Raw genomic sequence first — 56,972 nt, 5'->3', positions numbered from 1 at the left:
AGTGGCGGATGAGCACCTCGCCGAGCTGTCCGGGCGGTACGGCGGTCAGGTCGGGCAGGCGCAGGTCGAACTCGGCTGCGGCCGCGAAGAGGCCCTCCTTGTTGCCGTAGTACCGCATCACCATCGACGGGTCGATCCGGGCGTCCGCCGCGATCGCCCGGATGGTGGCCCGCTCGTAGCCCTCGGCGGCGAACCGGTCCCGGGCGGCTCGGAGGATCGCCGCGCGGGTGGCGTCCGATCGGCGGGGACGGGCCGGCTCGGTTGTCGCTGTCATGCCAACGACCGTAGGCCAACACCCGTTGACATTTCCAGTCCACAGTAGTCAAACTTGCCAACAAGTGTTGGCCAACGACTGTTGGCAACGTTGCTCCGGAGGTGGTCATGCTGCCCACGAAGACCGACGTCCTGGTGGTCGGAGCCGGCCCGACGGGGCTCGCCACCGCGCTCACCCTCGCCCGGCGAGGAGTCGACGTGACACTCCTCGACCAGACGGACCGGCCACCGACCACCTCCCGGGCCGCCGTCGTGCACGCGTACACCCTGGAGGTGCTGGACCGGATCGGCGCGGCGACGCCGCTGGTGGCCCAGGGTGTGCGGGCGCCGCGCTTCACCGTGCGCGACCACGACCGGGTGCTGATGGCGGTGCCGTTCCACCGGTTGCCGACCCGCTTCCCCTACGCGCTGCTGGTCTCCCAGTCGGTCACCGAGGCGGCGCTCACCGAGCAGTTGAGCGGGCTGGGCGTGACGGTGCGTCGGCCGTGCCGACTGACCGGCGTGACGCCGACCGGAGACGGCGTGCTCGCGCAGGTCGACGACGAACAGCTCCGCGCCCGTTTCGTGGTCGGCGCGGACGGCATGCGCAGCACGGTCCGCCGGATCGCCGGCATCGGCTTCGCCGGGCGGACCGGCGAGGAATCCTTCGTGCTCGCCGACGTCCGCGTGCACAGCGACCTGCCCCGCGACGAGGCGGCTCTCTTCCTCGCCCGATCCGGGCCGCTGATCTGGGCGCCGCTGCCCGACGGGGTGGTCCGGCTGGTGGCCGCCGTGCCGCAGGCGGCCGCCGAGCCCGGACTCGCCGACCTCCAGGCGCTGCTCGACGAGCGAGGGCCGGCGCGACGGCCGGATCGGGTGACCGAGGTGTTGTGGGCGTCCCGTTTCCGGGTGCACCACCGGGTCGCCGACACCTACCGGGCCGGGCCGCTCCTGCTCGCCGGGGACGCCGCGCACGTGCACAGCCCGGCCGGCGGGCAGGGCATGAACCTCGGCATCTGCGACGCGGTCGCGCTCGGAACCGCCCTGGCCGACGTGCTCGCCGACGGTTCCGCGACGGGGCTCGACGGGTACACCGCCCGGCAGCGGCCGATGGCCGAGGACGTCCTGCGCTTCGCGGCCGGGCTCACCCGGCTCGCCACCCTCCCCCCGGCCGGGCGGCCCGTGCGGGACGTGCTGCTGCGGCTCGCCGGGGCGGTGCCGCCCCTTCGGCAGCGGATCACCCTGCGACTCTCCGGACTCTCCCATCGGAGCGCGAGCGCCGAATAGGCTGCGCCGGTGACACAGGTCTGGCGGGACTGGGGCGGCGTCCTGCTCGCCGCGTGCGCCGCGCTGCCGCTGCTGGCCCTGCTCGTCGCCGGGCTGGTACGGACGCGCCGCAGCACCGTCCCGGCCGGTGAGGCCTGGTGGCGCAGCGTCGCCGAGGTGGGCGCGGTCGCCGGGACGGTGCCGTGGGTGTGGATGATCCTGACCCCGCGCGCGGCGCCCCGCGAGGTCGACGCGGTGCCCCTGCACGATCTGCTCGACCTGCTGACCGGGTCGCCCACCACCGCCGTGGTCCAGGTGGTCGGCAACCTGCTGGTCTTCGCCGCGCTGGGCTTCTTCGCACCGGTACGCCTGACCGTGCTGGCCGGGCCCGGCCGGCTCTTCCTGCTCGGCGCGGCGGGCTCGGTGCTCGTCGAACTCCTCCAGTACGCGCTGGACCTCGGCCGGGTCTCCTCCGTGGACGACGTGCTGCTCAACGCGACGGGGGCGGTCCTGGCCGGACTGCTGTCCCGGCCGTGGTGGGCCGGTCGACGGGCGGCGTCGGTGCCACCGGTCGCAGCATCCGCCACGCCGCGGCCGTGACCAGCGCGAACGTCCCCGTGGCCGCCACCATGACCGGCACCGTCCCGTACGCCCCGGCGACCAGCCCGGCGAGCGTCGCGCCGACGGGGGCGGCGAGCAGCCCGAGCATCCGCTGAGCCGCGCCCACCCGACCGAGCAGGGCGGCCGGCACCCGCTGCTGCCCGTACGACGTCCAGAGGCTGTTCCACACGGAGGTGCCGGCGGCGAAGACGGCCAGCGCGAGACCGGCCGGCACCGGGTGCCGGGCGAACGCGAACCCGGCGAGCGCCACGGTCTGCCCGGCGAGCACGACGCGCAGCGCGGGCAGGGTGCCGAACCGCGCGGCGATCCGGCCGGCCGTCAACGCCCCGACCACGCCACCGACGATCGCGGTCGCGGTGAAGAGCCCGTACCCCGCCGGTGGCACCCGCAGCACGTCCAGCGCGTGGAGCACCAGGACGGCGAGCAGCCCGCTGATCGCCAGGTTGCAGCCCGCGGAGAGCAGGCTGACCTGCCACAGTGTCCGGTCGTCGCGCAGCCGGCGGAGGCCGGCCGTGACCTCGGCCAGCACCGACGGCCGTCTCGCCCGATCAGTCGGCGGACCGGCCGTGACGGGCGGGTGACCGCCCCGGGGCAGGGCGAGGACGAGGAGGGCGGCCAGGGCGAAGGTGACGGCGTCGACGGCGAAGGGGAGGGCGGGCGAGGCGGCGAACGCCAGCCCGGCGACGGGCGCGCCGAGGAAGCCTCCGGCGACCGCCGTACCGGCCTGGAGGCGGCCGTTGGCCCGGGGCAGGGCCGTCGGCGGCACGACCGAGGGCAGCAGCGCGAAGGAGGCGGCGTCGAAGAGGGAGCCCAGCGCGGCGAGCAGGAACGCGACCAGCAGCAGGGTCACCACACCGGCCCGACCGGTGACGATCGCCACCGCGAACGCGGCCACCAGGGCGGCGCGCGCGCCGTCCACCAGCGCCATGGTGCGCCGGCGGTCCCAGCGGTCGGCGTAGACACCACCCAGCAGACCGAAGAGCAGCGGCGGCAGCTGCGCGGCCACGGTCATCGCGGCGATCAGCCGGGGGTCGCGGGTGAGCGTGGCGGCGAGCAGGGCGAGCGCCGGCGTACGCAGGGCATCGCCGAGCCGCGAGGAGACGGCGGCCGACCACAGCAGGTGGAAGTCGCGGCCGAGGCGGGTCGTGGGCACGCCGGGCAGCCTGCGGGTTCGAGCCGGTCGAGGGTCAAGCCGCCGGGTGAAAGGAGGACGCGCTTGTCGGTGATCATCGGTACGGTGAGCGCCGGATTCGGACCGGGGAGCGCAAAGGCGTGGACCACACTTTCCAGGTCGACCTTCGTGGCGTCGTCGACCTGCTCAGTCATCACCTCTACGGCAGCCCGCGGGTCTACCTCCGCGAGCTCTTGCAGAACGCGGTCGACGCGATCACCGCGCGGCGGACGTCCGACCCGGACGCGCCCGCGCTGATCCGGGTCGAGCCGCCCGAGCTGACCGGTGACGGGACGCTCCGGGTGCACGACACCGGCATCGGCCTCACCGAGGCGCAGGTGCACGAACTGCTGGCCACGATCGGGCGCAGCTCCAAGCGCGACGAGCTGGGCTTCTCCCGGCACGACTTCCTCGGCCAGTTCGGTATCGGGCTGCTCTCCTGCTTCCTCGTCGCCGAGGAGATCCGGGTCTTCACCCGCCACGGCGACCAGCCGACCGTCTGCTGGACCGGCTACTCCGACGGCCGCTACACCGTCGAGCCCGCACCGCCGGGGGCCGGGCGGAGCGAACCGGGCACCACCGTCACCCTGGTTCCACGCCGGGACGCCGACCAGTGGTTCACCACCCCGACCGTCACCGACCTGGCGCGGCTCTTCGGCTCGCTGCTGCCGGTCACCGTGCGGGTCGGCGACGCGGTCACGACCGTCGGGGCACCGCCCTGGCCGACCACGCCCGGCACGCCGGTCGACCGTCCGGCCCTGATCCGGTACGCCCGGGAGACGCTCGGCTTCGACCCGTTCGACGTGCTGCCGCTCTCGGTGCCGGAGGCGGGGCTGACGGGCGCGGCGTTCATCCTCCCGGAGCCGGTGAACCCGGCGGTCCGCGCCGGCCACCGGGTCTACCTGAAGCGGATGCTCCTCACCGAGCACGCCGACGGCCTGCTGCCGGACTGGGCGTTCTTCGCCCACTGCGTGGTGGACGCCAGCGAGCTGCGGCCGACCGCGAGCCGGGAGGCACTCTACGAGGACACCCTGCTCAACGCCGCCCGGGAGGCGCTCGGCGACCAGGTGCGGGGCTGGCTGGTGCGGCTCGCCAAGCACGATCCGCGCCGGCTCGCCGAGTTCCTCCAGATCCACCACCTCGGGGTGAAGGCGCTGGCGCTGCACGACGACGAGATGCTCCGGCTGGTCGACCAGTGGTGGCCCATGGACACGAACGTCGGCACCCTCACCCTGGCCGAGTTCCGCCAGCGGCACGGCCTGATCCGGTACGCGGCGAGCCTGGACGAGTTCCGCCAGCTCGCCGCGGTCGCCGCCGCCCAGGACCTGGCGGTGGTCAACGGTGGCTACACGTACGACACCGAGCTGATCGAGCGGCTGCCCTCGGTGGAGCGGTCGGTGCTCATCGAACGGCTGGAGCCGAGCGACCTGACCACCCGGTTCGACAACCTCGACCCCAAGGTCGAGCTGGCCCTGCGGCCCTTCCTCACCGCCGCCCAGCGGGCGCTGGAGCGGTCGGGCTGCGAGGTGGTGATCCGGGCGTACGAGCCGGTCTCGCTGCCCGCGCTCTACCTGGTGAGCCGCTCGGCGGCCTTCAACGACCAGCTGGCGGCGAGCCGCGACAAGGCCGACGAGCTGTGGGGCGGGGTGCTCGACGCGCTCGCCGCGTCCGCCCCTCCGGACCGCCCGCAGCTGGTGCTCAACCACCGCAACCCGCTGGTCCGCCGGGTCGCCACGCTCACCGACCCGGACCTGGTCGGGCTCGCCGTCGAGGCGCTCTACGGGCAGGCGCTGCTGCTCGGGCACCATCCGATCCGCGCGGCCGACGCCGCGCTGCTGAACAGTTCGTTCCTCGGCCTGCTCGGCCGGGCCGTACCAGGACAGGAGTGAGCGGTGGGGACCACCGAGGATCTCTGGCGGGTGCTCCGCGAGGTCAGCAACATGCCGTACGGGCCGGGGCAGATCGCCGCGCTGGAGCAGCTGCTCCGGCGGGTCGACACGGCCGAGGACCGGGAACTCGCCTTCGTCACCCGGATGCAGGGCACCACCGCGTACACGTACGGCGGTGAGCCGGCGAAGTCCTTCGTGACCTTCTCCTGGTGCCTCGCCGAGTTCGACCGCGACCCGCAGCCCTACCACGCCCGCCACGCCGGGCAGCTGCTCTGGCACTTCAAGTACATGGTCAACCTGATGCTGAAGTTCCCCGAGGTGCCGCTCGACCGGACGTACGCGGTCCTCGACGACATGCAGCGGCGGTACCAGGCCGGCGGGCACAGCCTCCAGGCCGTCCACAAGCACCGGTTCCGGGTCGCCGAGCACGTCGGGGACACCGACGCGGCGTCGCACTGGTACCGGCTCTGGCAGACCACCCCGCGCGACCAGCTCTCCGACTGCGCCGGCTGCGACCCGACCACCGAGGTGCAGTACCTCGCCGACACCGGCCGGTACGCCGAGGCGGCGAGCCTGGCCGAGCCGGTGCTCGCCGGGCGGCTCACCTGCAACGAGCAGCCCCAGGCGATCCTGACCGCGCTGCTCGTGCCCTACCTGCGGACCGGTCGGCACGACGACGCGCTCAACGCACACCGGACGGCGTACCGCCGGATGCGGGGCAACCTCTCCGACCTGTGGGACATCGGCGACCACATCGAGTTCTGCACGGTCACCGGTAACGAGGCGCGGGCGCTGGAGCTGGTCGAGCGGCACCTGGACTGGCTGGACCGCTCGCCCTCCCCGGCCGCGGCCATGCACTTCGCGGCGACCGCCGCTGCGGCGCTGCGGCAGGTGGACGGCGGGTTGACCGTCTACCGGCGGGCATCGGCCGACCGCCCGGCCGCCGACGTGCCGGCGGCCCGGCTCGCCGCGGAGCTGGCGGAGACCGCCACCGAGCTGGCCGCCCGGTTCGACGCCCGCAACGGCACCGCCCGCCAGTCCGAGCTGATCGCCGCCCGGCTGGCGATGCTACCGAGCGGTGAGCACGTGCCGCTCTCGGCGAGCGTGCGCCGTCGCGTGCCGGTCCCGGGTTCCCCGGCGGGAACCGTGCCGCCGATCAGCGTCGAGGACACCACCGCTTCCGGACCGGCGACGCCGGAGATCCCGGTCGACGCCGGACCCGACGAGCTGCTCGACCTCGCCGAGTCGTGCTGGCACCGGCACGACCGTCCCGGCTTCCAGGCCGCCCTCTCCGCCTACGACGAGCGGTTCGGCGCGACGGAACCCACAGCGGTCACGACGGCCCGGCGGCTGGAGCTGCGGGCGGCCGAGTTGAGCGATGACGAGCAGGTCCCGGTCGCCATCGAGACCGCCCGGGCGGCCACGGCCGCCTACCGGGAGCTGGGCGACGAACTCCGCGCGCAGGTGGTCGCCAGCCGGCTCGGGGTGCTGCTCGCCATGACCGAGACGGGCCGGGAGGAGGGGCTGGCGCTGGTGGAGGCCGCCGCCGACGCCCTCGACCGGCTCGGGGACGACCGGCAGCGGGCCGCCGCGCGGGACCGGGTGGCGCTGGCGCTGATGCACGGCGAGCGTTGGGCGGAGGCGCTGGCCGAGCTGGAGCGGATTCCGCCGGTCGCCGACCCGTACCTGGAGCTGCGAGTCGCGCTGCACCGCGCCCATGCGCTGGAGGAGTCGGAGAAGGCGGAGGAGTTCCGCTCGGCGGCCGAGCGGGCCCGCGGGCTGGCTCGGGAGTTGGGCGTCGGCGAGCTGCTGATGAGCGCCTGCCTGGCGTACGCCCGTTCGGCCGAGGACCCGGCGGAGGCGGTCACCGCCTGCGACGAGGCACTGGCCGTCGCGCCACCGAACGCACTGCTCGCGGTCCGGGTCACCCGGGCCCGGGCGCTGATGGCGGCCGGGCGCGCGGACGAGGCGGTGGACGACTTCGCCGAGGCGGTGACGCTCTGCGTGGAGCAGGGCGCCACGGGAGACGCCCTGCTCCGTTGGGAGCTGGCGAACGCGTACCGGGTCGCCGGGCGGTTGAACGAGGCGGCCGAGGTCGCCGAGGAGGCCGTGCTCGGGTTGGACAAGCTCGGGGCGCAGGTCCAGGCGGACCGTTGCCGGTACCTGCTGGCCGGCGTCTACCAGGGGCTCGGCGAGACCGAGCCCGCGCTCGCCCTGCTCGAACAGCTCGCAGAGAACCTGGACGGTCCGGACAATCTGCCGCACCGGGCCGAGATGCTGGAGGAGGCGGGTGGGCTGCTCTACGGCGTCGACCGGGACGCGCTGGCCGCCGAGCGGTTCGCCGCGGCGGCGAGCACGTACGAGCTGGCCGGGCTCGCCGTGGACGAACTGCGGGCCCGTCGACGTGAGGCGTACGCCTGGATGTGGGCCGGTGACGGTGCGACGGCGCTGCGGGTGGTGGAGGTGATGGACGGCCTCTCGGCCGCGCTCGCCGACGATCCGGAGCCGCCGGCGACGTACGAGCGGGCGATGGCGACCGAGGCGGCGGCGCGGGTGCTGGCCGGCGAGGGCCGTGAGGGCGAGGCGCTGGACCGGCTGGCCGGGTTGCCGGACCGCCTCCGGTCGATCGAGGCGTTCGGCGAGGCGGCGCAGGTGGAGATCTTCACCGGGGAGCTGCTGCTGCGGTCGGATCGGCCGGCCGACGCGGAGCGGCTGCTGCGCGACGTGCTGGGCGGGCTGCCCGTCGGGAGCCGGCCGGTGCAGCAGGCGGCCTGGCTGCTCGCCCAGGCGCTGGATGGTCTCGGCCGGTCGGACGAGGCCGCCGAGCTGCGCGCCGAGCACAACCTCGACCACGACCACTGATCGTGACCCGGGCCGGCCGTCGTACCGGTCGGCCCGGGCCATCGGCCGGGTCTGATCGACCATCCGGCAACCTTGCCTCCTCCTCACCGTCCGCGCAGGTCTACGCTTGCCCCGTGACGGTGGAGCAGCAGGCGCGGGGCGCGGCCGGCGCGAGCCGGCGTCGTTCTCGTAAGGACGAGATCCTGGAGATCGCGGTCGGTCTCTTCGCCGCGCGCGGCTACCACGGTGTCTCGATGGACGACATCGGTGCGGCGGCCGGAGTCACCGGGCCGGCGCTCTACCACCACTTCGCCGGCAAGGAAGCCATGCTGGTCGCCGCGCTCATTCCGGTGAGCGAGGGGCTGCTCGACGGTGGCCGTGAGCGCGCCACCGCCCACCCGGACGACCCGCGGGCCGCGCTGGAGTCGCTCATCGACTTCCACGTCGACTTCGCGCTGGCGAACCCGGCGGTGATCGCCCTGCACCTGCACGAGCTGGATCGCCTCCCCGACGAGCCGCGCCGCCGGATCCGCCGCCTCCAGCGGCTCTACGTCGAGGAGTGGGTCACGGTGCTCACGGCCCTGCACCCGGGCATGCCCGACGGTGAGGCCCGGGTGCTGGCCCACGCGGCGTTCGGCCTGATGAACTCCACTCCGTTCCTCGGCGGAGAGGTGGACCGTCGACGTCGGGCGGAGCTGCTCCGCGGCGCCACCCTCGCCGCCCTCCTCGCCTGACCCCACCCCCTCGGGCCTTCGCCTGGCACCGTGTTGATCAAGAAGTTTGCGTCATCTTCCGCGCGAGTACTGACGCAAGCCTCTTGATCAACGCGTCCCGGGGGGTGGGGGTCGTGCGCGGCCGGGGTGGCATGGTTCGCTGAGATCCGTCCCAACCCTTGGACGCTGGAGGAGCCATGATCGAGTCACTGCTGGTCGCCAACCGGGGGGAGATCGCCCGCCGGATCATCCGTACCGCCAAGCGGCTCGGCGTCCGGGCGATCGCGGTGCACTCGGAGGTCGACGCGGACCTGCCGTTCGTGGCCGAGGCCGACGAGGCGGTGTGCGTGGGGCCGGCGAACCCGGCACAGAGCTACCGCAACGTCGAGGCGATCCTGGACGCCGCGAAGTCCACCGGTGCGCAGGCCATCCACCCCGGCTACGGCTTCCTGTCGGAGAACGCCGACTTCGCTCGTACCGTCGAGTCGAGCGGGCTGGTCTGGGTCGGGCCCGGCGCCGACGCGATCGCCGCGATGGGCGACAAGATCAATGCTCGGAACCTCATGGCGGCGGCGGGTGTTCCGGTCGCGCCCGGCACCACCGAGCCCGCCGCCGGCCTCGCGGCGGCGACGGCCGCCGCGGCCGAGATCGGCTACCCGGTGATGGTGAAGGCCGCGGCCGGCGGCGGTGGCATGGGCATGGGTGTGGCCACCGACGAGGCGGCGCTGGGCACCGAGTACGACAAGGTGCGCGCGTTCGCCGAGCGGATGTTCGGCGACGGCTCGGTGCTGATCGAGCGGTACTTTCCGCGTGTCCGCCACGTCGAGGTGCAGATCCTCGGCCTCGCCGACGGCCGGGTCGTCGCCATCGGCGAACGCGAGTGCTCGGTGCAGCGGCGCAATCAGAAGCTGGTCGAGGAGTCCCCGTCGCCGGCGGTCGACCCGCAGCTGCGGGAGCGGTTCCTCGCCGCCGCCGTGCGGGCCGGCGAGGCGGTGAACTACCGCAACGCGGGCACGGTCGAGTGCCTGTTGGATCCGGCCACGAACGAGTTCTTCTTCCTGGAGATGAACACCCGGCTCCAGGTCGAGCACCCGGTCACCGAGCTGGTCTACGGCATCGATCTGGTGGCGGAGCAGCTGCGGGTGGCCTCCGGGCTGGCCCCGACGTTCGATCCGGCGGCGCTCACCCCGCGCGGGCACGCGATCGAGCTGAGGATCAACGCCGAGGACCCGAAGCGCTTCATTCCGGGACCGGGCGCGATCAGCGCGTGGACCGAGCCGGTCGGCGAGGGCGTACGGGTCGACTCCGGGTACGTCGCCGGCAACACGGTCACCCAGTTCTACGACAGCCTGATGGCAAAGTTGATCGTCAGCGGGGCGGATCGGGCCGAGGCGATCGAGCGCGCGAGGGCGGCCGTGGCCGCGTTCGAGGTCGCCGGTCCGAAGTGCAACCTGCCCTTCTTCGCCGAGCTGCTGGAGAACCCTGAGTTCATCTCCGGCGACTACGACACCGCCCTGATCACCCGCATGCGCTGACCCCGCCCGCTCCTTCTGCCCAGCTCTCGTTGATCAAGAGATTTGCGTCGGGATTCCGGCTCCGTCTGACGCAAACCTCTTGATCAACGTCGTCCGGCGGGTGGGGTGACATGCTGGGGGGACCAGGACCAGTACCGCGTCACAGTGAGGTGACCCCTTATGACGAGCCTGCCGAACTCCGTGTCGATCCGGGAGGTCGGACCCCGCGACGGGTTGCAGAACGAGGATCCGATCCCGACCGACGCCAAGGTACGTCTGCTCGACGCGCTCTCCCGCACCGGCGTGAAGCGGATCGAGGCGGTCTCCTTCGTGCACCCGAAGGCGATTCCGCAGATGGCCGACGCGGACGAGGTGTGGCAGCGCGCCGACCGCGTCGACGGGGTGCGCTACTCGGCGCTGGTGCCGAACACGCGCGGGGCGCAGCGCGCGCTCGCCGCCGGGTTCACCGAGATCGAGGTGGTGGTCTCGGCCAGCGACACGCACAACCGGCGCAACGTCAACCGCTCGACTGAGGAGTCGCTCGACGACATCGCCGAGCTGATCGACCTGCTGCACGGTGCGGGTGCCCGAGCCGAGGTGATCGTGGCGACCAGCTTCGGCTGCCCGTACGAGGGGGACATCGACCCGCAGCGGGTGGCCGGCATCGTGGACCGGGTGGTGCGGGACGGGGCCGACCGGGTCGCCTTCGGCGACACCACGGGGATGGGCACGCCGCGCCGGGTCCGGGAGCTGCTGACGGCGGTACGCGACCGCAACGCCCACGTCCCGGTGCTGCTGCACTTCCACAACACCCGTGGCACGGCCCTGGCGAACCTGCTCACCGCGCTGGAGCTGGGCGTCACCGAGTTCGACGCCAGCGTCGGTGGCCTGGGCGGCTGCCCGTACGCCCCGGGGGCGAGCGGCAACCTCGCCACCGAGGAGGCGGTGCACATGTTGCACGACATGGGCATCGACACCGGCATCGACCTGGACGCCCTCGTCGAGGTGGCCGAGTTGGCCGAGCGCCTGGTCGGCCGGCAACTGCCCTCCGGCGTGCTCCGCGCCGGTCCGCGTACCCGCCTGGCGAGTTAGAGCCCGGGGCCGGCGGCCGGCCCGGCCCGGCTGCGCTGGCCCGGGGGCGACGACCGGCGGGCGACCGCCAGGGCCTCGGCTCGCTCGGGCGAGCCTTGCGCAACAGAGCCAGGCAGGGCCTGACCCGGCGGACCGGGCTCGCCGCCGAACGGAGCAGGGGCCGGCAGGACGCCGGCCCCTGCGAACCGGCGCGGTGCCGGCCCTCCGGTCGGTCAGCCGACCGTCGCGGCTACGGCCGGCCAGCTGTCGCGGAAGACGGCGCTACCGCTGCCCTCGGCCCGCTCGGCGGCCCGGGTGCCGGCGAAGAGGTTGCTGACCCGGTTCGCCTCGGTCGTGCTCGGATACGGGTTCGTGCAGCTGGTGCCGGCGCTGCCGCCGGACATCAGCAGCGAGCAGTTGCCGTTGTAGTTGTCCGGCAGGCCGAGGATGTGCCCGATCTCGTGGGTCATGATCCGCAGTGGGCTGTACTGCTGGGCCTGCTGCGTGTCGATGTAGACCCGGCCGTTGCCGAGGCTGGTCCGGATGGCGTACGACCCACCGCCGGTGATCTGGTAGATCCGGAGGTTCGAGCCGCAGTTCGCCGAGAGCGTGAGGTTCGTCGTGGCGTTGTTCCAGATCGAGGCGGCCTGGCCGGCGATGCCGGCGAAGCTCCCCGCCTGGCTGGTGTTGTAGCAGATGGTCATGGCGGCGGAGGCCGGTGCCGGGTTGGCCACCGTCACGCCGAGGGTGGCCACCGCCGTCGCTGCGGACGCGGCCACGACTCGGCCGATTCGTGAGGTCATCACTCACTCCAATCCGGAAGGTGTGGGGTGCCAGGAGCCTAGCCATAGAGATAGGCAGATATCAATATCCTGCACGGTCCGGCTCCGGTCGGGCGGGGCCGTCCGGCTCGGATTGCGCGGGGCCGTCCGACTCGGCTCTGCGCCGCCGGCCGGGCCGGACCCACGGCTGTCGAACTCAGGCCGGCGCCGCCAGCCGGTCGAGTGGTCCACTGCGGCCGCGATGCGCTAACCTAACGATCGTTCAGGTCGGTACGGCGAGGGAGTCGGCGTGACGCTCGACGGTGAGGCACTGGAGCAGCTGCGCAAGCGGGCCAAGGCCGGCGGGGCGGACAAGTACCATGCGGCGAACGCCGCAAAGGGCAAGCTCTTCGCCCGGGAACGGGTCGCGCTCCTGGTCGACGAGGGCAGCTTCGTCGAGGACGGCCTCTACGCCAACGCGCTCGCCGACGGGCTCCCCGCCGACGGGGTGGTCACCGGCACCGCCACCATCGACGGCCGGCGGGTCTGCCTGATGGCGAACGACTCCACGGTCAAGGCCGGCAGCTGGGGCGCCCGGACGGTCGAGAAGATCATCCGGATCATCGAGCGGGCGTACACCACCGCCGTGCCGATGGTCTACCTGGTCGACTCGGCCGGCGCCCGGATCACCGACCAGGTCGAGCTCTTCCCTGGCCGGCGCGGCGCCGGAAAGATCTTCTGGAACCAGGTCCGCGCCTCCGGCTCGATCCCGCAGGTCTGCGCGCTCTTCGGGCCGAGCGCCGCCGGCGGTGCGTACATCCCCGCGTTCTGTGACGTGGTGGCCATGGTCGACGGCAACGCCAGCATGTATCTCGGCTCGGACCGGATGGTCGAGATGGTCACCGGCGAGAAGACCACCCTCGAGGCGATGGGCGGGGCGAAGGTGCACTGCACCGAGTCCGGCGTCGGGCACTTCCTCTGCAAGACCGACGCCGAGGCGCTCGACGTGGTGAAGCGCTACCTGTCGTACCTGCCGGCGAACTGGACGCAGGACCCGCCGACCGCCGAGGCCGCGCCGGCGCCCGAGAAGGCCGACCTCGCCGCGCTGGTGCCGGCGAGCGAGCGGCAGGCGTTCGACATGCGGCGGTACGTCAAGGGCCTGCTCGACGAGGGTTCCTTCTTCGAGATCCAGGCGCTCTGGGCCAAGGAGCTGACCATCGGCTTCGGCCGGTTGAACGGCGAGGTCGTCGGCGTGGTCGGCAACAACTCCATGTTCAAGGGCGGAGTCCTCTTCGTCGACTCGGCCGACAAGGCCACCCGGTTCGTGCAGCTCTGCGACGCGTTCAACGTGCCGCTGCTCTTCCTCTCCGACGTACCCGGTTTCATGGTCGGCAGCGCGGTGGAGAAGCAGGGCATCATCCGCCACGGCGCCAAGATGATCACCGCGATCTCCGAGGCGACGGTGCCGAAGATCTGCGTCGTGGTCCGCAAGGCGTACGGCGCGGGCCTCTACGCGATGGCCGGCCCCGGCTTCGAGCCGGACGCCACGATCGCGCTCCCCACCGCGAAGATCGCGGTGATGGGCGCCGAGGCGGCGGTGAACGCCGTCTACGCCAACAAGATCGCCGCGATCGCCGACGAGGCGGAGCGTGCCGACTTCGTCGCCGCGAAGCGCGAGGAGTACGAGCGCGACATCGACATCGTCCGCCTCGCCAGCGAGCTGGTGGTGGACGCGATCGTCGAGCCGTACGAGCTGCGGGACGAACTGGTCCGCCGGTTCGCCGCGGCGCGTGGCAAGGACCGCCACTTCTCCCGACGCCGGCACGGCGTCACCCCGGTCTGATCGACCATTCCCGCGTTCGCCGCGACGTCACGAACGCCCGGCGCCCGTACGTACAGGAGGAACCAGATGGACTTCCGGCTCACCGAGGAGCAAGAGGCGCTGCGGGAGAGCGTGCGGGACTTCGCGCGGGAGGTGGTCGCGCCGGTCATCGCCGAGCACTACGAGAAGCACACCTTCCCGTACGAGGTGATCCGGCAGATGGGCAAGATGGGTCTCTTCGGCCTGCCCTTCCCCGAGGAGCAGGGTGGGATGGGCGGTGACTACTTCGCGCTCTGCCTCGCGCTGGAGGAGCTGGCCCGGGTCGACTCCAGTGTGGCCATCACGCTGGAGGCCGCGATCTCGCTGGGCGCGATGCCGATCTACCGGTTCGGTACCGCTGATCAGCAGGCGCAGTGGCTGCCGAAGCTGCTCAGCGGAGAGGCCCTGGCCGGCTTCGGCCTCACCGAGCCGGGCACCGGTTCGGACGCCGGTGGCACCCAGACCCGGGCGGTGCTCGACGAGGCGACGAACGAGTGGGTGATCAACGGCTCGAAGGCGTTCATCACCAACTCCGGCACCGACATCACCACGCTGGTCACGGTCACCGCGGTCACCGGTACCCGGCCGGACGGCTCGAAGGAGCTCTCGACCATCATCGTGCCCTCGGGCACGCCGGGCTTCACCGTCGCGCCGGCGTACTCGAAGGTGGGGTGGAACGCCTCCGACACCCACGAGCTGACCTTCGACGACTGCCGGGTGCCGGCGGGCAACCTGCTCGGCGAGCGCGGCCGCGGCTTCGCCCAGTTCCTGCGCATCCTCGACGAGGGGCGGATCGCCATCGCGGCGCTCGCCGTCGGCCTCGCCCAGGGCTGCGTCGACGAGTCGATCAAGTACGCGAAGGAGCGGCACGCCTTCGGTCAGCCGATCGGGAACTACCAGGCGATCCAGTTCAAGATCGCCGACATGGAGGCGAAGACGCACATTGCCCGCCTGGCGTACTACGACGCCGCGGCGCGGATGCTCGCGGGCGAGCCGTTCAAGCGGCAGGCCGCCATCGCCAAGCTGCACGCCAGCACGATCGCCGTGGACAACGCCCGGGAGGCCACCCAGATCCACGGCGGCTACGGCTTCATGAACGAGTACCCGGTGGCCCGGTTCTGGCGGGATTCGAAGATCCTCGAGATCGGTGAGGGCACCAGCGAGGTGCAGAGGATGATCATCGCTCGCGACCTCGGCCTCTGAGGACGCCGACCGCGCCGGCGGGACACCGACCGCGAAGAGCCGACCACCGGTGGACGCCGACCGCCGAGGCGGGCGGCGGGCGACTGCTGTCGGATTTCGGCGGGCGAACGTCGGCAGCCCGACGCTGAGCTGCCGAGGATCGCACCTGGTCCGTACTCTTCCACTCCGTGACCCCGGCTCGTGATCGCTCGCCCGACCCGGACGGCGGCGCCGCCCTGCCGGAACTGCTGCGTGGGCACCGGCTGGCCGCCGCTCTCACCCAGGCCGAGTTGGCGGACCGCGCGGGGGTGGGCGTGCGGACGGTGCGTGACCTGGAGCGGGGCCGCTCCTCCCGGCCCCAGCGGACGACCGTCGAGCTGCTGGCCGGCGCGCTCGATCTCGCCGGTGCGGCCCGTACGGCCTTTCTGGCCGCGGCTCGCGGCCCGACCGGCGAACCGGCCAACCCGTCCCCGGGTCCGGTGGAGCCCTCCGCATCCGGGCCCGGCGAAGCCGGACTCGCGGTGACGCTTCCGCCGCCGGTCGAGTTGATCGGTCGCGATCGGGACGTCGACGAGCTGGTCACCATGCTCACCGACGAGCTGGGCCCCCGGCTGGTGAGCCTCGTCGGCCTGGCGGGTGTCGGCAAGTCCGCGCTGGCGCTGACCGTGGGGCATGCGGTGGCGGAGAGCCATCCCGCCGGAGTCGCCGGGGTGCTGATCGGCGAGGGGTCGGACGCCTACGACGTCTTCGCCACCTCGATGGCCGTGCTCGGCGCGGGCCGTGCGCCGGAGCTCGTCGCCCGGCTGGCGGGCCGCCCGGTGCTGCTCGTGGTGGACGCCGCCGAGCGCGCTCCGGGTCCGGTGGCCGAGGTGCTGCACCGCCTGATCGCCGCGGTGCCGTCACTGCGGGTGCTGGTCACCGGGCGGCATCCGGTCGGGCTGTCCGGGGAGCGGGTGTGGCCGGTGACCCCGCTCGAGGTGCCGCCGGCGGAGGCGGAGGTGGGCGGGCCCGCGGCGCTGACCGGGTGGCCGGCGGTCGAACTCTTTCTCGCGCGGCTCGCCCAGGTGCGCCGCGAACCGCCCGTGCCCGCCGAGCTGCCGGCCATCGCCGCGCTCGTACGCCGCCTCGGCGGTCTGCCGCTCGCCATCGAACTGATGGCCGCGCGCGGCCGGATCCTCGACCCGGCCGAGCTGCTCGACAGATACGGCGACCGAGTCCTCGATCTCGCCACTCCGGACCGGGGCACGCAGAGCCGGGGTTGGGAGCCGGGTGGCGCGGAGCCGTACGGGCCGTCGGTGGCGGTGACGCTCCGGGATGCCGTGGCGGCCAGCTACCGGCTGCTCGCTCCCGAGGAGCGGTTGGCGCTGCGGCGGCTCGCCGCGTTCGGTCACCGCTGGTCGGTGGATTTGGCCGAGGAGATGCTCGTCTGCGACGCGGACGCGGACGGCACGGTGGCGATCGATCCCATTCCGGTCCTGGACCGGCTCGTCGAGCTGGGCCTGTTGAGCGTATCCGGCCCCGGACCGTTGCGGTTCCGCCTGCTCGACGCGGTCCGTGAGTTCGCCATCGAGCAGGCCGCAGGCACTGGCGAGCTGGCGCGGATCCGCAGCCGGCACGCCGCGGTGATCGCCGGGCTGGTCGCCCGGACCGTGCCCGATCTGGTCGGCGCCCGCCTCACCGATGCGGTGCGCCGACTCGACGACCTGAACGGCGACATCAGCTCCGCCTTGTCGTACGCCGCCACCCACGATCCGCTGACCGCCCTGCGGCTCGCGTCGGGGCTGTCCCGGTGGTGGCGATTCCGGGGGCGGGACGTGGCCGGTCGGCAGTGGCTGCGCAGGCTGCTGGCCGATCCGCGTACCGCCGATGCGGAGCCGGCGCTGCGGGCGTGGGCGGCGCTCGGCGCGGCCCGGCTCGCCGCCGAGCACGGGGCTGCCGACGAGGAGCTACCCGGGGGGCGCGCGGCAGTGGCCGCGTTCCGGAACGCCGGTGACGTCTCCGGACAGCTCGCGGCCGGCACCGTTCTCGGCAGTCTGCTGATCCGGACCGGTCGCCCGGTGGAGGCCCGGGAGCAGGCCGAAGCGGTGCTGCGGTTGGCGACGCGACACGGACGGATCCGGGACGTGGCGGTGGCGCAGAACAACCTGGCCTGGCACGAGGTCCGCCTCGCCGACCTGGCGGCGGCCCGGCGGCGGCTCGCCGCCGTGGACCGGATCGCCGCGCAGTGTGGGGAGCCGCGGCTGCGGGTGCTCGCGCGGGCGAATCTGGCCGAGGTCGCCCGGCTGGAGGGGCGGTACTGCGACGCCATCGACCAGGGGCACCGGGTGCTGGCGATGCTCGCGGAGCTGGGTGACCCGGGGCACCGGCGCCGGGTGCTCGGCCGGGTCGGGTTGGCGCTCGCCCAGGACGGCCGGGCCGACGAGGCCGCCGAGGTGCTTGCCGAACTCCGTACCTGTGCCCCGATGCGGCTGCGGCTGCGTCCACCGGGGGAGCAGGTCGTGCCCCGGCAGCGATCTGTCGTTCCGACGGCCGGTATGGCCCCGCGGGAGGCCGGCTGGCGGTGGCCGCATCCGGAGGCGGGCATCTGCGCGCTGGTCGAGGGGAACCTCGCGCTGCACCAGGGTGACCGGGAGTTGGCGGCGGAGTGGTTCAGCGCTGCCGTCGAGGCGGGCGCGGACGACTACGACCGTCGGGACACGGTGGAGGCGCTGGTCGGCCTCGCCTCCAGCACCGGTGATCCGGCTGTGCTGGATCGGCTGGAGCTGGTGTGTCGGGAGGGCGCCATCCGGCTGTTGCCGCACGAGGAGGAGCTGCTGTACGCGTTGGCCGCGAACCGTGATGGTCGGGCGTCACGGTGACCGGGGAATCCGGTGGCGGGCCCGGCGGCCGGCAGCGCGTGCCCGGGTCGGGGTGGCGCGGGCGAACAGCCCCCTTTGTTGCTAACCCCTCGCTCTCCGCCCGCGCCGTCACCCCCCGGTGATCCCCCGCTGAGCCGAAGACTAGCCAGCGGGTACCAACCGGTTGGTCCGGTTTCGCAATCGGTGTCCGGTGGCCCGGGTAGTTCTGCCGGTCTTTCTGCCGGTACGGTCGCCGACCGTCACGCCGCCGGCTCGGGCTCCTTCGTCTCGTCGTCGCACTTGCTGTCGCTCCCGGCGGTCGCGCAGGGGTGTACGGCGTCGCGGACCTGACGGAGGGCGCCGACCAGCGCCTGCAGCGATTCCGGGTCGAGTTGGCCGGTGAACCACTCCTCGATGATCCGCAGGTGCCCGGGGAGCACCTCGTTCAGGCGTTGCAGGCCGGCCGCGGTGATCACCGCGAACGAGCTGCGCCGGTCGGAGGGGCAGGCGCGGCGGGTGACCAGGCCGTCGCGCTCCATCCGGTCGATCACCCGGGTCACACCGCTGGTGGAGAGGGTGGTCTGGGCGGCGAGGTCGGTCATCCGGAGCTGGTGCTGCGGCGAGCGGGCGAGGCGGGTCAGCACCTCGAACTCGACGGTGGAGAGCTTGTGTTCCTCGAACTGGGCGGCGAACCGGGTCGACAGCGCGGCGTGCACCTCGTACAGGAGCCCGATGGCGGTGATCCCGGGGGCGTCGAACACGTTCATCACCGATCCATCGTATCAGTTCTTGACACGGGGAATATTGACCTGGCTATAGTTGCTGCGTCAGCGGTTGGGCTACTAAACAAAATCCGGAGGAACGCCATGACCAGCAGCACCGAGGCCGCGACCCGCCAGTGGGAGGGTCTCACCATCCCCACCCCCGGCACCTACGCGCTGGACGCTGCACACAAGCGCGTCGGCTTCGTTGCCCGTCACATGATGGTGTCGAAGGTGCGCGGCGAGTTCGGTGAGGCGGCCGCCACCATCACGGTAGCCGAGGACCCGATGCAGTCCTCCGTCACCGCGACCATCCAGGCTGGCAGCATCCACACCGGCACGGCCGACCGGGACGGTCACCTCCGCAGCGGCGACTTCCTCGACGTCGAGAAGTTCCCGACCCTGGAGTTCCGCAGCACCGGGGTGAAGTCCCGCCACGGCAACGAGTTCGTCCTCCTCGGTGAGCTGACCATCAAGGACGTGACCCGCCAGGTCGAGCTGCACGTCGAGTTCGAGGGCGTCGGTCGTAGCCCGTACGGCCAGGACATCTTCGGCTTCTCGGCGAAGACGGAGATCGACCGCGAGGAGTTCGGCCTGACCTGGAACGTCGCGATCGAGGGCGGCGGCGTGCTGGTCGGCAAGAAGGTCAAGATCGAGATCGAGGGCGAGGCCGTCCGGCAGGCCTGACCCCCCGGCCCGTACGCCGGGTCCACCTCGCGAAAGCGGCGTGGACCCGGCGTCGTCGCATGTGCGGATCGTCACGGCCCGCGTGCCGCCCGAACCGATGACGCAGCAGGTCGACTGGGTAGAGATACGACCAGCGCTCATCCCACGACCGGCCCGGCGGCCGCGTCGAACGGATCGGCCGCTCTCCGCCTCTGGTCCTGACGAGGTGAGCGCTCTTAACGTTATGGGCTGACAACGCGCGTCGGGACGGTACGGCCCCGGTCGCGCCTTATGCCGGGAGGGGCACATGGGCAGGGACGTCTCGCAGGGCGCCTACTCCCGCGAGGACCGGGTCCGCTACCGGCAGAAGGTCCGGCGCTGTCTGGACGTCTTCGCCCTGATGCTGGACGACTTCGGCTTCGACGCCGACCGGCCGATGACCGGGCTGGAGATCGAACTCAACCTGATCGACTCGACCGCCGAGCCGGCGATGCGCAACGAGGAGATCCTCGCCCACATCGCGGACCCGCTCTTCCAGACCGAACTGGGCCAGTTCAACCTCGAACTGAACGCGCTGCCCCGGCTCATCGAGGGCACCGGCTTCGCCGACTACGCGCACGACCTGCGCGGCAGTCTCGCCCGGGCGGACGAGCGGGCCGCCAAGTCGGACGCCAAGATCCTGCTGGTCGGCATCCTGCCCACCCTCACCGAGCGGCACCTGATCGCGGAGAACCTCTCCACGAACGAGCGCTACCGGGCGCTCAACGACCAGATCGTCGGCGCCCGGGGTGAGGACATCGAGCTGGACATCAACGGCGTCGAGCGGCTGCGCACGCACACCGACTCGATCGCGCCGGAGGCCGCCTGCACCAGCCTCCAGTTCCACCTCCAGGTCGCGCCGGACAGCTTCGCCGACTACTGGAACGCCTCCCAGGCGATCGCCGCGGTGCAGGTCGCGGTCGGCGCGAACTCCCCCTACCTCTACGGTCGCCAACTCTGGGCGGAGACCCGGATCGCCCTCTTCGAGCAGGCCACCGACACCCGCCCGGACGAGCTGAAGGCGCAGGGCGTACGACCCCGGGTGTGGTTCGGGGAGCGGTGGATCACCTCGATCTTCGATCTCTTCGAGGAGAACGTCCGGTATTTTCCGCCGCTGCTGCCGATCTGCGAGGAGGAGGACCCGGTGGAGGTGCTGCATGCCGGCGGGGTGCCCCAACTCGGTGAGCTGCGCCTGCACAACGGCACCGTCTACCGCTGGAACCGGCCGGTCTACGACATCATGGACGGCCGCCCCCACCTGAGGGTGGAGAACCGGGTGCTGCCGGCCGGGCCGACGGTGGTCGACATGCTGGCCAACGCGGCGTTCTACTTCGGTCTGGCCCGCGCGCTGGCCGAGGCGGACCGCCCGATCTGGAGCCAGCTGACGTTCAGCTCCGCGGAGGAGAACTTCCACGCCGCCGCCCGGCGCGGCCTGGATGCCGTACTGCACTGGCCGAGGCTCGGCGACGTGCCGGTGACCGAACTCGTGCTGGACGTGCTGCTGCCCAAGGCCGCCGCCGGTCTGGACGGTTTCGGTGTCGCCCCGGCGCAGCGGGACCGCCTGCTCGGAGTGATCGAACAACGCTGCCGTACCGGCCGCAACGGCGCTACCTGGCAGACCGAGGCGGTCTGGGCGGCCGAGCGGCACCGGGGCCTGGACCGCGAGGCGGCCCTGCACCACATGGTGCAGCGCTATGCCGAGCTCCAGCGCAGCAACGAGCCGGTGCACACCTGGCCGGTTGACTGACTTCCGTCGACCGGAGCGTCGGGCGCGCTTGCGCCGGACCCGTCGACCACACCTGACCCGTCGACACGCCGGACGTGCGACCGCGCCTGACCCGCCGACCGCGCTGGGCACGTCGAGAGCGTTCCGGCCGGGCCGGTGCCGGTGGGAGCCGACCCGATCGAGGGTGAGCGTTCGTCAGCCGGTGCGACGCGGCGGCCGGGCACGGCGACCGGACCGGGTCTCCGGCTTGACCGGCTCCGCGGTGGCCGCGGCCGCCTCCGGCTCGCCCGGGTCGTCGAGTCGATCGGCCTCCCCGGTACGCGGCGCGGGCACCTTCGGCACGGGAGGGGTGCTGCCGGGCGGCGCGAACTCCCCGCTGTCGGTGGGCCGGACGGCGTCCGGCGGTGGCGTGGCAGCCGGGCGGTACGTCCCGGTCGAGTCGCCGGTCGTCCGAGCCCCCACCGCCGTCTCGGCCTCGGTCGGGATCGTCGGTCCGGTCGCCGGCTCGGTCGTGCCGACCGTCGGCCCCGACCCGCTCGCCGTGCCGGTCGAGTTCGCGCCGGCCCGCGACGCCGCCCGCCGGGCCCGGCCCTGTGCGAGCGCTGCCACCAGCACCGAACCGCCGATTCCGACGATCACCGCGTACGGGGCGATCAGATGCGCCGACACCTGCTCCGGGGTGATCGCCGACAGCCGTGGTACGGCCAACAGGTAGGCCACCGCGACGAGCAGCGGCCCGGCCGCGCCGGAGATGGCCGCGCCGATCCGGTGCTCCGCCGAGCGGGCGGTGCGCCGGGCAGCCAGTACGCCGATCAGCAGCGCGGAGCCGAGCGAGAGCACCACTCCCGGCCAGTAGAGGTAGTCCCGGATCCAGAATCCCGGCCGGTCCGAGCTGATCTGCCAGATGCCGAGCTGGGCGCTGGCGAGCCCGCGTCCGGCGAGTACTCCGTCGACCACCGCGACCACGGCGAGCAGCCAGAGCCAGGCGACCGTCGCGATCACGTTGGCGGCGGCGGCGCGTGAGCGCAGCGCCCAGAGCGCGGTCAACACCCCCAACAGCACCCCGATCGCCGCGTACCCGGCGGCGAGCCGCTGCGGGGTGGCGGTGTCCGCGGCCACCGCCACCCGGGCGGGAACCGCGACCAGCAGCACGGTGACGAGGCCGCCCAGCCCGGCCGCGATCGACAGGGCGATCCGCCGGAGACTGCTGGCGCGAGCGGTCTCCTCCGTCCCCCGGCCGGCCGGTACCGGGTCACCCTCGTCGGCCTGCCGCGGCGCACCGGACCCGGTCGGGGCGGTCGAACCGTCGAGTCGGGTCGTGGCGGCGTCGGAAGTGACGTCGGAGCTCGCCGGGCTCGGTTCGTGGGCCGTCACCCTCGCGGCGTCGCGCGCCCGCTCGTGCAGGCGGTACGCGCAGACCGCGCCGAGGATGGTCGAGGTGCCGGCGATCCAGGTGGCCCAGACCAGGCTGGCGACCCACGCCCCCCGGGCCGCACCGGCGTCGGCCGGTGCCCAGTTGATGATGCCCAACCCGTAGCCGAAGCCCAGTTGGGCCGCGCCGGTGCCGGCAGCAACGCCGACGGCGGTCGCGATGGATCCTCCCCAGCCGCGTCTGGCCATGCCGGGCAGCGTAACGTCCCGTCGTCGGCGCGGCGAGTCGTCGACAACCGTCCCGTCTGGACGGTGGCGGCGGCGACCTGGCGGGACTCGGTACGGTCGCGGGTGACTGAGGCGGTGTCGGTATGACGGACGGGAACACGAACGGCAATCTCGGCGAGAGACGCGAGGGCAGCCCGGGACGACTCACCGTGGTGCTCGGCGGCGGCATGGTCGCCGTGCTGCTCGCCGCGATCGGCGCGACCGGCGGTTGGCTGCTGGCGGGCGAGGGCGAGCAGTCCCCGGAGAAGCCGGTGGCGGCGCCGAGCGCGACCGGAGCGGCGAGCGGAAGACCCAGCCACCGCCCGGAGCCCACGCGGACCACCCCGTCGGCGCCGCGCACCTCGGCGTCGACCGCCTCGGGGCTGACCGTACCGCCGGTGATCGGCACGGATTTCCTGTACGCGCGCGACGAGCTGCGCGATCTCCGGCTGGGCTGGCGTCTGGTCTTCGGTGACGGTGCGGGCCGCTCGATCGAACGCACCGATCCCGAGGTCGGCCGCGAGGTACGGCGGGGGACGACGGTGACGCTCTACGTGGCCGGACCGCCACCGGAGAGTGAGGTGCCGGACGTCGTCGGTGACGACTGCGCCGACGCGGCGGACGAGCTGGGCGAGTCGGGCTTCTACCCGGACTACCCGAATGGGAAGCGCGGCGAGGTGACCCGCCAGGAGCCGTCCGAGGGGGGCTCGGCGCGCTGGAACGACCAGGTGCGGATCTGGTGCGGGGCGGAGAAGTCGAACCAGCCACCGTTCTTTCCGGCCCCGTGACGCAGACGGCCTGAACTGGACGGACGGTCGGCGACGGTCGTCCGTGGGCGGGTCGGCACGTTGATCCGGGCCGATGGTTGCGCGGCCAGCTAGGTTGGCGGACAGGAGGCCAGGACGCCTGCCCGGCTCGGGAGAGGACGTGCCATGAGCGACGACCGCCAGGAGCCACCCGCCGGCGACCGCGACGAGACCCGCCCGCTTCCGCGCTCCGGCGGCGAGCCGGACGACCAGACCCAACGGCTGCCCGGTCCGGCGGAGCGCGCCGGGGCGAGCTCCCCTGAGTCGGCGGACGCGACGACCCCGCTGGGCCGGCCCACCGATCGGAACGTTCCGGCGCAGCCGGAGCGGGTGGCGCCCTGGTCCGGGCGGGCCGGGGTGCCGCCGCCTCGACCGTCCGACTACCCCGAGCCGGCCGGCGAGTGGTACGAGGAGGAGCAGGGTGGCCGGCGCTGGTGGCTGCCGATCCTCTGGGGCATCCTCGCGTTGCTCCTGGTGGCTCTGCTCGGCGTCGCGTTGTGGCTGCTGAGCAATGCCGCGGACGAGCGGCCCGGCCCGGAGCCGTCAGTGTCGCCCTCGCTCACCACGGCCGCGCCGACCAGCGCCGCCCCGACCTCGGCCGAGCCGACGACCGAGTCCCCGAGCAGCGCTCCGCCGACCGCCACCGAGGCGGTCGAGGTGCCGGTGCCGCCGCTGGCCGGTCTGCCGCAGGCGGCTGCTGAGGCGCTGCTGGACCGGCTCGGGTTGAGCTATCGGGTGGAGTTCCGTCCGTCGGAGCTGCCGCCGGGGCGAGTGATCGGTACCGACCCGGAGGCGGGTGAGGTGGTGACCGAGGAGGAGGAGATCGCGCTCCTGATCTCACAGGCCGATGCCACCTCGGCCGCCCCGACCGGCCTGCCGACGTCGGCCCCCACGACGACGGCTACTCCCTGATCGGGGGCGTTCCCGCGGGCCGGACCGGTGGGGCTGAGGAGGTGCGGTCACCACATCCGTCGTCGGGTGCCGACCAGGCCGAGCCCGGCGAGCGAGATGGTCAACCCGAGGACGCCGGACCAGAAGAGTGCCCGGCGGACGTCGTCCGGTGAGTGTCGTCCCGTGTGCGGGGCGCTCTCGCCGGCCAGCGCGCCGGCTCCGGAGCCGTTCGCCGGGTCTTCGCCGGCCGGATCGGCCGCGTTGTTCGGGTCGCCCGGGACCGTGCTGCTTCCGTCGTCGAGCGGATCAGCGACGCCGGGCGTTCCGTCCCAGCCGGGTCCGTCGTCCGGGTCGGGTGAGGACCCCTCGCCGATCACCGTGATCTCCGGTGCGGGCACCGGCTCCGGCAGATGGGTGGTCGAGGAGAGGGCGGGGTCGCGTACCACGACCGCGAGGGTGGTGGCGGCGCCGAAGAACGCCAGGAGTACGAAGGCATAGGTGATAGGTGAGCGGTGTTGCCGCCGCGCGGCGGGCAGATTGAGCATGGCCATCCCAGGTTCGGGGTCCTGGACGCGCGGGGTGGAACCTGCCGGGGTGGGCGTGCCCTGAGTCTAATGCGAGACACGCCCACAAACTGCGGGTTCGCGGTGCTCAGCCCACCCGGACCGGCGTACGGGAGACCGGCCTGCGCTGCCGCGCGGTGTGCGGTCGCTGCTGCGGCACGGGCCGGTGCTGCGGCAGTTGCTGCAGCCCCTCCCGCTGTACGAAGATCGACCGCCGGTTGACCGCGTCCCCCGCCGCGTTCAACTCGTAGCCGTCGAGCCAGAGCCAACCGTCGTAGGTTGGCCAGTCGAGCACCCGGATCACCCGGAACTTGATGGGCCGGAGGAACTGGACACTCGCCGCGCGAGTCACGTGCAGTACGTCACCGGAGCGGGGAAGCACATGGGCTCCTGAGGAAGGTTGGCCGGCGGCCTCGCCGGCGAGTCTCGTCGGGGGGACTTTTCACGGGTCGATACGGCGAGGTCGTGTCTCGCGTACCGGTGGGTGGTGCGGGTGGTGGTGGTCGGGCCGTACCCGCTGGTGGCGCGCCGCCACCCGACCATCACCCGGCTGCTTCCGGGTTTTTGCGCCCACCGCCGCAGCCGGCTGGCGTGCAGCGGTGGGGTCATCACCCCGGGGCAGATCTGGTTGTCGCTGGCCGGATCGGGCCGTTCGGCAGGCCGCCCCCGCTGCGATGATCACTAACGGGTAGGCTGTCGAGACGGTGAGTAATCCGAGCCATACGGACAGAGTGCACCAGCGACGTGCTTCATGCAAGTTGCACGTCGACTTTTGCCGATACGTGAGTGCGACACGTAAAACAGCGCTTGAAGCCATCCGCGTTCGGGCGTCACACTGAGGACCGGTTTCGCCCGCCCGCGGCCGGTCGACGACCGGCACCACCCCCCGAGCCGCGAACCGTCCGCCGTCGAAGCTGCGCGCCGCGGCGGACGGCGACCATCGGCGCGTCGACCGGAGGTACAGGCGGGTGAGGGCGAAGAGCCGGCATGTCGGGGTGACACTCCTCCGCGCGCTAGGCGGGCCGGGCACGAGGCGAAGCGGGGTGGCTCGGTGAGCGAGCGGCGCAGCCCGACCATCCGGCGACGGCGCCTCGGCGCCGAGTTGCGGCGCCAGCGCGAGGCGGCCGGCATCACCATCGAGGCCGTGGCCGAGCAGCTGGAGTGCTCGGCGTCGAAGGTTTCCCGGATCGAGACCGGTCACACCACGGCCACGCCGCGCGACGTGCGCGACATGCTCCGGATCTACGGAGTGGTCGGCGTGGAGAGCGACGAGTTGGTGCAGATCGCCCGGGAGGCCCGGCAGAAGGGCTGGTGGCATCCGTACAGCACCGTGCTGGTCGGCGCGTACGTCGGGCTGGAGGCGGCGGCGAGTTCGATCCGGGCGTACGAACAGCAGGTGGTGCCGGGTCTGCTCGAGACCGAGGAGTACGCGGGCGCGATGATCCGGGCCGCCCGCCCGGACTTCACCCCGGATCAAGTCGCACAACGTGTCCGTGTCCGCCTCGGTCGGCAGTCGTTGCTGACACAGGATGATCCGGTCGATCTGTGGGTGGTGCTCGATGAGGCGGTGGTGAGCCGTCCGGTGGGCGGGGACGAAGTGATGCGGAACCAGTTGAAACGGCTGGTCGAGGTCGCGGAGCTGCCGAACGTGACGTTGCAGATCCTGCCTTTCGAGGTGGGGGCGCACGCCGGCATGGATGGCACCTTCACGATCCTGAGCTTCCCCGAGCCCGGTGATCCGGATGTCGTGTACGCGGAGAACGCCACGGGTGGGCTCTTCCTCGAGAAGGGCGACGAACTGCAGAAGTACAGCTTCATCTTCGATCACATTCGAGCGGCGGCCATTCGTCCGGAGGAGTCCATCGCACACATCGCGAAACTGGTAGAGGAGCCGCTGTGGAAATGGCGACCAAGGGGTTCTCCGTGGACCTGACGCAGGCAACGTGGTTCAAGAGCTCGAAGAGCGGGCCGAACTGTGACAACTGCGTGGAGGTGGCGTACGTGCCGGGAGTGGTCGGCGTCCGGGACTCGAAGGACAAGACGGGGCCGGCCCTGATCTTCGCTCCCGCTGACTGGCACGCCTTCGTCGCCAGCACCAGGAACGGCGGGTTCGGTTCGGCCTGAAGCACTCGGGCGCAAAGGCGACGGGGCGGGTCCTCGTCCGGGATTCACCGGACGGGGGCCCGCTGCCGCGTTCCGGGCCCGATCGCCCGAACAATCACCGACGGACGTGCGCTCCATTTCCTTTCGAAGAGGCCGCGGCGGGCCACGATCCACCGGGCGTCCCGTCGCCACAAGCGCCCCGCCTCGTTGAACCCGTCGGTATGGCGCCGGTGCAGAAACCGGCCGCGGGGGATCGGCAACCGAGCGAGGCAGGCGAGACGCATGACGACGATCGGGTCAGAGAACCTCACCAACGGTCCGAGCAAATCGGAGCGGTTCGGTGGCAAGTACCGCGGTGCGCGTCGGGACACCGTCCTCACGGAGGTGGTCGCGGGTGACCCCGAGCGGGAGGAGGCGGCCGAGCACTCCGCCTCTGCGATCAACCTGCCGTCGCTGGAGCCGAACTCGCACGGTGCCGCGAACTTCCCGGCCAGCTGGTCCACCGAGCCGGGCGACTCGCTGGTCGACCACCCACTGCTGCAAGGGCTGCTGTTGGAGCTGCCGCCGAAGGGCAGCCTGCCGCCGCCCGGCTGGCTCGACCGCTGGTTCGAGGCGACCCGCGCGATTCTGGAGCTGCTATACATGCAGGGGGCGGGCCGCCCCCGATGAGGCCGGCGCCGGCACCCGGGCCCGCTCGCTGAGCCGGTTGTGCCGCAGCGCGTGCCGGATTCCGACGGCGAGGATCCCGAGCGCACCGGCGGTGATCGCCGGTCCGGTGACCCCCGGTTCGGTGAGTTGGTCACCGCCGCTCGCCGCGATCATCTCGGCCACCGCCAGCAGAGCGGTCACCTGCAGGGGCAGGCCCATCAACGGATGCGCTGCCGCGGCGCGCAGACCGTACGGCGCCGGCGTGTCCGGGGCAGTGGCGAAGGCGCCCGCTCCGGCCCAGAGCCGGCGCACCCGGCGGACGGTGCAGACGGCGACGACCAGGGCGGGTACGGCGGCCACGTCGAGGGCCGCGGCGGCCCGGTCGGCCGGCGCGTCCCCACCGCTGAGCAGCCCGGCCACCAGCACGGCCGAGGTCAGCGCGAGCCCGCTCACGACCAGGCCGAGCAGCCATCCGCTGCGCCGACGGATCGAGCAGGCGCGCTCCAGCCGGGGTAGTCCGTCCGCGAGGAGGCCGGCGGCCAGCCAGACCGCGGCGACCGGCAGCAGCACGACGAGATGACTATCCATGCCGAACAGCCTTGCCCGTCCGCCCGCTCGGCGAATCCGGGCAGCGCCCCCGTTGGCCCCGGACGTGCTCCCGTAGGGGTCATCCTTCACGCGTTATGAAAGATTCGACATGTTTCAATGACGCACCCCCTCGCTCTACTCTCGGCTAGATCGGCAGTCGTCGATCCGATCGGGTACCCGTTTCGGACGGCTGCCAGTCGGAGGGAGGTAGAGAGATGGGTCTTGCCCACAGGTCCGTACTCGTCGGGGTGGCCACGCTCAGCATGCTGGCCGCCGCCACGCCCGCACTGGCCGCCGAACCGACCGGCACCATCCGAGCGGCGGGCGGGGCCACCGCCGTGGCCGACAGCTACATCGTCGTCTTCAAGGACACCGCGGTCGGCCGGGACTCCGTCAGCGACAACGCCCACCGCCTGACCGGGCGGCACGGCGGATCCGTCGCCCGCACCTACGAAGCCGCGCTGCGCGGATTCGAGGCGCGGGTCGACGAGAAGACCGCCGCACGGATCGCGGCCGACCCCGCCGTGGCGTACGTCGAGCAGAACCACACCGTTTCGATCGCCGACACCCAGCCCAACCCGCCGTCCTGGGGCCTGGACCGGATCGACCAGCGGAACCTGCCCCTGAACAGCTCCTACACCTACCCGAACACGGCGTCCAACGTCCGCGCCTACATCATCGACACCGGCATCCGGTTCACGCACAACGACTTCGGCGGTCGGGCCGTCTCCGGCTTCGACGCGATCGACGGCGGCGCGGCCGACGACTGCAACGGTCACGGCACGCACGTCGCGGGGACTGTCGGCGGCTCCGCCTACGGTGTGGCCAAGGGCGTCCAGCTCGTCGGCGTCCGGGTGCTCAACTGCCAGGGCAGCGGCACCAACGCCCAGGTCGTGGCCGGCATCGACTGGGTGACCGCGAACGCCGTCAAGCCGGCGGTGGCGAACATGAGCCTCGGCGGCTCGGCCAACAGCTCGATCGACACGGCCGTCACCAACTCGATCAACTCGGGCATCACGTACGCGGTCGCCGCCGGCAACGGCGACATCTTCGGCAACCGGCAGAACGCCTGCAACTACTCGCCGGCCCGGGTCGGACCCGCGATCACCGTCGGCGCTACCCAGAACAACGACGCGGCCGCCAGCTTCTCCAACTTCGGCACCTGCGTCGACATCCTGGCCCCGGGCGTGAACATCACCTCCGCCTGGTACACCAGCAACACCGCGACGAACACGATCAGCGGCACATCGATGGCCTCGCCGCACGTCGCCGGCGTCGCGGCGCTCGTGCTCTCCGCGACGCCGGGGCTGACCCCGCAGCAGGTCCGCGACAACCTGGTCAACAACTCGACCCCGAACGTGCTGACCAACCTCGGCACCGGCACCCCGAACCGGCTGCTCTACGTCGTGAACGGGTCCACCCCGCCGCCCACCAACGACTTCTCGGTCTCGGTGTCGCCGACCTCCGGCTCCACCGCGCCGGGCGGCTCGGTCACGGCGACCGTCGGTACGGCCACCACGAACGGCTCCGCCCAGTCGGTCAGCCTCTCCGCCAGTGGCCTGCCGAGCGGCGCGACCGCCTCGTTCAGCCCGTCGACGGTGACCTCGGGCGGCTCCTCGACCCTCACCATCGCCACCTCGGCCGGCACGCCGGCCGGAAGCTATCCGATCACCATCACCGGTACCGGTGCGTCGGCGACCCGTACGGCCACCTACACGCTGACCGTGACCGGTACGGGCGGCGGCTGCTCGGGCACGAACGGCACCGACGTCGCGATCCCGGACACCGGTGCCACGGTGGCCAGCTCGATCGTGATCTCCGGATGCGGCCGCAACGCCTCGGCGAGCTCGCAGGTTCCGGTCAACATCGTGCACACCTTCCGCGGTGACCTGGTGATCGACCTGGTCGCCCCGGACGGCTCGTCGTACCGGCTGAAGAACAGCAGCTTCTTCGACGGCGTCGACAACGTGAACACGACCTACACCGTCAACCTCTCCAGCGAGGCGGCGAACGGCACCTGGCAGCTGCGGGTGCGGGACGTCTACTCGGGCGACACCGGCTATATCAACACCTGGTCGCTGACCCTCTGACCAGTGGCGACGGAGGACCCCTCCCCGGTCGGGGAGGGGTCCTCACACGTGTCGTCGACGAGTGCGGTCAGACCGCGAAGCCGGCGGGGCGTTCCGCGGCCGGTGCCGGCGGCGCCGCCTTCCACAGCCCGAGCTTCTGCGCGAAGAGCCGGCTCAGGAACGCCGGGTTGAGGATCACGTACCGGCGCCAGAGCCGCTTGGGCTCCAGGCCCAGACGCCAGAGCCACTCCAGACCGGCCCGCTGCATCCACGGCGGGGGCTTGCGCAACAGCCCGGCGTGGTAGTCGAAGGCGGCCCCGACCGCCATGAGCGGCATGTCGAGCAGCGGCCGCATGGCGTACGTGAAGACCTCCTGCCGGGGACAGCCGAGCCCGACCAGGACGAGCCGGGCGCCACTGGCCCGGATCCGGTCCGCGATCTCGACGTCCTCGCCCGGCTGCACGGCCCGGAACTTGGACGGCTCCACACCGGCGATCTTGAGCGCCGGGAACATCCGCTCCAACGCCGGGATCAGCCGGGACAGCGTCTCCTCGGTCGAGCCGTACAGGTAGACCGGCAGACCCTCGTCGGCGAACCGGGAGAGCACGTGCAGGGTCAACGTCGGGCCGTACACCCGGTCCCGGAGGCCTGCGTGGTGCAGCAGGTTGAGCGCCCAGCGCACCGGCTGGCCGTCCGGGGTGACGACGTCGAAGGAGTTGAGCCGGGCGTTGTGGGCCCGGTCGAGCACGCCCGTCATCACGCCGTGCACGGCCAGCGCGGTCAGCGCCAGCGGGCGGCGTTCCTGGGCGGCCGCGACGACCTGCTCGGTCGCCTCGGCGTAGTCGGTGGCGTCGACCAGGACGCCGAGCACGTTCTGCTTGCGCTGCACGGTCATGCCGAGGGCACCCACTTGTCCACGTTGGCCTCGTAGATCTCCCGCATGATCATCGGTACGTCGTAGACCTGCTTCCATTCGGGATAGTCGGCCTGGAACGCCTCGTTCGAGCCGATCCACCACTTGTGGTCGCCGACCCGGTTGGCCTCGACGTACTCCGAGACCATCTCCCGGCCGGTGATCCGCTCGGCCTCGGCGAACGCCTCCCGCATGGAGGTGTTGGAGTGCCGCCCGCCGCCCAGGTTGTAGACCGCCGCCGAGCGGGGGTTACGGAAGAACGCCTCGAACGCCCCGACCACGTCCGAGCTGTGGATGGCGTCCCGGACCTGCTTACCCTGGTAGCCGTAGATCCGGTACGTCCGGCGCTCCATGTTGGCCCGCATGACGTAGCCGAGGAAGCCGTGCAGCTCGGTGGCGGAGTGGGCCGGGCCGGTCAGCGTGCCGCCGCGGAAACACGCCGTACGCATGTCGAAGTAGCGGCCGTACTCCTGCACCATCACGTCCGCGGCGACCTTCGAGGCGCCGAAGATCGAGTGCAGGGAGGAGTCGATCGACATGTCCTCCCGGATGCCCTGCTCGTACGGGTGCCCGGGCTCGATCTCCCAGCGGGTCTCCAGCTCCACGAAGGGCAGGCTGTTGGGCCGGTCGCCGTAGACCTTGTTGGTCGAGCAGTGGATGACCGGCGCCTCGATGCAGTGCTCGCGGACGTTCTGGAGAACGTTCAGCGTGCCGCCGGCGTTGACGTCGAAGTCGGTGTAGGGGTCACGGACCGCCCAGTCGTGCGAGGGCTGCGCGGCCGTGTGGATCACCACGGCGATCTCCGCGCCGTACCACTGGAAGAGCTTCGCCAGCGCGTCCCGGTCGCGGATGTCGATCGAGTGATGTGTGTACGCCGACCCCAGCTCCTGGGTCAGCCGCTTGACGTTCCACGCGGTCGACGCCTCCGACCCGAAGAACTGCTGCCGCATGTCGTTGTCGATACCGACCACGTCGAGACCGAGACCGGCGAAGTGCCGGACCGCCTCGGAGCCGATCAGACCGCCCGACCCGGTCACCAACGCGACACTCACACGCCACTCCTGGTCCATCGGAGGCAGAAAACCATTCGGAGCATAGCGTGATGCTCGACATGCCCCGATATGCCGCGAGGGCCCCGCGACCCGCGGAGCCCTCGTGTGGTGGTGGGGAAGGGGGGAGTTGAACCCCCACGCCCTTTCGGGCACACGGACCTGAACCGTGCGCGTCTGCCATTCCGCCACTTCCCCGTGGCACGACCGGATAACTGTAACCCGACCCGACCTCGCCGCCAGCGGCGGGGCCCGGCACATATTACGCTGTTCCGGTCATCGCCACGACCGGTTACCGTTCGTGGCGGACGAAAGAGTAGCACGGTAGGAGCGGCCCATCCGAACGGGCCGGGAGCAGGCGGCCGAGCGGCGTGTGAGCTGCGCGCGCGCCGGCCGGATACCATCATGTCCTCGGGACCCGAGGAGGAGCCGGTGAGCGTGCTGCAACGCTTCGAGAAGCGTCTGGAAGGCCTGGTCGAAGGGGCCTTCGCCAAGGTCTTCAAAGGGGTGGTCCACCCCGTGGAGATCCTCAACGCCATGCAGCGGGAGGCTGAGGCGCACAAGGCCATCCTGGCCGGTGGGCGCACCCTCGTGCCCAACCGCTACGTGATCGATCTCTCGCCGTACGACCACAGTCGGCTGGCGCCCTACGCTGCCGCGCTGGCCCAGGAGCTGGCCCAGTCGCAGGCGGAGTTCATCGGCGAGCAGGCCTGGACGGTCTACGGCGACGTGATCGTCGAGATCGAGCGCGGCGACGGGCTGGACACCGGGATGTTCCGGGTCACCGCCGAGGTCTACACCGGCGGCGACGTGGCCCCGGCCCCGGGCCCCGGCTACGACGCCGGCCCGCCCGCCTATCCCGCGTACGACCAGGGTGGCGGCTACGGGCCTCCGCCCGGGCACGGCGGCGGGCGCAACGTACGCCTGGTCTCCGGCGACGGTCGCACCTACCCGTTGCAGATGGGCTCCACGGTCATCGGCCGTGGTGACCAGGCCAACCTCCGGCTGCCGGACGTCGGGATCTCCCGGCGGCACGCCCGCCTCGACTTCGACGGTGGTCAGGTGGTGCTGACCGACCTCGGCTCGACCAACGGCACGATGGTCAACGGTCAGCGGGTCTCGGCCGTCGCCCTCAACCCCGGGGACATGATCCAGCTCGGCACCACCACACTGACCTTCCGCGTGGACGGCTGATCAGCGTTGCCGGAACTCGTCATCACCGTCGCCCGGTTCGGGTTCCTGATCCTGCTGTGGATCTTCGTCTTCACGGTGGTCGGCGTCATCCGCCGCGACCTCTTCGCGGGTGCCCGCTCGGGCCGGCTGGTCGCCGCGCCCCGGACGTTGGGCGCCGTGGCGGGTCAGGCGGCGAAGCCGGCCAAGGTGAAGCGGGGTCGGGCAGCGCACCAGCTGGTGGTGACCGCCGGTCAGCTGGCCGGCACTCGAATCACGCTCGGTGAGGCGCAGATCACCATCGGTCGTGCGGAGGACTCCACCCTCGTCATCACCGACGACTACGCGTCGGCGCGACACGCCCGACTCGTGCCACGTGACGGGCAGTGGTTCGTAGAGGACCTCGGTTCGACTAACGGCACCTATCTGGATCGCGCTAAGGTCACCGGACCGACCCCCGTCCCCCTCGGCGTGCCGATCCGGATCGGCCGCACTTCCCTCGAATTACGGCCATGACTCTGACCCTGCGCTACGCGGCCCACAGCGACCGCGGTCTGATCCGAGACGGCAACCAGGATTCCGTCTACGCCGGACCGCGGCTACTCGCCGTTGCCGACGGCATGGGCGGCATGGCCGCCGGTGACGTCGCCAGCAACATCGTCATCGGTGCCATGGCGCCGCTCGACGAGGACGTCCCCGGGGACGCTCTCGTCGACGCGCTGCGATCAGCCGTCGGCACCGCCAACCAACAACTCCGCGACACCGTGGACGCCAATCCCCAACTGGAGGGGATGGGCACCACACTCACCGCGACGCTCTTCTCCGGCAGCAAGCTCGGCATGGTGCACATCGGCGACTCCCGTGCGTACCTGCTGCGCAACGGCGAGTTCGCGCAGATCACCAAGGACGACACCTACGTCCAGATGCTCGTCGACGAGGGCCGGATCAGCGCCGAGGAGGCGAGCAGCCACCCGCAGCGGTCGCTGCTGACCCGTGCGCTCGACGGCCGGGACATCGACCCGGAATACTCAGTGCGCCAGGTGCTTCCCGGTGACCGCTACCTGATCTGCAGCGACGGGCTCTCCGGTGTGGTCAGCGCGGACACCATCGGCGAGACCATGCGTGAGTACACCGACCCGCAGCAGTGCGTCGAGCGGCTCGTCCAGCTCGCGCTCCGCGGTGGTGGCCCGGACAACATCACGGTGATCATCGCTGACGCGACCGACCAGGACATCGTCGAGGCGACACCGATCGTGGGCGGCGCCGCCGCCCGGGATCGGGGCATGGCGACCTCGGCGGACATCTCCACCCCGGCCGCCCGGGCTTCGGCGCTCTCGGCGCCGCGCTCACCGGCGCCCGAGGAGCCGACTCCCGACGAGGACGAGCCCGAGCGGCGCCGGCACCGGCCGGTACGCGCGGCCGCAATGGGGATCGCCCTGCTGGTGATCCTCGGCGGTGGCCTCTTCGCCGGCTGGAGCTACACCCAGCAGCAGTACTACGTCGGGGCCACGGAGGAGGGCCAGGTCGCAGTCTTCCGTGGGATCCAGGGCCAGATCGCCGGCCTGGATCTCTCCACCGTGCACTCCACCAGCCCCGCACAGCTCGACGACCTGACCCTGGCCGCACAGGAGCAGGTCAAGCAGGGCATCCCCGCCAAGAGCGAGCCGGACGCCGAGCGTCGGCTGGCCGAGCTGACCAGCGAGGACCCGACCAACCCGAACCTCAAGCCGGTCTGCCCGAGCCCGTCCACGCCGGTCGCCTCGTCGACCCCGTCGACCCCGTCGACCCCGTCGACCTCGTCGAGTCCGTCGCCGAGCACCGTCGCGACGACGCCCACGCCGAGCGGCAGCGCCGCCGTCGGCGCGCCGACGGCCAGCAGCCGCGTCGGCCAGGTCTCGAACAGCCCCAGCCCGAGCGGCAGCGTGGTCGGCACCGAGCCGACCAGCACGCCCGACGCGCCACCCTCCGACTCGGCTCCGCCGGCGCTCGACCCGGCCGGCTGCCGGTCGCCCGAGTGAGCGTCGGCCCGACCCCGAGGACCCTTCCGTGACCGCAGCGGCCACACCGGCAGCCTCGCCCGCCACCACGGGCGAGCAGCCCGGCGTACGCCTGGCCCGGTCCCGGCGCAACGCCGAGCTCTCCCTGCTGCTGCTGGCCATGGTGCTGGTAGCCGCGTACGGGGCGACCGTCGAGGCGACCATGCTCGACACGGTCACCCCGGACTTCTGGATCCCGGCTGCCGCGCTCGGTGCCGTGTTCCTCGGCCTCCACCTGGTCATCCGGTTCCTCGCCCCGTTCGCCGACCCGGCCCTGCTGCCGGCGGTGGCGCTGCTCAACGGGCTGGGCGTGGGCTTCCTGCGCCGGCTCGACCTGAGTGACGCCGTTCCCGCCGAGCGGGAGGGCCTCGCCGTCTTCGCCGGCACGGGCGGCCGCCAGCTCGCCTGGACCCTTGTCTCGGTGATCCTCGCGGCCGGGCTGCTCGTCATCCTGCGCGACCACCGGTCGGTCTCCCGCTACGCGTACACCCTGGGGCTGGCCGGCATCGTGCTGGTGATGATCCCGGCGGTGCTGCCCAGCCGGTTCTCCGAGATCAACGGCGCCAAGCTGTGGATCAAGTTCGGCGACACCTTCTCCATCCAGCCCGGCGAGTTCGCCAAGCTGGCGCTGCTGGTCTTCTTCGCCTACTACCTGGTGCGCAAGCGCGAGGTGCTCTCGCTGGCGAGCCGACGATTCCTCGGCATCGACTTCCCGCGCGGGCGTGACCTCGGCCCGGTGGTGGTGGTCTGGCTGATCAGCCTCCTGGTCCTGGTCTTCGAGAAGGACCTCGGCACCTCACTGCTCTACTTCGGCATGTTCGTGGTGACGCTCTACATCGCCACCGAGCGGGTCAGTTGGCTGATCATCGGCCTGGTGCTCTTCTTCGGCGGCGCCTACCTCGCGTACATCCTCGGTGATCTCGTGGGCGGGCCGTTCGCCAACTTCTACCTGCGGGCGGAGATCTGGCTGGACCCGTTCGCCGATCCGCACAACGACGGCTACCAGCTGGTGCAGGGGTTGCTCGCGCTCGGCACCGGCGGGCTCTTCGGCGCCGGGCCGGGCGGTGGCCAGCCGGGCCTGCTACCCGAGGTGCAGAACGACTTCATCTTCGCCGGACTCGGCGAGGAGATCGGCCTCTTCGGCCTCTCCGCGCTGCTGGTCATCTACCTGCTGATCGTGGAGCGCGGCCTGCGCGCCGCGCTGGCGGTCCGTGACTCGTTCGGCAAGCTGGTCGCCGGCGGCTTGGCGTTCACCCTCGGGCTGCAGGTCTTCGTGATCGTGGGCGGGATCAGCAAGCTCATTCCGCTGACCGGCCAGACCACCCCGTTCCTCTCCGCCGGTGGCTCGTCGTTGATGGCGAACTGGCTGCTCATCGCGGTGCTGCTCCGGGTCTCCGACGGTGCGCACCGGCCGGTGACCGGCGGGGGCGGGACCGCGCGACCGTCGGGCGGCCCGCCGGAGCAGCTGCACGGTGCCCCCACGGAGGTGATCAGGCCGTGAACGCACCCCTGCGCCGCGCCGGTGTCGTCGTCATAGTCCTCTTCGGTCTGCTCTTCGCGAACCTGAACTGGATTCAGGCCTACAAGGCGGACGAATACCGCAACAGTGACTACAACGGCCGGGTTCAGGTCGCCGAGTACGAGCGCAAGCGCGGCAACATCGAAGCCGGCGGAACGGCGCTGGCCACCAGCAAGGACACCGGCGGGAAGCTGCGATTCCTGCGGACCTACCCGGCCGGCGCCGAGTACGCTCACGCGCTCGGCTACAAGCCGGTCAACCTGGCCGAGACCGGCATCGAGCGGGTCGAGGACGAGTTCCTGGCCGGCACCAGCGACCAGCTGATCGGCGACCGGATCAAGGACCTCTTCACCGGCGACCAGACCGGCGGCGGCAACGTCCTGCTCAGCCTCTCCAAGAAGGCCCAGGATGCGGCGTACAACCAGCTGCGGAACAACACGATCGGTGTGAAGCGGGGCGCCGCGATCGCCATCGACCCGCGTACCGGTGCGATTCAGGCCCTGGTCTCCATGCCCAGCTTCGACCCGAATCCGCTGGCGAGCCACGACAGCACGAAGGCCGCCGCCGCGTACAACGAGTTGGAGCAGGATCCGAACGGCCCGCTGAAGAACCGGGCACTCGGGGAGGTCCTGCCGCCCGGCTCCACCTTCAAGATCGTGGTCGCCGCGGCGGCGCTGGAGGACGGCGTCGGCAAGGAGACGAAGATCCCGGCCGGTCCCAGCTACACCGCGCCGACCTCGGGCACGCCGATCCGCAACGCGGCGGCGTCCATCTGCCCCGGGGATCAGGTCACCCTGATGGAGGCGGTCACCGAGTCGTGCAACACCGGCTTCGCCCAGCTCGGTGTGCGCCTCGGCGCCGACGTGCTCAAGGAGAAGGCCCGGCAGTTCGGCTTCGAGCAGGAGGACCTCACCGTCGGCCAGCTCGGCGAGGGCGGGCTGCCGGTGGCGGCGAGCCGCACCGGGGACATGCAGAATCCGGACGGCGGCACCGACCCGGCCGCGTTGGCCCAGTCCTCCATCGGCCAGAACAACGTGCGGATGACCCCGCTGCAGGGCGCGATGATCGCCGCCGCCGTCGCCAACAAGGACGGCAAGCAGATGCGTCCGTACCTGGTGCGGCAGCTGCTGGGCCCGGACCGGACCACCAGCTACTACACGGCGGAGCCTCGGGAGCTGCGACAGCCGATCAGCGGCCAGGTCGCCGGCGACCTGCGGGACATGATGGTCAGCGTGGTCGAGAACGGCACCGGCCGCAACGCGCGGATCAACGGCTACACGGTCGGCGGCAAGACCGGCACCGCCCAGTCCGCGCCCGACCGGCCCGACCACGGCTGGTTCATCGGCTTCGTCATGGACAAGAACGGCACCCCGATCTCCGCCGTCTGCGTCGAACTGGAGCAGGCCGGGCCGGGCGGCAGCGCCGAGGCCGCCCGGATTGCCGGCAAGATCATGCAGGCGGTCATCTCCGACCCCGGGAGTCGCTGACATGCTCAGCCCCGGGGTCCAGCTCGGCAACCGTTACCGCCTCGACGAGCGGATCGCGAGCGGCGGTATGGGTGACGTCTGGCGCGGCACCGACCAGGTGCTGGGCCGGACGGTTGCCGTCAAGAGCCTGCTCCCTGCCCTGCTCGACGAGCCGGGCTTCGCCGAACGGTTCCGCGGCGAGGCCCGCACCATGGCCACCATCAACCACCCCGGCGTGGTCGACGTCTACGACTTCGGCAACGACCAGCAGATCGCCTTCCTGGTGATGGAGTACGTCGAGGGCGATCCGCTCTCGGCGACGCTGAGCCGGGTCGGGCGACTCACCCCGGCCCGGACGATGGCCCTCGTCGCCCAGGCCGCCGACGCGCTGCATGCCGCGCACGAGAAGGGCATCGTGCACCGCGACGTGAAGCCGGGCAATCTGCTCGTCCGGCCGAACGGCACGCTGGTGCTCACCGACTTCGGCATCGCCCGCTCCGACCTGGTGGGGCAGCTCACCGCGGCCGGCTCGGTGCTCGGCACGGCCTCGTACATCTCGCCCGAGCAGGCCATGGGCCAGGTCGCGACGCCCGCGTCCGACGTCTACGCCCTCGGGGTGGTCGCGTACCAGTGCCTCGCCGGCCGCCGCCCGTTCGAAGGGGACAACCCGCTCGAGATCGCGATGAAGCACGTGCAGGAGGCGCCCCGGCCACTTCCGGCCGACATTCCTCCGCAGGTGCGGTCGCTGGTCGAGCGAGCCCTGGCCAAGGACGCGGCGGCCCGCTGGCCGAGCGCCGCCGCGCTGGCCGGGGTGGCCCGCCAACTGAAGGCGGCACTCTCCCAGCAGGCCCGGGCGAACACCCAGTCCCGGCCGATCTCGGGTGTCCCGGCGTCGCCGGCCGCGCCGCCCGGGCGGGCCCAGGTGCCGCCCCCGCAGCAGTCGCGCTCGATGACGTCCCCACACCGGCCGCCAGCCGCCACGTCGCCCGCGGCGTCCCGTCCCGTCTCCGCCGCGCCGGCCCAGCCGCCGCGACCCACCGCGGTCGCGCCGGCGGTGGCGCAGCCCCGGCCGCCGATGGCGGCGGCGAGCTATCCGCGTGGGGCCGCCTCGGTGCCGCAGCCGCCGGTCCCGCCGTCCGGGTACGTGGGGCAGGCCGGTCCGACACCACCGCCGCCCGCCCCGGGGCGGTCCCGGCCGGGAACGGTGCTCGTGGCCGTGCTCCTCGCCGTACTGGTCCTGCTCTGCTCGGGCGTGATTTCCTACAAGCTGCGCAAGGGAACACAGTCCGCACCGGTCACACCGCAGACCGTGACCTCCGGCGCGCTACGGTTCGACGGACGCGACGACCTGACCCAGAGGTCGTACCGTCAGTTCGAGCGGCTCCGATTGACCAGCGGCGAGACGACGACGAGCGAAGGACGACAGACGCGATGACAGCCCAGGCCCGCCTGCTCGGTGGCAGGTACCAGGTCGGCGAGCTGCTCGGCTACGGCGGCATGGCCGAGGTGCACCGCGGTCGCGACCTCCGGCTCGGTCGGGACGTCGCGATCAAGATGCTCCGCACGGACCTCGCCCGGGACGCCACCTTCCAGATGCGGTTCCGGCGGGAGGCGCAGAACGCGGCGTCGCTCAACCACCCGGCGATCGTGGCCGTCTACGACACCGGCGAGGAGACCGCGCCGACCGGCGAGACGTTGCCGTTCATCGTCATGGAGTTCGTCAACGGGCGGACCCTCAAGGAGGTGCTGGCGGCCGAGGGGCGGCTCCAGCCGCGGCGGGCGCTGGAGATCTGCGCCGACGTCTGCGCGGCGCTGGAGTTCAGCCACCGGCACGGCATCATCCACCGGGACATCAAGCCCGGAAACGTGATGCTCACCCAGACCGGCCAGGTCAAGGTGATGGACTTCGGCATCGCCCGCGCCCTGGCCAGCGGCGCCACCACCATGACGCAGACCAGCGCGGTGATCGGCACGGCGCAGTACCTCTCTCCCGAGCAGGCCCGGGGCGAGGCGGTCGACGCCCGCTCCGACGTCTACGCGGCGGGCTGCGTGCTCTTCGAGCTGCTCTGCGGGCACCCGCCGTTCGTCGGCGACAGCCCGGTGAGCGTCGCGTACCAGCACGTCCGGGAGGCGCCGCCGACGCCGAGCGACATCAACCCGGACGTGAATCCGGCGGTCGACGCGATCGTGTTGAAGGCGCTGTCGAAGAATCCGCTGAACCGCTACCAGAGCGCCGCCGAGATGCGGGCCGATCTGCTGCGCGCCGCCGCCGGGCGGCCCGTGCTGGCCACGCCGGTGATGCGCGAGCAGGAGACCATGCCGATGGCCCCGGCCGCCGGCGGCTATCCGGCCGGTGGTGGGGCCGCCCCGCCGACCCGGCAGATCCCGGCCCGGGTCGGTGACCCGCGCCGCCGCCGGGCCTCATCCTGGCTGATCGCGCTCTTCTCGGCGGTGGGCGTGCTCGCGGTGATCGCCCTCGTCGCCGCGCTGCTCATGAACGGCAAGGAGGAAGACCTGCGGCGGGTGCCGTCGCTGACCGGCATGACCCAGCAGGAGGCGTTCCAGGCGGTCCAGAACGCCGGCTTCGCCCCGCAGGCGGGCGAACAGGTGAACAACCCCACCTGTGAGAAGGGCACGGTGGTCGCGCAGAACCCGGCGCCGGACACCGAGCTCGAACCGAACCGGACGGTGACCATCCAGGTCTGCGCCGGGCCGAACACGCGGACCATCCCGAACGTGGTCAACTCCAGCTTCGACAGCGCGAAGCAGCAGCTCGAGAGCCTGGGCTTCAAGGTCAACGACCCGCCGAAGGAGAAGGACAGCTCGCGGGAGAAGAACACCGTCCTCGAGATGTCGCCCGAGGCCGGCAAGGAGGTGGCCGAGGGGACCGCGATCACCCTCACCGTCTCCAAGGGCAACGTCGGCCAGGTGCCCCGGGTGATCGGCGCCACCGAGGACGACGCGCGGGAGGAGCTCGAGGACGCGGGCTACGGCGTCCGGGTCCGCGAGGGGAGCGAGGTGCCCGCGGACCAGGCCGGCCGGGTGGAGCGGCAGAGCCCCGAGTCGGGCGCGAACCTGCCGCGCGGCCGGGAGGTCACCATCTACGTGACCGTCCCCGCGCCGGACGCACCGCCGAGCGACTCGAACTCGCCCACCCCGACGGTGACGCCGACCACGCCGGGCACCGGTGGTGGCGGCGGGTTCCCGATGCCTCCCCTGCCGCCGGGCTTCCCCCGCAACGACTGAGCACCGGCAGCCGGCCCGATGTGGCCCGGCCCGACTTCCAGATGAGCCGGGGTGTCCGCCTGCACGGACACCCCGGAAACCCTGAGTCGATCATGGCGTCCGCCGGAGCGGCCGGCCGTCGCGCCGGTATCGGCCGCTCCGCTGAACCGGGCCTCGCGGCCGGCGGCGCCGGACCTCGCCCGGCGTCTGCAGGTCGTCGGAGTCGCGGCCCACGCCAGGTCACCCGGCCGGCCATTCGACGTCCGGGGACGCCCAGTGGGTCAGGCGGCGCTGAAGGCGGCCCGGCGGCGCGCGTCGACCTCGGCGGCCAGCGCCGGTGCCCGCTCCAGCGCCTCGGGGTGACCGCAGCCGGCGAGCCAGTTGGCGAGCATCAGGTGCCCGCCCTCGGTGAGGACCGACTCCGGGTGGAACTGCACGCCCTCGATGGGGAGGCTGCGGTGACGCATCGCCATCACCACCCCCGAGCCCGTCCAGCCGGTGGCCTCCAGCTCGTCCGGCAGCGTCTCGGGCAGCACCGCGAGCGAGTGGTAGCGGGTCGCGGTGAACGGGTCCGGCAGGCCGGCGAGTACGCCCACCGACTGGTGTCGCACCTCGGAGGTCTTGCCGTGCAGTAGCTCGGGCGCGCGGGCGACGGTCGCGCCGAACGCCTCACCGATCGCCTGGTGACCGAGGCAGACGCCGAAGATGGGCAGCTCGCCGGCGTACTCCCGGATGACGTCCAGGCAGATGCCGGCGCGGTCGGGGCTGCCCGGCCCGGGCGAGAGGAGGATGCCGGCCGCGCCGATCTTCCCCACTTCGGCGACGTCGATCTCGTCGTTTCGGCGTACCTCGCACTCCACCCCGAGCTGGCCGAGGTACTGCACCAGGTTGAAGACGAACGAGTCGTAGTTGTCGATCACAAGGACGCGCATGGTGTCACCGGTTCGGGGAGGCGGGCGGGGTGTTGTTCCGCTCGGTGTCGTACGGCAGGTCGTGCTCGTCGCCGGCTGGGGCGTCGTCACCGGGGATCACCTCGCCGGGCGGCGCACCGGGCACCTCGGAGTCCTGGGTGACCTGCACGTCGTCGAAGGGCAGCAGGGGCTCGGCCCACGGGAAGACCACGTACCAGAGCAGGGCCACCGTCGCGGCGGTGAGCAGCACGGATCCGGTCAGCTTGCCGACCAGGCCGAACGGGAGCTTGCGCCAGATCCACGAGTACATCGCCCGTCAGCCCCCCAGCTCCGTCGGGCGACCGTCCGACTTCGGCTGCGTCCGGTCCAGCTCGGCGTGGACGATCAACCGCTGGTAGTTGTCGAACTTCGGGTTGCAGGTGGTGAGGGTGAGCATCCGTTTGGTCGGTTTCTTATCGGGCTCGCCCGGGACCGCCGCCACCACCTCCACCTGGGTGGGCTTGACTATCCGGGTCTTGGAGACCTTGTAGACGTACCAGTCGGTCTTGCTCTCGACCACGATCGAGTCGCCGTCGCGCAGCTCGTCGAGGCGCCAGAACGTGGCGCGGTTGCGGTGCCCGGCGACGGAGAAGTTGCCGACCTGGCCCGGCAGGGCGCTCTCCGGGTAGTGGCCCGGGGCGTACCGGATGTCGGCCTGGGTCACGCCCTCGACGACGACCCAGTTCTTCTCGAGCTTCGGGATGTAGAGGCCCGCGATGGGCTTGCCCCGTACGGGTGGGGAGGGCTTGACCGACGGGGCGGCGGGAGCGGAGATCGTCGGGTCCCCGGTCGGCCCCCACGCCTGTGCGAGCTGCTGGCTGAGATCGTTCTGGTGGGCGTCCACGATCGCGGACTTGCCCCAGACCTCGTACCCGGCGAAGAGGAGCACGACCAGGCCGAAGGTCATCAGGACCTCGCCGGTGACCCGGAGACCGCCACGCAGCCGGGAGCCGAAGGACGGCCGGGTCAGCTCCGAGTAGACGCTCTTGTAGCCCTTGCCCGTCTGCTCCGGGCGTAGCTTGACGACCCGCTCGCCTCGGCGGGGACGGGGCGGCTCGGTGGGCCCGGTCTCCGCCGGGTCGTCGGTCTCCGACGTCTTCGGTACCGCGCCCATCAACGCGGTCGAGTCGATCGCCGGAGGCCGCGCCGTGGCGCCGGAGACGGCCGGGATGAGTGCGGTCGCCGCCGGGTCGGCGGCGGGCGTGCCCGCGGCGTTCGGCCGACCGGAGGCCCGTTCGCCCCGCGGAGCGACGGTGGGGATGAGCGCGGTCGGGCTGTCCCCAGCGTTGTTCGGCGGGTGTCCGCCGCTCGGCGGCCGGGTGCCCGACGACGCCGGGGCGGGAGGACCGCCCGGCGCGGCGTCGGGCGGGGCCGCGGGCCGCGGCTGCGCGCGTGCGGGCTCGCCGGCACCGGGTTGGGTGTGCGGGGGCCAGTTCGAGGCGGCCGCCCGGGGTGCGGATCCGCCGGTGGGCGGTTGACCCGGGTGGCCGCCGGGGGCGGCCGGTCGCACGGAGGGGTCGGCGGTGGTCGGCCGGGCGTACTCGGCCGGCCGGCCCGGGGCGTCGCCTCCGGCGCTCGGGTGGGTCGGCGATCCGCCGGGGGCCGCGAAGCCGCCTCCCGCGCCGGCGGGAGACGCCGGTCGGGTGGCACCGGGCCACGGTGGCGGGGCGTCGGGGTGCGCGACGGGCCGGGCAGGGGGTCGGCCGGTCTCCGGGGAGGACCAGTCTGGGCGTCCCGGGTGGGCGTCGCCGGAGGCGGGGGGCGGGTTCGTCCAGGGGCGGCGGGTCGGGCCCGGCGGCCCGGCCAGGCGTGGGACGGCGTCATCCGCGCCCGCCGGCGGCGTGGCCGGTGCGCGGGTCGGCGGCACGGGGTCGGGCCAGGCGCCCCGGGAGCGGCCGGCGCCCGGCTCGGAGCGGTCGACCTTGGGCAGGAACGCCGTCGGCTCGTCGGCCTGGCCGCGATGCCGCCCGTCGGGCCGGTCGTCGTCGTTCACTGGAGCACCTTCGCCGCGCGGGTCACTGAAGCACCTTCGCCGAGCGCAGCGCTGTCGAGTCCTCGAACGCCGGCACGGCGACCGTGGAGACGTCCTCCCGGTAGCCGAGCTGGTAGTGCTCGACCGCGTCCCGGAACAACTGGACTCCCTCGGACTCGGCGAGAGCCTTCTGCAGGGAAGTCGGATCGCCGATCGCTACGATCTTGAATGGTGGGGAATACACCCGGCCGTGTAGCAGCAGGGTGTTTCCGACGCAGCGTACCGCGCTGGTGGCGAGTACGCGGACGTTCATGATTGCCATGGCCTCCGCGCCGCCGGCCCAGAGCGCGTTCACCACCGCCTGGACGTCGCCCTGGTGGACCACCAGGTCGTCGTTGCTCACCCCCTCGGGCAGGCGCTGGTCGTTGCGGCGGGGCGCGTCGTTGAGCTCGACCGTGACACCGACGCCGGTCAGTGCGGTGAAGCCGGCCGGCTGCAGGCTGTCGGCGGCGCGGTCCTGCTGGCCCCGGATCGGGCCGTCCTGTTCACCGAGCGCGGTGGTCCGCTCCTCGATGTCCTGGCGCAAGGTCGCCGCCTCGCGCTCGCTCGCGGCGACCTGCTGCCGGCGTTCCTCGATCAACTGGGTGAGCTGGGGGCGTCGGTCCTCGCGCAGGGCGGTGCCGCCGGCGGTGGTCGCGGTGGTGGTGAAGAGGAGCCCGGCCGCGGCGGCGATCAGCGGTACGCCGACCGACCAGCCCGGTCGCCGTTGCCGCGGGCGCCGTGGCAGCAGCCCGGCGCCGACGCGCCGGAGCACCTTCTGCCAGGAGGCAGCGCCGGATGTGTACTCCACCGAGCGTTCCTTCCCGTCGTCCTCACGTCGCGACCGGGGCGAGGATCCGAATACTTTCGCCTTTTCCGGTCACTCCTCGCACCGGCCTGACCCCATTCGTGGATTGGACGGGCCTTCCGGACTACGCTAGCTGTCGAACATTATTGGCCATGGACCGTCGCCCCCGCGCCCGGTTGTCAGGCCGGACGAGGTCGCAATAACCCCCTCTGGAGAGCGTCGTGCCCAAGTCTCAGGTCCGCAAGAAGAAGGTGTACACCCCGCCGACGGACGTACGCCCGACGGCGACGGCGGCGACGCGCAAGCCTAGCCCGGCCTGGCTGCCGATCGCCGCGGTCGCGCTGATCGTCGTCGGCATCGGCTGGCTGGTGGTCTACTACCTCTCCGAGCAGGCGTATCCGGTCATGTCGTGGGGTTACTGGAACCTCGCGGTGGGCTTCGGCGCGATGGTCGCCTCGCTGATCCTGCTCTCGCGCTGGCGTTGATCCCGAGCGGCGGCCTCGGCCGCCGCCAGGGTCGATCCATCTCACTCGACGTTGCCCCCGCCCGGCGGTTTCGGGCGGGGGCCCCTATGGTGTGCGCAGGGCGGCGCGGCCCGGGTGCGAGATGACTCACGTTACTGATGGGTAACCTTGCGCGTAGGCTGCACTGAATGACCGGGTGGAGCGCGGTCATGGACCGGTCCGGTCGAGGGCAGGGCAGCGGCGGCGCGTCGCTCGCGGCCCGAGTCGGCCCGGTCGCCGAGTCGCTCGACAGGCAGCAGACCGGGAGGCCAACTCGATGGGCAGCGTCCAGATCGTCGCCACGGTTCTCGCGGCCGCCATCACCGCGGTGGCGGTGGGGCTGGCGGTACGCGCGGTCCTGAAGATGGTGGCCGTCATCCGGCTGGGTCAACCCGCCCCCGAGCGCCTCGCCGACAAGGGCGCCCGCACGAGGACGATGCTGGTCGAGACCGCCGGCCACACCCGGATGCTCAAGTGGAGCGTGGTGGGCGCCGCGCACTGGTTCGTGATGGTCGGGTTCATCGTGCTGTCGCTGCTGGTGCTCGAGGCGTACTTCGAGGTGGTCAGCTCCACCGGAGAGCTGCCGATCATCGGGCACTGGACGGTCTTCGGCCTGGCCACCGAGATCATCGGGGTGCTGGGCCTGCTCGGCATCCTGGTGCTGATGGCGATCCGGCTGCGCAACCGGCCCAGCCGACCGGGCGGACGCTCCCGGTTCACCGGCTCGACCATGTGGCAGGGCTACTTCGTCGAGTGGGTCGTGCTGCTGGTCCTGATCTTCGGCTTCGTGATCCGGGGCTTCAAGGTCTCCACCGACCACTTCGAGTACCCGGTCTGGGCCACCCCGGTCAGCCACGCGCTCGGCAACGCCCTCCCGGCCTGGGAGTCCGGCGTCAGCGTCGCGGCCCTCATCAAGATCGTCATTTCGATGACCTGGCTCATCGTGATCTCGCTGAACGTCACCATGGGCGTGGCCTGGCACCGCTTCCTGGCCTTCTTCAACATCTTCTTCAAGCGTGAGCCGGCGAAGGCGGCGGGCTCCGGCCTCGGCGCCCTGCGCCCGATGACCAGCAACGGGAAGCCGCTGGACTTCGAGGAGGCCGACCCGGAGAAGGACCAGTTCGGCGTCGCCCAGGTGGAGCAGTTCACCTGGAAGGGGCTGCTCGACTTCAGCACCTGCACCGAGTGCGGCCGCTGCCAGTCGCAGTGCCCCGCCTGGAACACCGGCAAGCCGCTGTCACCGAAGCTGCTCGTGCTGAGCCTGCGGGACCACGCGTACGCCAAGGCGCCCTACCTGCTGGCCGGCGGCGGCAAGGACCTGACCGGCGAGGAGAAGGCCACCGCCGCGCAGCTCGCCCACGTCGACGTACTGGCGCTCGCCGAGGCCGACAAGCCGCTGATCGGCACCGCCGAGTCCGGTGGTGTCATCGACCCGGACGTGCTCTGGTCCTGCACCACCTGTGGCGCCTGCGTCGAGCAGTGCCCGGTCGACATCGAGCACGTGGACCACATCGTCGACATGCGCCGCTACCAGGTGCTCATCGAGTCGAACTTCCCGTCCGAGGCCGGCGTCATGCTCCGCAACCTGGAGAACAAGGGGAACCCGTGGGGCGCCCCGCAGAGCACCCGCGAGGACTGGACCAAGGGGCTCGACTTCGAGGTGCCCCGGGTCGGCGAGGTCGACGACTTCGAGTACCTCTTCTGGGTCGGCTGCGCCGGCGCGTTCGAGGACCGGGCGAAGAAGACCACCCGGGCCGTCGCCACGCTGCTCAACGAGGCCGGCGTCTCCTTCGCCATCCTCGGTGAGGGGGAGACCTGCTCGGGCGACCCGGCCCGCCGGATCGGCAACGAGTTCGTCTTCCAGATGCTCGCCCAGCAGAACGTCGAGACGCTCAACGAGGCGTTCGAGGGCCGGGAGAAGAGCAAGCGCAAGATCGTCGCCACCTGCCCGCACTGCTTCAACACCCTCGGCAACGAGTACGACCAGCTCGGCGGTGAGTTCGAGGTCGTACACCACACCCAACTGCTGGCCCACCTGGTGGCCACCGGCAAGCTCACCCCCGTCCAGCCCGTCGACGGCGGCGTCACCTACCACGACCCCTGCTACCTGGGCCGGCACAACCGGGTCTTCGCCGCGCCGCGCGAGGTGCTGGGCAGCGCCCTGGGTGACGCCGAGATCACCGAGATGCCGCGCAACAGCGAGCGCTCCTTCTGCTGCGGCGCCGGCGGCGCCCGGATGTGGATGGAGGAGAAGATCGGCAAGCGGATCAACGTCGAGCGCGTCGAGGAGGCCATGGCCACCGGCGCCAAGACGGTGGCGGTCGGCTGCCCGTTCTGCTCGACCATGCTCAGCGACGGGGTGAACGGCAAGGGCGCCGGCGAGCAGGTCGAGGTGATCGACGTGGCGAGCGTGCTGCTCCGCTCGGTCAAGCCCGAGCAGGCCCAGGGTGACAAGGAGGCCGAGCCGGTCGCCGGCTGAGGCGTACGCCCGCAGGAGAGCGGCCCCGCGGCGGCGGCCACCCGCCACCGCCGCGCGCCGGTGCGCTCAGGAGGTCGTGCTCACCATGATCGCGGCGGTGCTGGCGGTGGTGGCCGCCAACACTGCGGCCTGCGTGTCGGCGATCGCCCGTTTCGTCGCCGCCGACGCCCAGTCGGCCTCGGAGATCTCCGCCAGACGTCGCTTTACCTGCGGCTTCGGCAGTTCGCCGAAGAGCTTGCGGTGCAGGCCGACGGCCTGGGTCAGGCTGATCAGAGCCGCCGTTCGTGGCTCGACCGGGCCCTCCCCGGCCACCGCCGCGAGCATCCGCTGACGTGCGTGCGTCTCCGCCGCCGGCTCCGCGCCGGTCGGCGAGGGGTAGCGGGTACGCGGGAAGACCCAGAGCACCCGGTCCGACTCCCGGCGCAGCACCCCGGCGTCGACGAGCCCGTCCAGCACCCGGTCCGGCAGCCCCTTGGCGAGCGGCATGATCCAGTCCCGCGGCCGGCGACGCTTGCCGTGAGCGACGATCCGGGCGAGCGCGTCGTCCAGGAGCGGCACGCCGAGCGGCTCCGCACTGGTGGCTGCGAGCCGGCCGTCGACGACCGTCACCCGCTCGGCGAGGGCGAGTTCGAGCAGCAGCGCACCCGCGAGACCGTAGCCGAGATGCGGCGCGCCGAGGCGGTTGACGCCCGCGTCGTCGTAGCCGAGCAGGGCAAGTTCGTGGGCGAGGGTGAGTTGCGGCATGGCCCGACGCTAGCCGCGCTCCGCCACCGGAGACCGGCACCCTTGGTAGGCGGCGCATTCCGCCGGAGTGACGACGCGCGGCCTCGCCTTGATTCCGCTCCGGCGCTTCCCTATCGTGGGGCACCGACCGCTGTGGACGTCTGCCCTCGCCTCCTTCCCCTCTGCGAGGCGCCTGGCGGTCGGTTACAAAGGAGTCGGTGCCGGTGGCAACCATGCCCCTCCATCGTCACGCACCGGGACGTTCCGCTCGTCCGGGTGGCCTGCGTCGGGCTGCCCACCGCCTGCTCACACTGGTCGCTGCCGCGGCCGTCGGCGCCGGCCTGCTCGCCGCGCCGGCCCACGCCGCGCCCACGGTCGAGGAGATCGAGGCGCAGATCGACAAGCAGTGGGAGCAGCTGGAACCCACGATCGAGCAGTACAACAAGGTGCGGGCGCAGCTGAAGGTCAACCAGAAGAAGTCGACCGAGCTGGAGAAGAAGATCGAGCCGCTCAGTCTCCAGACCGAGCTGGCGATGACCCGGGTCGGTGACCTCGCCTCCCGTTACTACATCAGCGGTCCGTCGCAGGACCTCGGCGCCCTGCTGGTCAGCGCCAAGCCGGACACGCTCACCGAGCAGCTCACCATCCTCGACCGGCTGGCCCGCCAGGAGCACAAGCAGGTCGAGGGCATCCTGAAGATCCGCGCCAAGTACGACGCGGAGAAGCAGAAGCTCGACACGCTCATCACCACCCAGACGAAGCAGCAGAACGAGCTCGCCGCCAAGAAGAAGAAGATCGACGGCGAGATCAAGCGGCTGGAGAAGCTGCTGCCGAAGTCGGTCGTCATGCCGGAGAACTGCCCCACCATCAAGGGCGTGGTCAGCGAGGCGGCGCGCACCGCGATCCAGACGGCCTGCAAGCAGGTCGGCGACCCGTACGTCTGGGGTGCCACCGGCCCGAACTCGTTCGACTGCTCCGGCCTGACCCAGTACGCGTACAAGGCCGCCGGGATCAGCCTCACGCACTTCACGGGCGCGCAGTGGAACGAGGGCAAGGCCATTCCGCGCTCCGAGGCCCGCCCGGGTGACCTGGTCTTCTTCTTCAGCGACCTGCACCACGTCGGGCTCTACCTCGGCAACGACCAGATGGTCCACGCGCCACGGGCCGGTAAACCGGTCCAGGTGACGAGCATCAACTACATGCCGGTCGCCGGCTTCCGACGACCCGGCTGATCCACCCCGAACGTCGCGAACGTCGAGGGCCCCCGGTCGAGAAGACCGGGGGCCCTCGTGTCTCTCGGCACGCTCACCCGCGCTGCCCGCGATCGTCAGCGGGGCGCGCCCACCAGGGACGGGAGCAGCAGCACGTCGTCGAGGTTGACGTACATGATGCGGTGCCCGAACTGGATCTGCACGTACCGCAGGTCGCCCCGGATCACCGTCCAGTCGCCCGGGGACGAGCCGTCGAAGGTGGTGGCCTTGTAGTACTCGCTCGGCAGCACGTCGCCGACGGCGTACCGCTGACCGGCGGCGAGCGTGTACTGCAACGGGGAGATCGTCTGGTACGCCACCCCGGCCGGGTACGCGTCCTGCTCCGGGTAGGCCCGGCCGTAGACCGGAATCGTCGCCTTCCCCGGCTTCGGGGTCACCACGAAACCGGTGGCCCACCTGGCGGTGGGGGCCGAGGCGGGGTTGTGGAACCACGCCTTCTGCCCGAGGTACCAGATCGCCGTCCAGTCACCGCGCACCTCGGCCACCGCGTACGTCTGGCCGGCGGAGGCCCGGGCGCCGTGGTCGGAGATGTACATGGTGTTCGGCGAGCCGTCCGGACGCAGACCCAGGTCGTTGACGAGCGGGGCGTCCTGGCTCGGCGCGCTGTGCAGGACGACCGCGGACGAGCCGCGCAGCGGGCAGGGCTCGGCGGGCGGCGGCGGGTTCGGCACGCCCGGCGGCTGCCGGTTGCAGCCGACGAACGCCGGCCGGTTGGCGGCGAAGTCCGGGTCGATGGTGACCAGGCCGGTCCGCTTGGTGCCGGTGGTCCGGAACGGCGCCTTCAGCAGGTCGAAGTAGTGCGACCAGTCCCAGTACGGGCCCGGGTCCCAGTGCATGCCGGCCACCGTCGAGGCCACCGTCCCGGGCACGTTGTCGTGCCCGATGATGTGCTGCCGGTCCAGTGGGATGCCGAACCTGAGCGCCAGGTACCGGACCAGCTTGGCCGAGGCGCGGTACATCGCCTCGGTGTACCAGGTGCCGTGGCCGGCGAAGCCCTCGTGCTCGATGCCTATCGACTTCGCGTTGACGTACCAGTTGCCGGCCTGCCAGCCGACGTCCTCGGCCTTCACGTGCTGGGCCACGTGGCCGTCCACCGAGCGCAGCGTGTAGTGCCAGCCCAGGTAGTCCGCCTGCTGCACGAGGCCGACGCTGGGCTGGTAGTACCCCTCGGTGTCGTGGATGACGATGTACTCGATCTTCTGCTGCGCCGGCCGGTCACCCAGGTCGTGGTTGCCGTAGTCGCCGACGGTCGGGCCGTACTGCTCGTACGGCGCGGGGATCCACTCGCAGCCGAGCCGCGCCGGGCACTCGACTCCTGCGCGCCCCTGCGGCTCGCGCAGCCCGAGCCGATGCAGCGCGCCGGTCTCCGTGGTCACCTTCCGTGCGCGGAGGGTGACCTGGTGCCCGTCGTCGGTGCGTCGGCTCGCGCCGAGTCGGATCTGGTCGTACACCTCGTCGGCGAAGGCGGTCGCCGTCTCCTCGGTCTCCGCGCCGGAGTAGCGGGCCACCGCCGCGTACCAGGCTCCCGGGTCGGTCGCCGCGCCCACCGGGCCGCCCAGCTGTTCCTGGTGCGAGGCGAGCAGGGCCGCGCCGCCCCGGATGTTGGTGGCGGGGTCGGTGCGGAGTGCCTCGGCGTCGGCCCCGGTGAGCGCCGCAGCGGCCTGGAGGGTCCGTAGCGCCGCGGGTGCGGGTGCGTCGGCTGCGGACTTCTTCGGCGCACCGAGGGTCAACGGCCGGGACGTGTCACCGCGCGGGTCCTCGCCCTCGTCGACGTGCGAAGCGGCGGGCAGGTTCGCGACGTGAGCTGCGTCGGTGAGGTGCAGCGGGCCGTAGCCGCCGCTCGTGCTGGGCGTGCCGGCGTGGGTGTCCCACCTGGATTCCAGGTACGAGACGCCGAGCAGGACGCTCTCCGGCACCCCGTACGCCGTCGCCGCGGCGACGTACTGCTGCTGGCGGTCGCCGGCCGGGGCGGCGTTGGCCGGGACGCCGGTCAGTGGCACGGCCGCGGTGGCGCTGACCACCGCGGCGGTGAGCAGGGCGCGCCTGCTCCTGGAGATGGTTGATCGATGCATCGAGCCCCCAGTAAGGACGGGTCAGGTATTGGTCACCTTCGCTCCGCCGGCCCGCCTCGGTCAATACCTTTCGATCTGCCCATCGCATAGGAAAAAAATCTTCGAGATTCGCACGGAGAGTGCGTTCCGCCGCTCCATGCACGGAGTGTCACCGCCCGAAGGGTTGCGGATCGGTAACGAGGGTCTCTAGTCTGGTCAATCGTCGGCCGGCAACAGGTCCGTCCAACCAGGGCGGTAACGGTCCGACACCGCCGAGTCGCTCCCCGAGCGAGCCGGGGACCCAGGTTCCCGGGGTGAATCCGCAGCCACTGCGGTAGGGCGCTGACCTTCCCGCCCGAACCCGTCAGCTAACCCGGTAGGCGGTCAGGGAAGAAGGAGTACGGAGCCCGGTGGCCCACCATGCCCCGCGGCCTCCGTCCGGACGGCCGGCGACAGCCGGCCTGACGACGGGTGCGCCGCGTCCACGCTGGTCCCGCTTCACCACCGTCCTCGCCGCCCTCGTCGGCATCGGCGTCGTCCTCGGCGGCGGCGCCACCGCGGCCCACGCGGACCCGTCGGTCGCCGAGATCGAGCGCCAGATCGACCAGGACTGGAACAAGCTCGAACCCGTCATCGAGCGGCACAACGCGACCCGTCAGGAACTCACCGCCAAGCGTCGGCAGGCCGATGCGCTCGCCGCCCGGATCAAGCCACTGCAGCTCCGGATCGACCAGGCCATGAACAAGGTCGGCGTGCTCGCGGTACGGGCGTACAAGGGCGAGAACCTCTCGACCGTCAACGCGCTGCTCGGCAGCCAGTCGCCGGGTGACGTCGTCGGGCAGTTGGAGCTGCTCGACCGGTTCGCCCACAACCAGCAGCAGGACGTCGCCCAGGTCGTCGAATTGCGCGACCAGCTGGCCCGGCAGAAGGCGCCGCTGGACGAGCTGGTCACCGAGCTGACCCGTACCGAGGCCCAACTGGCGGCGAAGAAGAAGCAGATCAACACCGAGATCGAGCGGCTGCAGAAGCTGCGCATCAAGGTGTACGGCAACGGTGGCGGTGGCTCGCTGCGGCCGGCCCCGTGCCCGGCCACCTATCCGGGTGGCGCGGCCGGGGTGGCGGTGAAGTTCGCCTGCGCCCAGATCGGCAAGCCCTACGTCTGGGGGGCCGACGGCCCCGACTCGTACGACTGCTCGGGGCTCATGCTCGCGGCCTGGGCCAAGGCCGGGGTGTCGCTGCCGCACAACGCCGCGCAGCAGCGCCGGGCGACGAAGACGGTGAGCCGGGCCGACCTCCGCCCCGGCGACCTCGTCTTCTACTACAGCGACCTGCACCACGTCGGCATGTACGTCGGCGGCGGATGGGTGGTGCACGCCTCCCAGGCCGGAGTGCCGGTCAAGATGAAGAAGGTCGACGACGGCCCGATCCACAGCTTCGGCCGTCCCGGCTGACGCGTCCGCGCACGTTCACGGAAAGAGTGGTCATCCGCGCGCGAATGACCACTCTTTCCGTGAACGAGCAGCCTGGTCGGCCGGTCGGTCGGTCAGCGGGTGGGCCAGGTACGCCAGTTCTGCCAGGCCCGGCTCGGGGTCGGGCCGCGCTGCCCCTGGTAGCGCGAGCCGTAGACGGCCGAACCGTACGGGTGCTCGGCGGGCGACGAGAGCCGGAAGATGCAGAGCTGGCCGATCTTCATGCCCGGCCAGAGCGTGATCGGAAGGTTCGCCACGTTCGACAGCTCCAGGGTCACGTGGCCGGAGAACCCCGGATCGATGAAGCCGGCGGTGGAGTGGGTCAGCAGACCGAGGCGGCCCAGGCTCGACTTGCCCTCCAGCCGGCCGGCGAGCTGCTCGCCCAGTGAGATGACCTCGAGCGTCGAGGCGAGCACGAACTCGCCCGGGTGCAGCACGAACGGCTCCCCGTCGGGGACCTCGACCACCGACGTCAGGTCGTCCTGCTGCTGTGCCGGATCGATGTGGGTGTAGAGGTGGTTGTTGAAGACCCGGAAGAGCCGGTCGAGACGTACGTCGATGCTCGACGGTTGCACCAGGGTGGGCTCGAACGGCTCCAGCCCGAGCGAGCCGGCCTTGATCTCGGAGACCAGGTCGCGGTCGGAGAGCAGCATCGGACCACCATAGCGAGGCACGTTCGGACAGCTCGAATCCGGTGCCCGTGACCAGCGCGTCGCGTCGCCTCTAGAACATTTGTTCGATAGAATGCCCGCATGGCTTCCTGGTCCGAATTCGCCGCTGACGAGCCCCGGCTCGCCGACGGGATCCGCGTTCTCATGCAGCAGTACGGTCCGGGCTTCGGCTACCTGGCCACGGTCCGTGCCGACGGCGGGCCCCGGGTGCACCCGGTGTCGCCGGTGATCACCGACGAGGGGCTCTTCTGCTTCATCATCGACTCGCCGAAGCGGCGTGACCTGGAGCGGGACGGGCGCTACGCGCTGCACTCCTTCCCGCCGGAGGAGAGCGACGACGAGGCCTACGTGGCGGGGCAGGCCCGGCCGGTCACCGACCAGGCCCGCGTGGCCCGGCTCGCGGCCCGGGCCGGGGCCGCGCCGCAGGTCGACTGGCGGCTCTTCGAGTTCACCGTCGACGTGGCGATGCTCTCCCGGCGTGACTCCGGCAGCGCGGGCGGGCCGGGCGAGGGGCACGGCCGTCCGGCGGTGCAGGTCTGGCTCGACCCGCACGCCAACGATCGGCGGATCGGCCCCACCCCCGTCGTGCCGCAGACCCGACCCGGCCGCCGCGGGCGCCGCGACGTCCAGCGCTCGGCGGCCTGACCGCGTCCTGGGGGGCGAAACACCGGTGCCGGCCCCGTGGCGACGGGGCCGGCACCGGTCGTACGCGTCGACGTCAGGCCGCGCGGTAGGCGTTCCACGCGGTCAACATGCGGCTCGCCTGCCCAGGAGTGAACTGGTACATGCACGAGTCGTAGGTGTAGTCCATGAAGTTCGTGATCGGGTCCAGGCCGGCCGCGCTGCAGGTGTTCCGACCGGTCGGGCACTCGTACGCCGGCGAGGCCTCGGCCGGCGTGTCCGCGACGCTGTCGCCCGAGGCGGAGCAGCCGCCCTGGAAGGTGTGGTAGAGGTTCAGCCAGTGGCCGACCTCGTGGGTGCCGGTGTCGCCCTGGTTGTAGTTGGGCTCGGTGCCGCCCGGCAGCGACTCGTTGAGCACGACCACGCCATCGGTGCTGCTGAGCCGCCGCTGCGGGAAGGTCGCCCAACCGAGCAGGCCGGGGGTCACGTCGCCCAGGTAGAGGTTCAAGGTGTTCTTGCCGCCCTCACGCAGCGACGACTTCATCGAGCGCTCGGCCGAGGAGCCTTCGAGGATCGGGTACCACGACGGGTTGACCACCCGGTTGATCTTGCTGAGCTGGAAGGCGAAGGCCGTGACCGCCCCGCCGGTCGCGCCGCTGTACGCCTGGTTGAGCACGGTGATCTGGTTCTGGATCATCGAGTCCGGGATGTTGCCGCCGGCCCGCGTGCTGTTCTCCTGAATCACGTGCACGACCACCGGGATCGTGACGGTGGCGAGCGGTGCGACCGCACCCGTACGCCGGCTGGCGCGCTCACGCAGCGCGGCGGCCAGGTCGGCCTCCCGCTCCTTGATCTGCGCGGCGGTCAGCTCGTTCGGTTCGTGCTTCGCGGCGCCGCCGGCCTTGACGCGGGCGTCGGCGTGCGCGTCGGCCGGCTCGACGCAGGTGCCTCCAGGGGCGGCGGAGAAGGCCGAAGCGGCCGGAGCGACGCCGACCGCTGCCGTGCTGAGCAGCAGCGCGAGGGTCGTGGAGGCGACGCCGGCGGCACGCCGGGTCAGCAGGTTGGGACGGAGTCCCATGGGCCCACCTCTTTCTGGCGGCGCGACGGGAGGTGTGTCACGCCGTGGCTGAGAACGTGAGGCAGACGCTACAAGCCATCGAGGGACTTGAGAACACCTATATATTGCCGTGGTGAAAGTATCTGGCGGACCGGTGCGCCGAGGGGTACCTGGATGCGGGAGGTTGGCGACTCGGGTACAGTGGTGCCGCTTGCGGGTGTAGTTCAATGGCAGAACATCAGCTTCCCAAGCTGACAGTGCGGGTTCGATTCCCGTCACCCGCTCCAACCGAAAGGCCCTGGTCGGGACGCGAGTCCCAGCCAGGGCCTTCGATGCTGCTGAGGCCAGATGCGCCCGGCGGGCCGTCTGCGGGCCACTAGGCGGTGTCTTCAAAGGTTCACAACCACTGCAGTAGCGCGGCGATGGTTACCGTGGCCTGGTACGACGTCGCGGTCTTGTCGTAGCGGGTCGCGACGCTGCGGCACTGCTTGAGCCGGTTGAAG

48 protein-coding genes, 2 tRNA genes and 1 riboswitch (1 of these 51 running past the window's edge) are annotated in these 56,972 nt (G+C 71.9%); of the genes, 31 read left to right on the top strand and 19 right to left on the bottom strand.

Annotated features, from left to right (window positions below; genetic code table 11):
• Positions 1-274 carry the 5' end (the start) of a TetR/AcrR family transcriptional regulator gene (locus tag D7044_RS21855; RefSeq protein WP_120690067.1) on the bottom strand. Its footprint begins 308 nt before the window's first position, so only the first 274 of its 582 coding nucleotides appear in the window; its start codon is at positions 272-274; its stop codon lies beyond the left edge, outside the window.
• 107 nt (positions 275-381) lie between these two features.
• On the opposite strand from D7044_RS21855, the gene D7044_RS21850 reads away from it, so the two are divergent.
• Positions 382-1,539: an FAD-dependent oxidoreductase gene (locus D7044_RS21850; protein ID WP_120690150.1), complete on the top strand. Its 1,158-nt coding sequence runs from the start codon at positions 382-384 to the stop codon at positions 1,537-1,539.
• Positions 1,540-1,548: 9 nt separating this feature from the next.
• Positions 1,549-2,118, top strand: a complete 570-nt coding sequence (locus D7044_RS21845) for a VanZ family protein (protein WP_120690066.1) — start codon at positions 1,549-1,551, stop codon at positions 2,116-2,118.
• On the opposite strand, the gene D7044_RS21840 is transcribed toward D7044_RS21845, so the two are convergent.
• Complete coding sequence (locus D7044_RS21840) at positions 2,009-3,292, bottom strand: MFS transporter (RefSeq protein WP_120690065.1); 1,284 nt, start codon at positions 3,290-3,292, stop codon at positions 2,009-2,011. The genes D7044_RS21845 and D7044_RS21840 overlap by 110 nt on opposite strands.
• 119 nt (positions 3,293-3,411) lie before the next feature.
• Here D7044_RS21840 and D7044_RS21835 point away from each other — a divergent pair, with 119 nt between their 5' ends.
• From D7044_RS21835 to D7044_RS21815, 5 genes are all read left to right on the top strand, one after another.
• The gene (locus D7044_RS21835) at positions 3,412-5,199 is read left to right on the top strand and encodes an HSP90 family protein (protein WP_120690064.1); all 1,788 of its coding nucleotides are present in this window, start codon (positions 3,412-3,414) and stop codon (positions 5,197-5,199) included.
• Positions 5,200-5,250: 51 nt separating this feature from the next.
• Positions 5,251-8,061: a hypothetical protein gene (locus D7044_RS21830; protein WP_120690149.1), complete on the top strand. Its 2,811-nt coding sequence runs from the start codon at positions 5,251-5,253 to the stop codon at positions 8,059-8,061.
• 113 nt (positions 8,062-8,174) lie between these two features.
• Positions 8,175-8,774, top strand: a complete 600-nt coding sequence (locus D7044_RS21825) for a TetR/AcrR family transcriptional regulator (RefSeq protein WP_120683552.1) — start codon at positions 8,175-8,177, stop codon at positions 8,772-8,774.
• A 176-nt stretch (positions 8,775-8,950) separates the two neighbouring features.
• Positions 8,951-10,288, top strand: coding sequence for an acetyl-CoA carboxylase biotin carboxylase subunit (locus tag D7044_RS21820; RefSeq protein WP_120690063.1), 1,338 nt, complete (start codon positions 8,951-8,953; stop codon positions 10,286-10,288).
• 159 nt (positions 10,289-10,447) lie between these two features.
• Positions 10,448-11,359 carry a hydroxymethylglutaryl-CoA lyase gene (locus D7044_RS21815; protein WP_120683556.1) on the top strand — a complete coding sequence of 304 codons (912 nt, stop codon included), beginning with the start codon at positions 10,448-10,450 and terminating at the stop codon, positions 11,357-11,359.
• Positions 11,360-11,571: 212 nt separating this feature from the next.
• On the opposite strand, the gene D7044_RS21810 is transcribed toward D7044_RS21815, so the two are convergent.
• Positions 11,572-12,141, bottom strand: coding sequence for a snapalysin family zinc-dependent metalloprotease (locus D7044_RS21810; RefSeq protein ID WP_199716725.1), 570 nt, complete (start codon positions 12,139-12,141; stop codon positions 11,572-11,574).
• A 268-nt stretch (positions 12,142-12,409) separates the two neighbouring features.
• On the opposite strand from D7044_RS21810, the gene D7044_RS21805 reads away from it, so the two are divergent.
• The 3 genes from D7044_RS21805 (at position 12,410) to D7044_RS21795 (ending at position 18,000) form a co-directional block, all read left to right on the top strand.
• A complete protein-coding gene (locus D7044_RS21805) occupies positions 12,410-13,942 on the top strand; it encodes an acyl-CoA carboxylase subunit beta (protein ID WP_120690062.1) in 1,533 nt (510 codons plus the stop codon).
• A gap of 66 nt (positions 13,943-14,008) precedes the next feature.
• Positions 14,009-15,163: an acyl-CoA dehydrogenase family protein gene (locus tag D7044_RS21800; RefSeq protein WP_120683562.1), complete on the top strand. Its 1,155-nt coding sequence runs from the start codon at positions 14,009-14,011 to the stop codon at positions 15,161-15,163.
• A 167-nt stretch (positions 15,164-15,330) separates the two neighbouring features.
• The gene (locus D7044_RS21795; RefSeq protein ID WP_120683564.1) at positions 15,331-18,000 is read left to right on the top strand and encodes an ATP-binding protein; all 2,670 of its coding nucleotides are present in this window, start codon (positions 15,331-15,333) and stop codon (positions 17,998-18,000) included.
• A gap of 239 nt (positions 18,001-18,239) precedes the next feature.
• On the opposite strand, the gene D7044_RS21790 is transcribed toward D7044_RS21795, so the two are convergent.
• Positions 18,240-18,746 carry a MarR family winged helix-turn-helix transcriptional regulator gene (locus tag D7044_RS21790; RefSeq protein WP_120683566.1) on the bottom strand — a complete coding sequence of 169 codons (507 nt, stop codon included), beginning with the start codon at positions 18,744-18,746 and terminating at the stop codon, positions 18,240-18,242.
• Between the two features lie 99 nt (positions 18,747-18,845).
• Between D7044_RS21790 and D7044_RS21785 the strand changes: the two genes are divergently transcribed.
• Entirely contained in the window at positions 18,846-19,427 is a 582-nt protein-coding gene (locus D7044_RS21785; protein ID WP_120683568.1) for a YceI family protein, read from the top strand.
• 286 nt (positions 19,428-19,713) lie between these two features.
• The gene (locus tag D7044_RS21780) at positions 19,714-21,192 is read left to right on the top strand and encodes a glutamate--cysteine ligase family protein (protein ID WP_120683570.1); all 1,479 of its coding nucleotides are present in this window, start codon (positions 19,714-19,716) and stop codon (positions 21,190-21,192) included.
• Positions 21,193-21,366: 174 nt separating this feature from the next.
• Here the strand turns inward: D7044_RS21780 and D7044_RS21775 are convergent, their stop codons facing one another.
• Positions 21,367-22,791 (bottom strand): hypothetical protein, encoded by a 1,425-nt coding sequence (locus D7044_RS21775; RefSeq protein ID WP_120683572.1) that lies wholly within the window; start codon positions 22,789-22,791, stop codon positions 21,367-21,369.
• Positions 22,792-22,913: 122 nt separating this feature from the next.
• On the opposite strand from D7044_RS21775, the gene D7044_RS21770 reads away from it, so the two are divergent.
• Both D7044_RS21770 and D7044_RS21765 read left to right on the top strand, forming a co-directional pair.
• On the top strand, positions 22,914-23,597 hold the full coding sequence (locus tag D7044_RS21770; RefSeq protein ID WP_120683574.1) for a PASTA domain-containing protein: 684 nt from the start codon (positions 22,914-22,916) through the stop codon (positions 23,595-23,597).
• Positions 23,598-23,741: 144 nt separating this feature from the next.
• On the top strand, positions 23,742-24,527 hold the full coding sequence (locus D7044_RS21765; RefSeq protein WP_120683576.1) for a PASTA domain-containing protein: 786 nt from the start codon (positions 23,742-23,744) through the stop codon (positions 24,525-24,527).
• Between the two features lie 47 nt (positions 24,528-24,574).
• Here the strand turns inward: D7044_RS21765 and D7044_RS21760 are convergent, their stop codons facing one another.
• On the bottom strand, positions 24,575-25,057 hold the full coding sequence (locus D7044_RS21760) for a hypothetical protein (protein ID WP_120683578.1): 483 nt from the start codon (positions 25,055-25,057) through the stop codon (positions 24,575-24,577).
• A gap of 100 nt (positions 25,058-25,157) precedes the next feature.
• Entirely contained in the window at positions 25,158-25,451 is a 294-nt protein-coding gene (locus D7044_RS21755) for a hypothetical protein (protein WP_120683580.1), read from the bottom strand.
• Between the two features lie 669 nt (positions 25,452-26,120).
• Here D7044_RS21755 and D7044_RS21745 point away from each other — a divergent pair.
• The 3 genes from D7044_RS21745 (at position 26,121) to D7044_RS21735 (ending at position 27,841) form a co-directional block, all read left to right on the top strand.
• The gene (locus D7044_RS21745) at positions 26,121-27,002 is read left to right on the top strand and encodes a helix-turn-helix domain-containing protein (RefSeq protein ID WP_120683582.1); all 882 of its coding nucleotides are present in this window, start codon (positions 26,121-26,123) and stop codon (positions 27,000-27,002) included.
• Positions 26,972-27,193: a DUF397 domain-containing protein gene (locus D7044_RS21740; RefSeq protein ID WP_120683584.1), complete on the top strand. Its 222-nt coding sequence runs from the start codon at positions 26,972-26,974 to the stop codon at positions 27,191-27,193. Before D7044_RS21745 ends, D7044_RS21740 begins: the two co-directional genes overlap by 31 nt.
• Before the next feature lie 261 nt (positions 27,194-27,454).
• Positions 27,455-27,841 carry a hypothetical protein gene (locus tag D7044_RS21735; protein WP_120683586.1) on the top strand — a complete coding sequence of 129 codons (387 nt, stop codon included), beginning with the start codon at positions 27,455-27,457 and terminating at the stop codon, positions 27,839-27,841.
• Here the strand turns inward: D7044_RS21735 and D7044_RS21730 are convergent.
• Positions 27,809-28,408, bottom strand: coding sequence for a hypothetical protein (locus D7044_RS21730; protein WP_120690060.1), 600 nt, complete (start codon positions 28,406-28,408; stop codon positions 27,809-27,811). The genes D7044_RS21735 and D7044_RS21730 overlap by 33 nt on opposite strands.
• 215 nt (positions 28,409-28,623) lie before the next feature.
• Between D7044_RS21730 and D7044_RS21725 the strand changes: the two genes are divergently transcribed.
• Entirely contained in the window at positions 28,624-30,498 is a 1,875-nt protein-coding gene (locus D7044_RS21725) for a S8 family peptidase (protein WP_120683590.1), read from the top strand.
• A gap of 67 nt (positions 30,499-30,565) precedes the next feature.
• On the opposite strand, the gene D7044_RS21720 is transcribed toward D7044_RS21725, so the two are convergent.
• From D7044_RS21720 to D7044_RS21710, 3 genes are all read right to left on the bottom strand, one after another.
• Entirely contained in the window at positions 30,566-31,372 is an 807-nt protein-coding gene (locus tag D7044_RS21720) for a WecB/TagA/CpsF family glycosyltransferase (RefSeq protein ID WP_120683766.1), read from the bottom strand.
• Complete coding sequence (locus D7044_RS21715; RefSeq protein ID WP_120690148.1) at positions 31,369-32,442, bottom strand: NAD-dependent epimerase/dehydratase family protein; 1,074 nt, start codon at positions 32,440-32,442, stop codon at positions 31,369-31,371. The genes D7044_RS21720 and D7044_RS21715 overlap by 4 nt, the downstream gene beginning before the upstream one ends.
• A 109-nt stretch (positions 32,443-32,551) precedes the next feature.
• A tRNA-Leu gene (locus D7044_RS21710) sits at positions 32,552-32,637 on the bottom strand.
• A 207-nt stretch (positions 32,638-32,844) separates the two neighbouring features.
• Here D7044_RS21710 and D7044_RS21705 point away from each other — a divergent pair.
• From D7044_RS21705 to pknB, 7 genes are read left to right on the top strand one after another with little or no spacing between them, the layout of a single operon-like run.
• On the top strand, positions 32,845-33,633 hold the full coding sequence (locus D7044_RS21705; protein ID WP_120683592.1) for an FhaA domain-containing protein: 789 nt from the start codon (positions 32,845-32,847) through the stop codon (positions 33,631-33,633).
• Positions 33,634-33,639: 6 nt separating this feature from the next.
• Entirely contained in the window at positions 33,640-34,125 is a 486-nt protein-coding gene (locus D7044_RS21700; protein WP_120683594.1) for an FHA domain-containing protein FhaB/FipA, read from the top strand.
• Positions 34,122-35,627, top strand: a complete 1,506-nt coding sequence (locus D7044_RS21695) for a PP2C family protein-serine/threonine phosphatase (protein WP_120690059.1) — start codon at positions 34,122-34,124, stop codon at positions 35,625-35,627. The genes D7044_RS21700 and D7044_RS21695 overlap by 4 nt, the downstream gene beginning before the upstream one ends.
• Positions 35,628-35,655: 28 nt before the next feature.
• Entirely contained in the window at positions 35,656-37,146 is a 1,491-nt protein-coding gene (locus D7044_RS21690) for an FtsW/RodA/SpoVE family cell cycle protein (RefSeq protein WP_120683598.1), read from the top strand.
• Positions 37,143-38,651: a peptidoglycan D,D-transpeptidase FtsI family protein gene (locus D7044_RS21685; RefSeq protein ID WP_120683600.1), complete on the top strand. Its 1,509-nt coding sequence runs from the start codon at positions 37,143-37,145 to the stop codon at positions 38,649-38,651. The genes D7044_RS21690 and D7044_RS21685 overlap by 4 nt, the downstream gene beginning before the upstream one ends.
• 1 nt (position 38,652) lies before the next feature.
• Complete coding sequence (locus D7044_RS21680; protein WP_120690058.1) at positions 38,653-40,065, top strand: serine/threonine-protein kinase; 1,413 nt, start codon at positions 38,653-38,655, stop codon at positions 40,063-40,065.
• Complete coding sequence (gene pknB, locus D7044_RS21675; protein WP_120690057.1) at positions 40,062-41,876, top strand: Stk1 family PASTA domain-containing Ser/Thr kinase; 1,815 nt, start codon at positions 40,062-40,064, stop codon at positions 41,874-41,876. The genes D7044_RS21680 and pknB overlap by 4 nt, the downstream gene beginning before the upstream one ends.
• Positions 41,877-42,136: 260 nt before the next feature.
• Here pknB and D7044_RS21670 read toward each other — a convergent pair whose 3' ends face one another.
• Genes D7044_RS21670 through D7044_RS21655 form a run of 4 tightly spaced genes read right to left on the bottom strand, consistent with a single transcriptional unit; the run spans position 42,137 to position 45,627 of the window.
• The gene (locus D7044_RS21670) at positions 42,137-42,787 is read right to left on the bottom strand and encodes an aminodeoxychorismate/anthranilate synthase component II (RefSeq protein WP_120690056.1); all 651 of its coding nucleotides are present in this window, start codon (positions 42,785-42,787) and stop codon (positions 42,137-42,139) included.
• 4 nt (positions 42,788-42,791) lie between these two features.
• On the bottom strand, positions 42,792-43,076 hold the full coding sequence (locus D7044_RS21665; RefSeq protein WP_120683609.1) for a hypothetical protein: 285 nt from the start codon (positions 43,074-43,076) through the stop codon (positions 42,792-42,794).
• 6 nt (positions 43,077-43,082) lie between these two features.
• Positions 43,083-44,798 (bottom strand): class E sortase, encoded by a 1,716-nt coding sequence (locus tag D7044_RS21660; protein WP_233565082.1) that lies wholly within the window; start codon positions 44,796-44,798, stop codon positions 43,083-43,085.
• 22 nt (positions 44,799-44,820) lie between these two features.
• The gene (locus D7044_RS21655) at positions 44,821-45,627 is read right to left on the bottom strand and encodes a DUF881 domain-containing protein (protein WP_120683611.1); all 807 of its coding nucleotides are present in this window, start codon (positions 45,625-45,627) and stop codon (positions 44,821-44,823) included.
• Positions 45,628-45,845: 218 nt separating this feature from the next.
• On the opposite strand from D7044_RS21655, the gene D7044_RS21650 reads away from it, so the two are divergent.
• Positions 45,846-46,109: a cell division protein CrgA gene (locus D7044_RS21650; RefSeq protein WP_120683613.1), complete on the top strand. Its 264-nt coding sequence runs from the start codon at positions 45,846-45,848 to the stop codon at positions 46,107-46,109.
• Positions 46,110-46,404: 295 nt separating this feature from the next.
• Positions 46,405-48,606, top strand: coding sequence for a (Fe-S)-binding protein (locus D7044_RS21645; RefSeq protein ID WP_120690055.1), 2,202 nt, complete (start codon positions 46,405-46,407; stop codon positions 48,604-48,606).
• A 66-nt stretch (positions 48,607-48,672) separates the two neighbouring features.
• Here D7044_RS21645 and D7044_RS21640 read toward each other — a convergent pair whose 3' ends face one another.
• Positions 48,673-49,350 (bottom strand): GOLPH3/VPS74 family protein, encoded by a 678-nt coding sequence (locus tag D7044_RS21640; protein WP_120690054.1) that lies wholly within the window; start codon positions 49,348-49,350, stop codon positions 48,673-48,675.
• Between the two features lie 197 nt (positions 49,351-49,547).
• Between D7044_RS21640 and D7044_RS21635 the strand changes: the two genes are divergently transcribed.
• Positions 49,548-50,561 (top strand): C40 family peptidase, encoded by a 1,014-nt coding sequence (locus D7044_RS21635; protein WP_233565081.1) that lies wholly within the window; start codon positions 49,548-49,550, stop codon positions 50,559-50,561.
• Between the two features lie 95 nt (positions 50,562-50,656).
• On the opposite strand, the gene D7044_RS21630 is transcribed toward D7044_RS21635, so the two are convergent.
• On the bottom strand, positions 50,657-52,672 hold the full coding sequence (locus tag D7044_RS21630) for an N-acetylmuramoyl-L-alanine amidase (RefSeq protein ID WP_120690053.1): 2,016 nt from the start codon (positions 52,670-52,672) through the stop codon (positions 50,657-50,659).
• Positions 52,673-52,911: 239 nt separating this feature from the next.
• A riboswitch (cyclic di-AMP (ydaO/yuaA leader) is annotated at positions 52,912-53,049 on the top strand.
• Positions 53,050-53,061: 12 nt separating this feature from the next.
• Here D7044_RS21630 and D7044_RS21625 point away from each other — a divergent pair.
• Positions 53,062-54,102, top strand: coding sequence for a C40 family peptidase (locus D7044_RS21625; protein WP_120690052.1), 1,041 nt, complete (start codon positions 53,062-53,064; stop codon positions 54,100-54,102).
• 92 nt (positions 54,103-54,194) lie between these two features.
• On the opposite strand, the gene dcd is transcribed toward D7044_RS21625, so the two are convergent.
• Positions 54,195-54,773, bottom strand: a complete 579-nt coding sequence (gene dcd / locus D7044_RS21620; RefSeq protein WP_120683622.1) for a dCTP deaminase — start codon at positions 54,771-54,773, stop codon at positions 54,195-54,197.
• A gap of 99 nt (positions 54,774-54,872) precedes the next feature.
• Here dcd and D7044_RS21615 point away from each other — a divergent pair, with 99 nt between their 5' ends.
• Entirely contained in the window at positions 54,873-55,436 is a 564-nt protein-coding gene (locus tag D7044_RS21615) for a pyridoxamine 5'-phosphate oxidase family protein (RefSeq protein ID WP_120690051.1), read from the top strand.
• A gap of 73 nt (positions 55,437-55,509) precedes the next feature.
• Here D7044_RS21615 and D7044_RS21610 read toward each other — a convergent pair whose 3' ends face one another.
• Positions 55,510-56,490 carry a zinc metalloprotease gene (locus tag D7044_RS21610; protein ID WP_120690050.1) on the bottom strand — a complete coding sequence of 327 codons (981 nt, stop codon included), beginning with the start codon at positions 56,488-56,490 and terminating at the stop codon, positions 55,510-55,512.
• A 192-nt stretch (positions 56,491-56,682) separates the two neighbouring features.
• On the opposite strand from D7044_RS21610, the gene D7044_RS21605 reads away from it, so the two are divergent.
• Positions 56,683-56,756: transfer RNA gene (locus tag D7044_RS21605), tRNA-Gly, on the top strand.
• Positions 56,757-56,972 lie beyond the last annotated feature (216 nt).

Origin of the sequence: Micromonospora musae (assembly GCF_003626635.1) — a bacterium.
Classification (GTDB): Bacteria; Actinomycetota; Actinomycetes; order Mycobacteriales; family Micromonosporaceae; genus Micromonospora; species Micromonospora musae.
Note: the sequence above shows the minus strand (reverse complement) of the source record. Positions and strands in the feature narration are given on the sequence as shown.

What these genes read in the sequence shown, in the direction of transcription:
- D7044_RS21610 (WP_120690050.1), bottom strand. Translation starts at nt 56,490, where the DNA reads ATGGGACTCCGTCCCAACCTGCTGACCCGGCGTGCCGCCGGCGTCGCC.
- D7044_RS21665 (WP_120683609.1), bottom strand. Translation starts at nt 43,076, where the DNA reads ATGTACTCGTGGATCTGGCGCAAGCTCCCGTTCGGCCTGGTCGGCAAG.
- D7044_RS21785 (WP_120683568.1), top strand. Translation starts at nt 18,846, where the DNA reads ATGACCAGCAGCACCGAGGCCGCGACCCGCCAGTGGGAGGGTCTCACC.
- D7044_RS21775 (WP_120683572.1), bottom strand. Translation starts at nt 22,791, where the DNA reads ATGGCCAGACGCGGCTGGGGAGGATCCATCGCGACCGCCGTCGGCGTT.
- D7044_RS21670 (WP_120690056.1), bottom strand. Translation starts at nt 42,787, where the DNA reads ATGCGCGTCCTTGTGATCGACAACTACGACTCGTTCGTCTTCAACCTG.
- D7044_RS21820 (WP_120690063.1), top strand. Translation starts at nt 8,951, where the DNA reads ATGATCGAGTCACTGCTGGTCGCCAACCGGGGGGAGATCGCCCGCCGG.
- D7044_RS21765 (WP_120683576.1), top strand. Translation starts at nt 23,742, where the DNA reads ATGAGCGACGACCGCCAGGAGCCACCCGCCGGCGACCGCGACGAGACC.
- D7044_RS21735 (WP_120683586.1), top strand. Translation starts at nt 27,455, where the DNA reads ATGACGACGATCGGGTCAGAGAACCTCACCAACGGTCCGAGCAAATCG.
- D7044_RS21740 (WP_120683584.1), top strand. Translation starts at nt 26,972, where the DNA reads ATGGCGACCAAGGGGTTCTCCGTGGACCTGACGCAGGCAACGTGGTTC.
- D7044_RS21680 (WP_120690058.1), top strand. Translation starts at nt 38,653, where the DNA reads ATGCTCAGCCCCGGGGTCCAGCTCGGCAACCGTTACCGCCTCGACGAG.
- D7044_RS21770 (WP_120683574.1), top strand. Translation starts at nt 22,914, where the DNA reads ATGACGGACGGGAACACGAACGGCAATCTCGGCGAGAGACGCGAGGGC.
- D7044_RS21810 (WP_199716725.1), bottom strand. Translation starts at nt 12,141, where the DNA reads ATGACCTCACGAATCGGCCGAGTCGTGGCCGCGTCCGCAGCGACGGCG.
- dcd (WP_120683622.1), bottom strand. Translation starts at nt 54,773, where the DNA reads ATGCTGCTCTCCGACCGCGACCTGGTCTCCGAGATCAAGGCCGGCTCG.
- D7044_RS21630 (WP_120690053.1), bottom strand. Translation starts at nt 52,672, where the DNA reads ATGCATCGATCAACCATCTCCAGGAGCAGGCGCGCCCTGCTCACCGCC.
- D7044_RS21850 (WP_120690150.1), top strand. Translation starts at nt 382, where the DNA reads ATGCTGCCCACGAAGACCGACGTCCTGGTGGTCGGAGCCGGCCCGACG.
- pknB (WP_120690057.1), top strand. Translation starts at nt 40,062, where the DNA reads ATGACAGCCCAGGCCCGCCTGCTCGGTGGCAGGTACCAGGTCGGCGAG.
- D7044_RS21615 (WP_120690051.1), top strand. Translation starts at nt 54,873, where the DNA reads ATGGCTTCCTGGTCCGAATTCGCCGCTGACGAGCCCCGGCTCGCCGAC.
- D7044_RS21815 (WP_120683556.1), top strand. Translation starts at nt 10,448, where the DNA reads ATGACGAGCCTGCCGAACTCCGTGTCGATCCGGGAGGTCGGACCCCGC.
- D7044_RS21760 (WP_120683578.1), bottom strand. Translation starts at nt 25,057, where the DNA reads ATGGCCATGCTCAATCTGCCCGCCGCGCGGCGGCAACACCGCTCACCT.
- D7044_RS21790 (WP_120683566.1), bottom strand. Translation starts at nt 18,746, where the DNA reads ATGAACGTGTTCGACGCCCCCGGGATCACCGCCATCGGGCTCCTGTAC.
- D7044_RS21645 (WP_120690055.1), top strand. Translation starts at nt 46,405, where the DNA reads ATGGGCAGCGTCCAGATCGTCGCCACGGTTCTCGCGGCCGCCATCACC.
- D7044_RS21830 (WP_120690149.1), top strand. Translation starts at nt 5,251, where the DNA reads ATGCCGTACGGGCCGGGGCAGATCGCCGCGCTGGAGCAGCTGCTCCGG.
- D7044_RS21720 (WP_120683766.1), bottom strand. Translation starts at nt 31,372, where the DNA reads ATGACCGTGCAGCGCAAGCAGAACGTGCTCGGCGTCCTGGTCGACGCC.
- D7044_RS21640 (WP_120690054.1), bottom strand. Translation starts at nt 49,350, where the DNA reads ATGCCGCAACTCACCCTCGCCCACGAACTTGCCCTGCTCGGCTACGAC.
- D7044_RS21725 (WP_120683590.1), top strand. Translation starts at nt 28,624, where the DNA reads ATGGGTCTTGCCCACAGGTCCGTACTCGTCGGGGTGGCCACGCTCAGC.
- D7044_RS21800 (WP_120683562.1), top strand. Translation starts at nt 14,009, where the DNA reads ATGGACTTCCGGCTCACCGAGGAGCAAGAGGCGCTGCGGGAGAGCGTG.
- D7044_RS21780 (WP_120683570.1), top strand. Translation starts at nt 19,714, where the DNA reads ATGGGCAGGGACGTCTCGCAGGGCGCCTACTCCCGCGAGGACCGGGTC.
- D7044_RS21695 (WP_120690059.1), top strand. Translation starts at nt 34,122, where the DNA reads ATGACTCTGACCCTGCGCTACGCGGCCCACAGCGACCGCGGTCTGATC.
- D7044_RS21730 (WP_120690060.1), bottom strand. Translation starts at nt 28,408, where the DNA reads ATGGATAGTCATCTCGTCGTGCTGCTGCCGGTCGCCGCGGTCTGGCTG.
- D7044_RS21705 (WP_120683592.1), top strand. Translation starts at nt 32,845, where the DNA reads ATGTCCTCGGGACCCGAGGAGGAGCCGGTGAGCGTGCTGCAACGCTTC.